37 protein-coding genes (1 of these 37 running past the window's edge) are annotated in these 57,671 nt (G+C 29.8%); 8 read left to right on the top strand and 29 right to left on the bottom strand.

Going from position 1 to position 57,671, the window contains the following annotated elements; translation table 11 throughout:
* The 12 genes from Q0733_RS02275 to Q0733_RS02220 all read right to left on the bottom strand — a co-directional run.
* A protein-coding gene (locus Q0733_RS02275) for an Nramp family divalent metal transporter (RefSeq protein ID WP_298778451.1) crosses the window boundary here: on the bottom strand, positions 1–81 show its beginning. 1,194 nt of this gene lie to the left of the window's left edge; only the first 81 of its 1,275 coding nucleotides appear in the window; it begins with the start codon at positions 79–81; the stop codon falls past the left edge of the window.
* 7 nt (positions 82–88) lie between these two features.
* A complete protein-coding gene (gene gndA / locus Q0733_RS02270; protein ID WP_298778448.1) occupies positions 89–1,954 on the bottom strand; it encodes an NADP-dependent phosphogluconate dehydrogenase in 1,866 nt (621 codons plus the stop codon).
* A gap of 207 nt (positions 1,955–2,161) precedes the next feature.
* Positions 2,162–3,199, bottom strand: a complete 1,038-nt coding sequence (locus tag Q0733_RS02265; protein ID WP_298778446.1) for an AMP-binding protein — start codon at positions 3,197–3,199, stop codon at positions 2,162–2,164.
* The gene (locus Q0733_RS02260) at positions 3,189–4,355 is read right to left on the bottom strand and encodes a CPBP family glutamic-type intramembrane protease (RefSeq protein WP_298778443.1); all 1,167 of its coding nucleotides are present in this window, start codon (positions 4,353–4,355) and stop codon (positions 3,189–3,191) included. The genes Q0733_RS02265 and Q0733_RS02260 overlap by 11 nt, the downstream gene beginning before the upstream one ends.
* Positions 4,356–4,357: 2 nt before the next feature.
* Positions 4,358–5,398: an o-succinylbenzoate synthase gene (locus Q0733_RS02255; protein WP_298778435.1), complete on the bottom strand. Its 1,041-nt coding sequence runs from the start codon at positions 5,396–5,398 to the stop codon at positions 4,358–4,360.
* A gap of 9 nt (positions 5,399–5,407) precedes the next feature.
* On the bottom strand, positions 5,408–5,923 hold the full coding sequence (locus Q0733_RS02250; protein WP_298778433.1) for an SRPBCC family protein: 516 nt from the start codon (positions 5,921–5,923) through the stop codon (positions 5,408–5,410).
* Between the two features lie 7 nt (positions 5,924–5,930).
* The gene (gene menA / locus Q0733_RS02245; protein WP_298778431.1) at positions 5,931–6,905 is read right to left on the bottom strand and encodes a 1,4-dihydroxy-2-naphthoate octaprenyltransferase; all 975 of its coding nucleotides are present in this window, start codon (positions 6,903–6,905) and stop codon (positions 5,931–5,933) included.
* A gap of 42 nt (positions 6,906–6,947) precedes the next feature.
* Positions 6,948–7,727 carry a (Fe-S)-binding protein gene (locus Q0733_RS02240; RefSeq protein ID WP_298778428.1) on the bottom strand — a complete coding sequence of 260 codons (780 nt, stop codon included), beginning with the start codon at positions 7,725–7,727 and terminating at the stop codon, positions 6,948–6,950.
* 36 nt (positions 7,728–7,763) lie between these two features.
* A complete protein-coding gene (locus Q0733_RS02235; RefSeq protein ID WP_298778426.1) occupies positions 7,764–8,381 on the bottom strand; it encodes a hypothetical protein in 618 nt (205 codons plus the stop codon).
* A gap of 15 nt (positions 8,382–8,396) precedes the next feature.
* Complete coding sequence (locus Q0733_RS02230; protein WP_298778424.1) at positions 8,397–9,713, bottom strand: (Fe-S)-binding protein; 1,317 nt, start codon at positions 9,711–9,713, stop codon at positions 8,397–8,399.
* A gap of 34 nt (positions 9,714–9,747) precedes the next feature.
* Positions 9,748–10,713 (bottom strand): MlaD family protein, encoded by a 966-nt coding sequence (locus Q0733_RS02225; protein ID WP_298778422.1) that lies wholly within the window; start codon positions 10,711–10,713, stop codon positions 9,748–9,750.
* A 49-nt stretch (positions 10,714–10,762) separates the two neighbouring features.
* On the bottom strand, positions 10,763–11,878 hold the full coding sequence (locus Q0733_RS02220; RefSeq protein WP_298778419.1) for an N-acetylmuramoyl-L-alanine amidase: 1,116 nt from the start codon (positions 11,876–11,878) through the stop codon (positions 10,763–10,765).
* Positions 11,879–11,970: 92 nt separating this feature from the next.
* On the opposite strand from Q0733_RS02220, the gene Q0733_RS02215 reads away from it, so the two are divergent.
* Together Q0733_RS02215 and Q0733_RS02210 are read left to right on the top strand one after the other, a co-directional pair.
* Complete coding sequence (locus Q0733_RS02215) at positions 11,971–14,625, top strand: putative LPS assembly protein LptD (protein WP_298778417.1); 2,655 nt, start codon at positions 11,971–11,973, stop codon at positions 14,623–14,625.
* 15 nt (positions 14,626–14,640) lie between these two features.
* Positions 14,641–15,021, top strand: coding sequence for a RidA family protein (locus Q0733_RS02210; protein WP_298778414.1), 381 nt, complete (start codon positions 14,641–14,643; stop codon positions 15,019–15,021).
* Between the two features lie 81 nt (positions 15,022–15,102).
* Here Q0733_RS02210 and gap read toward each other — a convergent pair whose 3' ends face one another.
* From gap to Q0733_RS02195, 3 genes are all read right to left on the bottom strand, one after another.
* The gene (gene gap / locus Q0733_RS02205; protein ID WP_298778412.1) at positions 15,103–16,098 is read right to left on the bottom strand and encodes a type I glyceraldehyde-3-phosphate dehydrogenase; all 996 of its coding nucleotides are present in this window, start codon (positions 16,096–16,098) and stop codon (positions 15,103–15,105) included.
* A gap of 11 nt (positions 16,099–16,109) precedes the next feature.
* Positions 16,110–17,093 carry a 6-phosphofructokinase gene (pfkA, locus tag Q0733_RS02200; RefSeq protein WP_298778410.1) on the bottom strand — a complete coding sequence of 328 codons (984 nt, stop codon included), beginning with the start codon at positions 17,091–17,093 and terminating at the stop codon, positions 16,110–16,112.
* A 162-nt stretch (positions 17,094–17,255) separates the two neighbouring features.
* Complete coding sequence (locus Q0733_RS02195; protein WP_298778408.1) at positions 17,256–21,653, bottom strand: translocation/assembly module TamB domain-containing protein; 4,398 nt, start codon at positions 21,651–21,653, stop codon at positions 17,256–17,258.
* Positions 21,654–21,876: 223 nt separating this feature from the next.
* Here Q0733_RS02195 and tsaD point away from each other — a divergent pair, with 223 nt between their 5' ends.
* From tsaD to Q0733_RS02180, 3 genes are all read left to right on the top strand, one after another.
* Positions 21,877–22,905 (top strand): tRNA (adenosine(37)-N6)-threonylcarbamoyltransferase complex transferase subunit TsaD, encoded by a 1,029-nt coding sequence (gene tsaD, locus Q0733_RS02190; RefSeq protein ID WP_298778405.1) that lies wholly within the window; start codon positions 21,877–21,879, stop codon positions 22,903–22,905.
* Between the two features lie 45 nt (positions 22,906–22,950).
* Positions 22,951–24,807 (top strand): LTA synthase family protein, encoded by a 1,857-nt coding sequence (locus Q0733_RS02185; RefSeq protein WP_298778403.1) that lies wholly within the window; start codon positions 22,951–22,953, stop codon positions 24,805–24,807.
* A gap of 106 nt (positions 24,808–24,913) precedes the next feature.
* Positions 24,914–25,738 (top strand): sterol desaturase family protein, encoded by an 825-nt coding sequence (locus Q0733_RS02180; protein WP_298778400.1) that lies wholly within the window; start codon positions 24,914–24,916, stop codon positions 25,736–25,738.
* A 72-nt stretch (positions 25,739–25,810) separates the two neighbouring features.
* On the opposite strand, the gene Q0733_RS02175 is transcribed toward Q0733_RS02180, so the two are convergent.
* On the bottom strand, positions 25,811–26,221 hold the full coding sequence (locus Q0733_RS02175) for a hypothetical protein (RefSeq protein WP_298778397.1): 411 nt from the start codon (positions 26,219–26,221) through the stop codon (positions 25,811–25,813).
* Positions 26,208–26,792 carry a sigma-70 family RNA polymerase sigma factor gene (locus tag Q0733_RS02170; protein ID WP_298778396.1) on the bottom strand — a complete coding sequence of 195 codons (585 nt, stop codon included), beginning with the start codon at positions 26,790–26,792 and terminating at the stop codon, positions 26,208–26,210. The genes Q0733_RS02175 and Q0733_RS02170 overlap by 14 nt, the downstream gene beginning before the upstream one ends.
* 148 nt (positions 26,793–26,940) lie before the next feature.
* On the opposite strand from Q0733_RS02170, the gene Q0733_RS02165 reads away from it, so the two are divergent.
* Both Q0733_RS02165 and Q0733_RS02160 read left to right on the top strand, forming a co-directional pair.
* A complete protein-coding gene (locus Q0733_RS02165) occupies positions 26,941–27,285 on the top strand; it encodes a DUF6249 domain-containing protein (protein WP_298778394.1) in 345 nt (114 codons plus the stop codon).
* A gap of 145 nt (positions 27,286–27,430) precedes the next feature.
* Entirely contained in the window at positions 27,431–28,006 is a 576-nt protein-coding gene (locus Q0733_RS02160) for a YdeI family protein (RefSeq protein ID WP_298778392.1), read from the top strand.
* Positions 28,007–28,083: 77 nt separating this feature from the next.
* On the opposite strand, the gene Q0733_RS02155 is transcribed toward Q0733_RS02160, so the two are convergent.
* The 11 genes from Q0733_RS02155 to Q0733_RS02105 all read right to left on the bottom strand — a co-directional run bounded on the left by Q0733_RS02155 (position 28,084) and on the right by Q0733_RS02105 (position 55,884).
* A complete protein-coding gene (locus Q0733_RS02155; protein WP_298778389.1) occupies positions 28,084–30,483 on the bottom strand; it encodes a hypothetical protein in 2,400 nt (799 codons plus the stop codon).
* 96 nt (positions 30,484–30,579) lie between these two features.
* Entirely contained in the window at positions 30,580–31,620 is a 1,041-nt protein-coding gene (locus Q0733_RS02150) for a PDDEXK nuclease domain-containing protein (RefSeq protein WP_298778386.1), read from the bottom strand.
* A gap of 223 nt (positions 31,621–31,843) precedes the next feature.
* A complete protein-coding gene (locus tag Q0733_RS02145) occupies positions 31,844–32,377 on the bottom strand; it encodes a hypothetical protein (RefSeq protein WP_298778383.1) in 534 nt (177 codons plus the stop codon).
* Complete coding sequence (locus Q0733_RS02140; protein ID WP_298778380.1) at positions 32,361–37,856, bottom strand: hypothetical protein; 5,496 nt, start codon at positions 37,854–37,856, stop codon at positions 32,361–32,363. Before Q0733_RS02140 ends, Q0733_RS02145 begins: the two co-directional genes overlap by 17 nt.
* Positions 37,853–38,218, bottom strand: a complete 366-nt coding sequence (locus tag Q0733_RS02135) for a four helix bundle protein (protein WP_298778377.1) — start codon at positions 38,216–38,218, stop codon at positions 37,853–37,855. Before Q0733_RS02135 ends, Q0733_RS02140 begins: the two co-directional genes overlap by 4 nt.
* Positions 38,219–38,360: 142 nt before the next feature.
* Entirely contained in the window at positions 38,361–39,797 is a 1,437-nt protein-coding gene (locus Q0733_RS02130; RefSeq protein ID WP_298778374.1) for a PKD domain-containing protein, read from the bottom strand.
* Complete coding sequence (locus Q0733_RS02125; protein ID WP_298778371.1) at positions 39,794–46,198, bottom strand: T9SS type A sorting domain-containing protein; 6,405 nt, start codon at positions 46,196–46,198, stop codon at positions 39,794–39,796. The genes Q0733_RS02130 and Q0733_RS02125 overlap by 4 nt, the downstream gene beginning before the upstream one ends.
* Before the next feature lie 4 nt (positions 46,199–46,202).
* Positions 46,203–47,471 (bottom strand): SprB repeat-containing protein, encoded by a 1,269-nt coding sequence (locus Q0733_RS02120; protein ID WP_298778368.1) that lies wholly within the window; start codon positions 47,469–47,471, stop codon positions 46,203–46,205.
* A gap of 52 nt (positions 47,472–47,523) precedes the next feature.
* Complete coding sequence (locus Q0733_RS02115) at positions 47,524–48,876, bottom strand: SprB repeat-containing protein (RefSeq protein ID WP_298778365.1); 1,353 nt, start codon at positions 48,874–48,876, stop codon at positions 47,524–47,526.
* 4 nt (positions 48,877–48,880) lie between these two features.
* Positions 48,881–51,115 (bottom strand): hypothetical protein, encoded by a 2,235-nt coding sequence (locus Q0733_RS02110; protein ID WP_298778363.1) that lies wholly within the window; start codon positions 51,113–51,115, stop codon positions 48,881–48,883.
* Positions 51,115–55,884: a hypothetical protein gene (locus Q0733_RS02105; RefSeq protein ID WP_298778361.1), complete on the bottom strand. Its 4,770-nt coding sequence runs from the start codon at positions 55,882–55,884 to the stop codon at positions 51,115–51,117. The genes Q0733_RS02110 and Q0733_RS02105 overlap by 1 nt, the downstream gene beginning before the upstream one ends.
* Before the next feature lie 273 nt (positions 55,885–56,157).
* Here Q0733_RS02105 and Q0733_RS02100 point away from each other — a divergent pair, with 273 nt between their 5' ends.
* Complete coding sequence (locus Q0733_RS02100; RefSeq protein ID WP_367276287.1) at positions 56,158–56,607, top strand: YdeI family protein; 450 nt, start codon at positions 56,158–56,160, stop codon at positions 56,605–56,607.
* Between the two features lie 254 nt (positions 56,608–56,861).
* Here the strand turns inward: Q0733_RS02100 and Q0733_RS02095 are convergent, their stop codons facing one another.
* Positions 56,862–57,461 (bottom strand): transposase, encoded by a 600-nt coding sequence (locus Q0733_RS02095; RefSeq protein ID WP_298778358.1) that lies wholly within the window; start codon positions 57,459–57,461, stop codon positions 56,862–56,864.
* Between the last annotated feature and the right edge of the window lie 210 nt (positions 57,462–57,671).

The raw sequence follows: 57,671 nt of genomic DNA, 5'->3' as shown, positions 1-57,671 counted from the left end.
AGCAAAAATTCCTGGACCAAAGCCTAAAATAATTGCAATAATTTTTTTTATAAATGAATTTTCACTTTTAGTTGTTGCCATAATTTAATTATTTTTTCCAATTAGTATGATAAAATTTATTTGAAGTATCATCAATTCTTTGATACGTATGAGCACCAAAATAATCTCGCTGAGCTTGTATTAAATTTGCTGATGAATTTGCTACTTTAAAGCCATTAAAAAAATTAATAGATTCACTAAAATTAGGAATTGGTAATTCATTTAAAATACATTCTGAAACTACTTTTTTAACACTTGGTTTTAGTGTTTTTAACTTTTCAATGATTCCTTTATCAGTTAAAATATTATTAGTTGTTTTAAAAACGGTAACCAGTTCTAACATTAAATCTGATTTAATAATACAGCCATTTGTCCAAATTCGAGATAATTCACTTAAATTCAAATCCCATTTATAATTTACAGATGCTTCATAAATTAATTTAAAACCTTGATAATGATTTATAATTCTTGCAAATTGATATGCTTTTAAGATATCAGTATTTTCAATATTTAGATTAAGAGTTTCATCTTTTTCAAAACTTTTACTCAAGTGAATTCGTTCTTCTTTATAAAAAGAAATATAACGTGTAAATAATGCGGAAGCAATCATTGTACTTGGCACTCCTAATTGGGCAGTTGTAATTGTTGTCCAATTTCCGGTTCCTTTATTACCTGCTTTGTCCATTATTTTATTTACTAACCAATCATCACCCTCCTTTTTTCTTAGAATATCAATTGTTATTTCTAATAAATAACTATTTGTAGATTCTTTCCAAGATTCTAAAATGTTAGCAATTTCGTCTGGATTATTCCCTAAGGATTTTAACATCACAAAAACTTCTACCAATAATTGCATTTCTACATACTCAATTCCATTATGAACCATTTTTACAAAATGACCACTTCCATCACTTCCTATATGTGTGCAACAAGGTAAATTATTTACGTCTTTTGCAGCTATTGCTTCTAAAAAAGGCTTCACTTCTTTATAAGCATCTTTTTCTCCACCAGGCATAATCGAAGGCCCCTTTAAAGCTCCTTCTTCACCACCAGAAACTCCAGCACCCAAAAAATGGATATTTTTAGATTTTAAATAGTCAAATCGTTCTTTTGTTTTGTTATAATTAGAATTACCTCCATCAATTAAAATATCTCCTGCGTCAAGAAAAGGTAAAAGATCTTCAATAACTAAATCTACTATTTTACCTGCATTAACCATCAACATAATCTTTCTTGGTTTTTCTAAAGATTTTACAAAAGGCTCTATACTATCAAAAGGTAAAGCTTTAGATAACTCTTCAAATTGATTTTTAAAGTTTTTTGCCACATCTTCTTCTACCCCATCAACATGTCTGTTAAAAATTGATAACCGAACCTTATTATTTGCAAGGTTTCTAGTTAAACTTTTCCCCATTACTCCAAGTCCAAATAATCCAAATTCTGATTTATTTAATAGTTCTTTTTCTATCACTTTTATAATTTCATTAGGGGTTAAATTAATATCTATTTTAATTGCATTTTTTGGTTCTTCTAAAATATCAAATTGGGACTTTAATAATGCTGAACTCATAAAATGACCTTCACGATTATTAATTCTTTCTTCAATTATTTCAAAAGAACCACTGAGGTAAACCCATTTTACACTTTGATTAATATTTGTGCTTAAAATATTTCGATAACTTTGTTTTAAGGCAGAACAAACTATAACACAACCCGTTTCTTTTAGTTTTTCTATGGCTAAGTTATTTAACACTTTTAACCAACCTAATCTATCACTATCGTTTAAGGCCTTCCCTTTTGACATTTTTAAAACATTTTCTTCTGGATGAAAATCATCTCCATCAAAAAATGGAATATTTAATTTTTTTGACAGCAAATTTCCTATGGTGCTTTTTCCAACACCAGAAACTCCCATAATAAATATAATTTTAGCTTCGATTTTTGTTTGTTTTTTTTGGGCACCCAAATTGGGTACCCAAATATATACTTTTTTAAATTAAAAAAACAAACGTTACACAAAAAAGAAAAAAACTATAAATCAGATATATAAATTTATTTTACATCAGATAAATTTAAAAAAGTAAACATTTAAAGAGGCTTTAAAGTTTAAATTTAGGGAGAATTAAAACTGAATTAAGCTCAAGGTTTTAAAACGTTGAACTTTTTTTGTGGCAGTTTCTACAAATTGATTTAGAAAATAAACTTCTTTTGGAATTTGATATTTAGAAAGGTTTACATTTTTAAAATTGATATTTTGTTTATCCCCTTCAACAATTAAAATTAATTTTTCACCCAGTTTTTCATCAGAAATTCCAGCAACAAAAAAACGATTTGATATTATTTTTGACAACTCCTCTTCTATTCTTTCTGGATGTAATTTTATTCCACCAGAATTAATTACATTATCAAAACGACCTAACCATTCAAATTCTTCATCAGAAACCAACTGTACAACATCATTTGTAAAAACAATTTCTTTAGATACCTTTTTAGCATCAATCACTAAACAATTTCTATCATCTTTATAAATTGTTACATTTGGTAAAACTTCATAAAAAGCTAGTTTTTTATTACTCTTATTTAATTTTTTAACAGCAATATGAGTAATGGTTTCAGTCATACCATAAGTTAAAAAAACTGAAGTTGAAATGCCTTGAATTTTGTCTTCTATTTTTTTTGAAACAACTCCTCCTCCAACAATTAACTTTTTTACTAAACTTATTTTAGACAAAGAGTTTTCTAGCTGTAGAGGAACCATTGCAGAAAAATCATACTGCTTTGTAATACTTTTTAAAGGAAAAGAACTAGATTCAATAATATCTATATGCCAACCTAGAATGATTGCTCTTATCAACATCATTTTACCAGCAATATAAGCTATTGGCAAACATAATAACGCTGTTGTATTTTCTAGTAAATTAAAATAATTACCTGTTGTTTTTGCAGAATTTACAACAAATTCTTTTTGAAGTGAAATTGACTTTGGTGTTCCTGTAGAACCTGAAGTTTGTACAGTTATGCAATCATCAGTAGAAAACCAATCTTCTAAAAAATGGTGAATATCACTAGAAAAATTATGAGTATAAACAAGTAATTCATCAACAGAAGAAAAAGATTTTCCATTTAATTGAAAACGATTATGAAATGTTTTATTCTCCAATATCCTCTAAAATTCTATAATTTTCTTTTAAAATTACTGGTTTTTCAATTTTACCTGTTAATTTTTCTAACCAATTACTCCATTTATATTTTTTTGAAAAAAGAATTAACATTAATGGATATAAAACAAAAACAGGTAAAAACATTTCCCAAGAAACAGAAGGCTCTGAAGTATCAATAAATAAAGCATCAGTTTGAAAAACCATCCAATCTGTTGTGATTAAAAATGCAGCTAGAATATTATTTGCTGCATGTAAACCCAAAGCAATTTCAGTTCCTTCATCCATTAAAGTTGTAATTCCATAAAAAAGACCTGTTCCAATATAGAAAACCATTGTTATGCTTCCTAGCTTTTGAACCTCAGGATTTGCTCCATGCAACAGGCCAAAACAAACTGAAGTTACTATTAATGGTGTTAATTTGGAACTAAAAAAATTCGTTAATAATAAATTGAATTTAGAGTCAAAAAAACTATCCTTAAGTAGAAAAAACTGTAAAACAGATATAAAACTAATAATAATAAATAAAATAAAAGAGTCAAGTTCAAAAAAATCACGAAAAACGAAAATTGAAACTGAAACTATAGTAAAGACAAAATAAAAAGGAAATTTTTTATTAATTGTTGCAATACCTAAACCTTGCATAAAATACCCTCTAAACAATAGTTCTTCTAAACTTGTTTGTAATGGTAAAAACAAAAAGGAAATAGCTAACAAAATAAAAAATGGAACTGGATTAAAATTGTAGGTATAGTCTTCAGGAGCAATTAAAATTCCAATAATAGAAAGCACTAAAAGTAATAAACCCCAACTTAAAAAACCAAACCAAAAACGTTTCCAGTCTATCGATTTTCTACTAGTTACTATAGATAAAAAAGTTCTTTTATGTATGTATTTTATTCCTAAAAATAAAAAAAACAAACCAATAGCAAATGATAAAATCATTAAAAATAAAAATAGATTTTTATCTATACCTAACGACATAAAATTAGTCAACGCCGCCTCTGTAAACTCAGAAATACTTGCTGAATGCATAATGGCAGCTATCAACAAAGGTAAAACACCTAAAATTTGCCAGCCTGTAAAGACTAACAAAATTGTTAAAACCCAATGATACCAATCAGTTTTACCAGAAAAAGCTTGTTGTATAAAATTCATTTTTATATTAAATTAAAATCCCAACTTTGGTTAGGATTATATTGTAATGCCCCGTTTATGACCTCTAAAGGGCTTTTAAAATTATTAGTAAATAAACCTCCAGTTCCTAAACCTTGTGGTAAAACACTTTGTAATCTAAAGGTAAATTGCGCAATTGCATTCAGTCCAATATTACTTTCCAAGGCAGAAGTTATCCACCAATCGGTATTGTTTTCTTTTGCTAAATTAATCCATTCTTCACTACCAGCAAAACCGCCAATTAAACTAGGTTTTAAAATAATGTATTGAGGATTTATTGTTGTTATTAATTTTCTTTTTTCTTCGGATGTAAATACACCTATTAACTCTTCATCTAAAGCAATTGATAAAGGTGTTTTTTTACATAAATTGGCCATTTCTTCAATTTGACCTTGTTTTATTGGTTGCTCAATAGAATGTATATCAAACTCTGATAATCGTTTTAATTTTTCTAAAGCCTCATAAGGTTTAAAAGCACCATTTGCATCCACTCTTAATTCTATTTCTTTGGAAGAAAATTCTTTTCTAATCGATTTTAGCAACTCAATTTCTGATTCAAAATCAATGGCGCCAATTTTCATTTTAATACAAGAAAAACCTGTTTTTAATTTCTCTTTAATTTGAGATTTCATAAACTGCTTATCTCCCATCCAAATTAAACCATTAATAGCAATTGCTTCATTTCCATTTGTAAATTCTGATGGAAATAATTCAAATTTATCTTTACTTTTAAGTGACAAAAAAGCTTGTTCTAATCCAAATTGAATTGAAGGAAACTCTAAAAGTTGATTCAATAAAAACCCTAAACCTTTGTTTATATTTTGACAAACCCATTTTAGTTTTTCTTCATAATGTGAAACATCATCAATACTTAAACCTCTAAAAAGACCTGTTTCTCCAATTCCTTTTTTATTGTTTTTTTCTAAAATAATAAACCAAGTCTCTTTTGTTTTTAAAATTCCGCGTGAAGTTCCACTTGGGTTTTTAAAATTTAGAGTGTATTTTTTATAACTGGCTTTTATCACTTTATAAAGTTATTTTTTTTCTACAAAATCTTTAAAATTATTTAAGTATAATTGATCTTGCTCTATAAAAGTGCCTTTAAAATACGGAAACATACATGCCATAATATAAGAGTCACTTTTGCAACTTGAATTTAATGTAATTGTTGTTTTACCATCTTTTTCTGTAAAAACATAATCATCCGTTTTTAACATATTTTCTGCATCAAAAAAAAGTGTAACTTTTTCATTTGGTACATAAGCCATCACTTTTTCTGTCATAGTTATTTCTTCTTCTTGGCTCATCACTACAATTTGATACAAACTCCCAGTTTTACCTAAATTCTCATTTAATGTTTTAATTGACTTAATTTCTGGAATCCAATTTTTTACATTGTTTGGAGTATTAAAAATTTCAAAAACCTCATTAACAGGCTTATTTATAGTTATTTCTGTAGTATAATTAGTTTCTTTCACAAACAAACCTGTTGCAAAAAACACAAGAGTTATTGCTGTAATTATTCCTAAAATTATTTTTATTTTTTTCATAATTATATTAAAATATAGTATTTCCTATTCCAAAAAGAATTGCAAACAAAAAAGTACTTAAAGCTACTTTTTTCAGTTCGCTATCTAAATCTGCATAGATAATGTTTTTAGCTACAGTAATTACATTTAATCCAAGAGGAACAAAAGCAATTAAAAATAGAAATTGTAAAGGTGAATTATAATTTAAAAGCACATAAATAATAGCAGCTACAAAAGCTCCTAAAATTAAAAAGTAATGATACATTTTTGCTTTTTGACTTCCTAAAAAAACGACTAATGTGTTTTTGTTATTCTTTTTATCTTCAATTTGATCTCTCATATTATTCAAATTTAAGACTGAAACACTTAACAAACCTATTGAAATTGCGGGTAAAAAGACTTCAAAATTAATATGCTTTGTATACAAGAAATAACTCCCCACAACACTTAACAAGCCAAAGAAAATAAAGACAAATACATCTCCAAAGCCAGAGTAACCATATGCCGTTTTACCCACTGTGTATTTGATTGCTGCTGCAATTGAGGCAACTCCTAATCCGAAAAACAAGATAGAATAGCCAAAATTGTCTTTTCCAAAAGCTGTATAAATTAGTAATAAAGCAATTATTAAAGTGATGATTGTAGTTACAATCATTGCTGATTTCATTTGTTTTGGAGTTATTGCTCCAGAAGCAACCATCCTTGCTTCTCCTGTTCTGTTTTTATCAGAACCTTTGATGCCATCACCATAATCATTTGCAAAATTAGATAAAACTTGAAAGCCTATTGTGGTTAGGATTGCTAAAAAAAATATTAAAAATGAAAGCTCAACTTCAATATGTTTAACAATAAACATTGTTTCATTTTCATTAAGGTTTTCTAATATTTTTTTTGAAAGTGAATTATCTATTTTCCAAACCCCTAAAAAACTACCTACAATAATTCCAGAAATCGATAAAGGAAGTGTTCTTAAACGTGCAGCTTTTATATAGTTTTTTATCATTTTAAAATAGATTCCTGCTTTCACAAGAATGACAAATATTTATTACAGGTTATTAGCCTCAGCAATTAATTCTGCAATATCCTTTACTAAAACTTGAGTTTCTTTTTCTTTGAATTTAATTCCATCAGTCATCATTGTATTGCAATAAGGACAACCAGTAGCAATAATATTAGGTTTGGTGGCTAAAGCATCTTCTGTTCTTAATACATTAATATCTTTATCGCCTTTTTCAGGCTCTTTAAACATTTGTGCTCCTCCTGCGCCGCAACATAAAGCGGACTGTTTATTACGCTTCATTTCAGTAAGGTTAACCCCTAATCTTTTTATTAAATCTCTTGGAGATTCAAATACTTCATTGGCACGACCTAAATAACAAGGATCATGAAACGTAACTTTTTTTCCTTTTAAAGTAGTATCATTTAATGATATTCTGCCTTCTGAAATTAATTTTTGAATAAACTGTGTATGATGAAAAACTTCGTATTTACCTCCTAAACTTGGATATTCGTTTTTTAAAGTATTAAATGAATGTGGATCGCAAGTAACAATTTTTTTAACCTCATAACCATTTAAAACTTCAATATTCATCATGGCTTGCATTTGAAACAAAAATTCGTTTCCTGCTCTTTTTGCTGCATCACCTGTTGATGATTCTTCTGTACCTAAAACTGCAAAATCTACTTTAGCTTCATGTAAAATTTTTACAAATGCCCTAGATATTTTTTTTGCTCTATCATCATAACTTCCTGCTGCTCCAACCCAAAACAAAACTTCTGGTTGTTTACCTTGAGCCATCATTTCTGCCATCGTTGGTACGTTCATAATATTGATTTTGGTTATTAATATTTACTTTTCTTACTACTTATTAAAGAGTAATTTTTCTTTATATGCTTTCACTTCTTCTAAAACTTTAGGTGAAAGTATTTTTCCAAATAATGGTGAATACGGATCGTAATTTACCATTACCCATTCATTGTTGGTTGCCTCTTCTTTTAAAATTGCTGTAATTTTATTCTTCATAGATATATTCATAGAATTATCAGAAGTAAAAGTTACATCCATTTCTTTAGCTTTCATAGTAGTTATCATCATATTCTTTGTTGCTTCATCAAATTTCTGATTATGAAAAGTCATTTTCATACCCAAATCATAAACAACAAATCCACATTCTAAATTATTATCTCCTGTAAAAATCTCAGACACCTCAAAATCAGGTATTGAATTAGATATTTCAACAGAATATTCACTATTCCCTTCAAATACAATCTTTAAAGCTGTTTTTATTTGTTCTTTTGAAGCGAACTCGAAAACTTTAGGATGTGTCATTGCTAAAACAGCTTCATAGTCTCTATTATTCATATCAACAAACATCTGTTTTGCTAACGTATTTACTTTTTCTTTAGAACTTTGTGCTAAACCTTTAACACTTATCAATACTAAAAAACTAAACATTAAAAAGCTTACAATCTTTTTCATTTTTATTTTATTTTTTTACTCTTCGTCTTTCCAGTTTAATCTATCTTGTTGATTGTATTGCCATGGAGCTCCATTATTCTCAACATTTGTCATCATCATATTTAGTTCTTGTGGAGCTGCACTTTCTTCCATTACTAAATACCTTCTCATATCTGTTATGATAGATAATGGATCTATATTTACTGGACATTCTTCTACACAAGCATTACAACTTGTACAAGCCCACAATTCTTCTGGAGAAATATAATCGTTTAATAACTGCTTTCCATCATCTTTAAAAACGCCATTATTAGCATCAATATTTTCACCAACTTCTTCTAGTCTATCTCTTGTATCCATCATAATTTTACGAGGAGATAGTTTTTTACCGGTTAAATTTGCAGGGCAAGAAGATGTACATCTACCACACTCTGTACATGTGTAAGAGTTTAGCAACTGCACCCAATTTAAATCTGTAACATCAGATGCTCCAAATTTTTCTGGAACGGTTTCTTCAGCTCCTTCTTCTGGCATTGCATACGGATCAGCATCTGGATCCATCATTAACTTAACCTCAGCAGTAACAGAATCTAAATTTGTAAACTGTCCTTTTGGATTTAAATTGGCAAAATAAGTGTTTGGAAATGCTAAAAGAATGTGTAAATGCTTTGAATAGTATAAATAATTTAAGAATGTTAAGATCCCTAAAATATGAATCCACCAAGCTGTTCTTTCTATTATATGTAACGCTTCTGATGAAAACCCATCAAAAAATGGTGCTATAAATTGACTTATTGGATTTCCTATTCCAGCAGTTTGAAATGCTGTATCTGTGGCATTCATTATCAAAAATAACGACATTAAAACCATTTCAAAATATAAAATAATATTTCCGTCGTTTTTAGGCCAACCTTTCATTTCTGAGCTTAAAAAACGTTTGATATTTGCTATATTTCTTCTTAACCAAAAAAGTACAACAGCAACAAAAACCAAAACTGCTAAAACTTCAAAAGTTCCAATTAAAAAGGCATAAAAACCATTACCTAAAAGCCCCTGAAAAACTCTATGTGTACCAAACAATCCATCAATAATAATTTCTACAACTTCAATATTTATGATGATAAAACCAAGGTAAACTATAATATGTAAAAATCCTGAAAAAGGTCTTTTCACCATTTTTGATTGTCCTAAAGCAATCATTACCATATTTTTTAAACGCTCAGGTTTTCTATCGGTTCTGTTTACATCTTTTCCTAGCTTAATGTTTCTTATTAATTTGCGAATATTCATCACAAAAAAGCCAATTCCAGCAACAAGTGCTATTGCAAAAAATATGTTTGGTAAGTATTGCATTATGTGTATTTAAGTTAAAAAATGAAAACTAGTTTTATTCATTAGTTTCATTATTAATGTTCTTTTCTGGATCGTAAGCTTTTGCTTTTTTTCCGAATAAAGAAAAATGTACAAATCTCTTCGGATTTAACTTCATTTCTCTTAATAACTCTTCTAGTTCTTTAGACATATTTGTTAAGTTATTATACATTGTATCATCATTAACTAACTTTCCTAAAGAGCCTTTTCCTTTATCTATACCATCTAATAGTGAATTTACAGATGTTAAAATGCCTTCTGTATTTCTAACAATTTGGCTAATATTTACATTTGAAAGTGTATCCGAAACTTTTGCTAAATTATCTGTTATCTTCTTTGTGTTTTTTAAAGAAAGTTCTAAATCTTCAGAACTTGAGTCTAAGATTGAGTTTACAGAAATTAAAGTTTGTTTAAACTCTGCAATTGTATGTTCTATACCTTTAACCGATTTTTGTATGCTATTTGTTGTTTTTTGATCTAAAACATGATTAACTCTTTGAAAAAGAGTATCTGCACTAACTAAAACTCTTTCTAATTTTGCTTGAATTGGATCTAGTTTTTCACCTATGGAAGTAAATAAAGTAGATTCAATTTCACCTTTTAGCAAATCTCCCGTAACTGCTAAATCTCCATCGTAATTAGGTATAATTGCTAAATTAGAACCAGAAATTGGGCTGGGAGAATAAATTTTAACAATACTGTTTCTTGAGAATTCAAAGTCATTATCAACACTAAATTTAACAATTAATTCTCCTCTTTTTTTAGGATCATCATTAAAATCGATATCTTCTACCTTACCTACTTTAAAACCATTTATGGTTACTAAAGAGGCTTCGGTTAAGCCTCCTACATTTTTATACTCAACTTTATAATACCTATTATTGGGTTGAAATAAATCTTGTCCTTTCATAAAATTGAAAGCCCAAACAAAACCAACTATAATAATAGTTATAATAATTCCTGTTTTTAATTCTTTTGACATGAATAGTAATTTGGAAACAAAATTACTAAATATTTTTTGTAGATGCCCCTTAATTTAACAGCATTTTCTTTGCAGCTGTTACAGAGATTTTTTCACCGTTTTTAAAAGCTACCATAAATGCAGATGAAAAACCTTTTGCTTTTGCTTCTTTTAAAGACTTTGAAGCATGAGTATATTTAGTAGAAACACCATAATAATATTTATAAAATGATCCTACTTTTACTCTTTCAACATCTCTTAAACCCTTAAAGTTATATGATTTTGTAGCTAGTTTATTTTTTCCTGAAGATATTTGTACTTTAAAAACAATTTCACTCTTTTTAATATCTTCATTAAAAATCAAACTATCATTATCATCTACTACTCTATTTAATTTTAGATGATCTATATAACTTACAATTGCATCTGCAATTGATTTTCCCATTTGAGCTTGACCTTTTTTAGAATTTAAATATTTACCTTCTTTCTTATTTGTTAAAAAACCTAGCTCCACCAAAACACTTGGCATAATAGTTTCTCTTAATACTTGGAAATTATCTTGCTTAACTTTTCTGTCATTTCTTTTTAGCTTAACAGCAAAATTATTTTGAATTAAACTTGCAATTTCTAAACTTTTATCTAAGTTTTCTTCTTGTAAAAGCGATAAACCAATCATAGATTCTGCAGAGTTTGGGTCAAAACCTTTATACTTATCTAGATAATTATCTTCATATAATAAAATAGAAGCATTTTCTCTTTTAGCAATTTCTAAGTTTTTTTTGTTTCCTCTTAATCCTAATACAAAAGTTCCTGCTCCGTAAGCATTTGATGTATGAGAGTCGCAATGAATAGACACAAATAAATCTGCTTTTGCATTATTTGCGATCTCTCCTCTTTTCCATAAAGTTGGGTAAACATCTTTTTTTCTAGTATATATAACGTTAATATCTTTATTAGCAGCAAGTCTTTTACCAACAATTAATGCTACTTTTAAAGCAATTATTTTTTCTTTGTATCCATTTCCTAAATTACCTGGATCTTTACCACCATGACCAGCATCTATAACAACAGTATAGTTTTTTTGAGCAAACCCTGTAAACGAAGTAATCATAAATACTCCAAAAAATATTAAAAATAATTGGCTTTTAAACTTGGTATAAAATTTGTGGTTTTCTAAAAAATGCATCAATAAAATTTAACTATTTTTGGCAACTTAAATTTGGTGCTTCAAATATTGAGCCATACTTTTACTCACAGACAAAAATAGTACTTATAGCCTTGAAATCAAACATATCATATATACTTTTATTTTTCTGTTTTTTTTACACTCAGATAGGTTTTTCTCAAGATACTAAAACAAATAAGCAAACAATTATTCCAATTGTTAAAAAGGATAGTTTATTGTCTAAGAAAAAAGATTCGTTATTATTACAAAATAAAGACACTATTGTTAATGACTCTATTAAACCAAAAGAATCATTAGAAGATATTATAATACATACCGCAAAAGATTATACAATACAAAATGCTAAAAATAAAACTGTAACTTTATATAATGAAGCCAATATTAAATATACTGATATTGATTTAAAAGCTGGTATAATTATTATTGATTACAAAAAAAACACACTCTTTGCAAAAGGTATTAAAGACAGTACTGGTTATGTACAAAGGCCAGTTTTTATTCAAGGAAGTCAAGAATCTGAACAAGATTCTATAATTTATAACTTTAAAAGTAAACGTGCATTAATTTATGGTTTAAAAACCAAACAAGGAGAAATGTTTACTTATGGCGAAAAAACAAAACGTGTAAATGATTCAACCATTTATGTTAGAAAAATTAGGTTTACAACTTCAGAAAAAGAAAATCCAGATTATTATATTGCAACAGATAAAGCAAAATTAGTTCCGGGTAAAAAAATAATAGTAGGTACTAGTCAACTTTTTATAGCCGATGTTCCTACACCTTTATTTTTACCTTTTGCTTATTTTCCAATGACTGAAACTAGTGTTTCTGGTTTTATAATACCTTCATTTGATACAGGAAGTAGTGATAGAGGAATTGGTTTTCAAAACGGTGGATATTATTTTGCTTTAAGTGACTATGCCGATTTAACAGTACAAGGAGATGTGTATACTAATGGAAGCTGGAGTACAAGAATGTCTACTAATTATGTAAAAAGATATAGGTTTAATGGAACATTTGCCTTTAATTATGAAAGTAATATTAGTGGCATAAGAGGTTTTGATGATTTTAGTAAATCAAATAATTTTAATATTAGATGGTCTCATAGTCAAGATTCAAAAGCAAGCCCTAACTCAAGATTTTCTGCTTCTGTAAATATGGGTAGTAGTAGTTTTTTTAGAGAATCTTTAAACCAGTATAATATTTCGCAAACACAAAATAACACTTTAAATTCTTCTATAAATTATAGTAAAACTTTTGTTGGCACTCCTTTTAACATGGCAGTTACTGCTTCTCATCAACAAAATACAAATACCGAAGAAATAACAATGACTTTGCCTTCATTAACTTTAAATATGAACAGAGTTTACCCATTTGCTGGTAAAGGTGGTATTAAGAAAAATCCAATTCAAAAAATGGGATTTAACTATAACATGAAAGGACAATACTTAATAAATACTACAGATGACGAGTTTCTTTCTAGTAAGATGTTTGAAACTGCAAGGTCTGGTGTACAACATTCAACAAGTACAAGCACCAATATAAAAGCATTTAAGTATTTTACATTGTCGCCAAGTGCAAATTATGAAGAAACTTGGCAATTTGATTATATAAATAAAGAATACGATAGTACTGAAAATGAAGTTGTAACTGACACTTTACGTGGTTTTAAAACCTACAGAGAATATAATGTAGGAATGAGTTTATCTACCAACATTTACGGAACCTTTAATTTTAAAAAAGGAAGATTAAAAGCAATTAGACATACAGTTAGGCCATCTATATCTTATTCTTATAGACCTGATTTTAAAGACAAATACATAAAACAAGTACAGCAAAGTGAAGATGAAACTGATTTTGAAGAATATACAGTTTTTGATCAAGGAATTTATGGTTCTCCTTCTAGTGGTTTAAGTAATTCTATTGGAATTTCTGTAAACAATGTTTTAGAGGCAAAAGTAGCCCCAAAAGACCCAGATAGCGATGAAGAAGATAAAAAAGTTATGATCTTTAACAACTTAAATTTTAACACTAGCTACAATATTGCAGCAGATAGTTTGCGCTGGTCTAACATTAGCCTTTCTGCAGGTACTAGATTACTAAAAGATAAATTAGCAGTTAATTTTAGTGGTACTTTTAACCCTTACCAAGTAGATGAAAATGGTATCAGTATAAATCAATTTAATTCTTTTCCTCGACTATCAAGAGCATCATTAACAGCAAATTATTCTATTTCTAGTTCAGATTTTGATAAAAGCAAAAAAGGTACTAATGAAAACAAAAATGGTAATGGAGCAAATAACCCTACCGATACTTTAGGGGCAGAAATTGATCCAACTGCTAGAAATAATAGGCAAAGAAATGATACCAATAACGGTAAAACTCAAAAAACTGAACTATATAACTCTAAAATACCTTGGTCAATTAATTTAGTTTATTCTGCAAGTTATACTAACAATGGTGTAGATCCTGGTGAAATTGGAGTACATACTCTTGGCTTTAGTGGAAATATTGACTTATCTCCAAAATGGAAAATTGGTTACAGTTCTGGTTATGATGTAGTAAACGGAGCGTTTTCTTTCTCTAGATTTAATTTTACAAGAGATTTAGATAGTTGGCAGTTTAACTTTAATTGGGTTCCTTTTGGAACAAATTCTTCCTACACATTTTTTATTGGTGTAAAATCATCAACTCTTTCTGATTTAAAATGGGATAAAACTAAGCCAGCAGACAGAACTCTTTTTTAACAATAATATACTCAAATGAAAAAAATAATATCAACATCAAAAGCTCCAGCACCTATAGGACCATATAATCAAGCTATTTTAACAGGAAATACTTTATATACTTCTGGTCAAATTGCCTTGCATCCAGAAACTGGAGAATTAGTTATAGATTCTTTAGAAAAAGAAACAGTTCAAGTTATGGAAAACATGAAAGCTGTTTTAGAAGCTGCTGAAATGAATTTTGAAAACGTTATAAAAACATCAATATTTATTTCTGACATGAATAATTTTGCAGAAATTAATAAAATCTACGGTCAGTATTTTAATGATGAAACTGCACCCGCTAGAGAAACTGTAGAAGTTGCAAACCTACCTAAGTTTGTGAATGTAGAAATTAGCATGATTGCTATAAAATAAGCATTTACTTTTAGACCAAAACTAAAAAACCTGATAGAAAATTAATGCTATCAGGTTTTTTAAATTTAAAATCTATTCTATTTATAGTGATGCAGAATATTCTACTAAATCTACTAATTTAGTTGAGTACCCAATTTCATTATCATACCAAGAAACAACTTTTACAAAGTTATCATTTAAGGCGATACCTGCATTGGCATCAAAAACAGATGTACGAGTATCCCCAACAAAATCTTGAGAAACAACTAACTCTTCAGTATATCCTAAAACACCTTCCATTTCATTTTCTGAAGCAGATTTCATTGCTGCTTTAATTTCTTCATAAGAAGCTCCTTTTTCTAACTTTACAGTTAAATCTACTACAGAAACATCCATAGTTGGTACTCTAAAAGCCATACCTGTTAATTTTCCATTTAATTCTGGAATTACTTTTCCAACAGCTTTAGCCGCCCCAGTAGAAGAAGGAATAATATTATGTATTGCAGCTCTACCGCCTCTCCAATCTTTATTAGATGGGCTATCAACTGTTTTTTGTGTTGCTGTTGCAGCATGAACTGTTGTCATTAAACCTTCAGAAATTCCGAATTTATCATTTAAAACTTTAGCAATTGGCGCTAAACAGTTTGTTGTACATGAAGCGTTAGAAAAAATAGTGTCTGATGCTTGTAACTTTGTATGGTTTACACCCATAACAAACATCGGTGCATCTCCAGAAGGTGCAGAAATTGCAACTTTTTTAGCTCCACCTTGTATATGTAAATTTGCTTGCTCTAAACTTTTAAAAATACCTGTACATTCTAAAACATACTCAACTCCAACTTCATCCCATTTTAAATCAGCAGGGTTACGTTCTGCAGAAATTCTAATTTCATTACCATCAACAACCAACTTACCATCAGCCACTTCTACAGTACCATCAAAAGCTCCATGTACAGAATCGTACTTTAACATATATGCTAAATAATCTACATCTAATAAATCGTTAATTGCAACTACTTGTACATTATCTCTTTTTACTGCAGATCTAAAAGCTAATCTTCCTATTCTTCCAAATCCGTTAATTCCTATTTTTATCATTTTTTTTATTTTTAAGTAGACATTATGTCTGAAACTCTAATTAATTCTTTATTTATTTTTGATTGACCTTTAATTGCTTTATCTAAAGGTGTTGTAGAAATTTTATCATTTATTAAACCAACCATTAAGTTAGATTGCCCTTCTAATAAACATTCAACTGATTTTACTCCCATTCTACTTGCTAAAACTCTATCAAAACAAGAAGGAGAACCTCCTCTTTGCATATGACCTAAAACTGATACTCTTACATCATATTCTGGCATATGCTCATTAATATAATCTTTTAGTTCAAAAACATTGCTTCCTGTTTTATCACCTTCTGCAACTACAACAATACTTGAAGATTTACCAGATTCTTTACTTCTTTGTAAGGATTCTACTAAACGATCTAATCCTAAATTTTCTTCAGGAATCAAAATTTCTTCTGCTCCTGCTCCAACTCCAGCATTTAAAGCTATATGTCCAACATCTCTACCCATCACTTCAATAAAAAATAATCTATTGTGTGATGAAGCTGTATCTCTAATTTTATCAATTACATCTACAACAGTATTTAAAGCTGTATCATATCCTAAGGTATGAGAAGTACCAGCAATATCATTATCTATTGTACCAGGAATTCCAATTACTGGAAAATTAAATTCTTTATTAAAAATTAAAGCTCCTGTAAAAGTTCCATCTCCTCCAATAGTTACAAGTGCATCAATATTTTCTTTTTTAAGCTGATTATAAGCCTCTTGCCTTCCTTCTTTAGTTCTAAATTCTTTTGACCTTGCAGATTTTAAAAAAGTTCCACCTTTGTTTATAATCCCTTTAACACTTCTGGCATTTAATTCAATAAAATCTCCTTCAATCATCCCTTCATAACCTCTATAAATACCTACACTTTCAAGATTATAAAATGCACAAGTTCTTACTACAGATCTAATCGCTGCATTCATTCCTGGAGAATCTCCTCCAGAGGTCATCACTCCTATTTTTTTGATTTTTCCCATATAATATGATGTAAAATTAGTGCTTTTAAACTATTTAAAATAAAAAACTTACGAAATCGTTTTAGCCTTAAACCCAACATAATCGAGCTTAAATTATGCTTAATTACACTTTGTTTTTAACTTTAAAAAAAATATAAAATCTATTGCTTAATCTTTTGAAAATTAATTTCCTTCGAAATTATCTATTTCATTTTCTTTAACCTTATTAGCATCTTTTTTAAGGTTCTTTTTACTATTTCTTTTCACTTTATTTTTTATTCCAATTTTAGAAAGTAAATCATAAATAGTATTAAAGTTTACTTGATAAGTTAAACCTAATCCTTGTGTATAACCTTCTTCTTCTGTTGAATATTGAATTTCGTTTTGACGATTGAAAACGATTACCCTTAGGTTTCCTTCTTTATTCATTAAAATTTCAATCTTAACTTCTCCAACTACACTAGATTGCGTTTCTGATCCTACGGGTACTCCAACTTTTCCATTAATAATAATTCTGTCACTTAATTGTGTACTAACTGATAAATCAACTTGATTATCTATATTTAATCTTTCTAAATCATTATCCGCTGACCCTTGTTGATAATCTACACCTAATTGAAATTTACTTTCAGGGTTGTTTAATAAACTAGAAAATGCTGCTGCAATTGCACTAGTAGCTGTACTTGTTAATGTATTATTTACATCGAAATCTACTTTATCAGGATTTCTAAAAGAACCAAATGCTAACAATGATATAAATTGTGTTGTTTTTTCATTTACATTATTATCATTTAAAATAAACTCTAATTCACTTGCAATAGTTGGATCTACATTTGTTAATTGAATATCTAATTCTTGTTTAGAACTAAATAGCCCACCAGTAATTTTGGTTACTAAATCTATCTCTTCTTTTCTGTTTGAATTAAAATTATCTAATAAAACAGCCGGATTGGCTTTGGCTTTATAAATTGCGGTTACATCTAAATTTGCTTCATAAGGGTTTCCGTTCCAAGAAATAGTACCTCCTTTTTGAATTAAAAAAGGCTTACTAATAAAACCTCCATATCTAAAATCATATACACCATTATCTATCAAATAATCTCCATACATGTTAAATCTACCTCTTGTATTAATTTCAATTCTTAAATTACCAGAACCTCTACCTGTTAACTGGCTCCCATTTACCTCATCAATAACCACTTGTGCTTTTGCATCTTTTGTAACCTCTAAATCAATATTTAAATCCAACCCTTTTATTGCTTCTTGAGCAATTTCTCTTTGTTTATCTTTAAACTTAGTTTCATCAGATTTAAAATGAATTAACTTAAAATTATCAACAGTTTCAATTTCTTTTAATGGAACTACAAAAACGGTTCCTGGTTTTGTTTTAGCATTTACATCTATAGTTAATTTATCTGTTAAGCCAGTTATTCTTGCAGAACCTTCCATAAAAGCAGATCCAAAATACAGGGCTTCATCGGTGTCTTTTGTATCTAAAACCAATAAATTATCAGTAACAATTTCTAAATCTAAAAACCATTGATTAAAATTAAAATGAGAAATACTACCCAATAACCTTCCGTTAGTATTATGTTTAGTATCTAACAAAGTAACATCTTCTATAATAAATGATTGCTCTTGTAAAGAGACTATAGATTCACCTTCAAAATCATAATCAACATTTAAATAGGGAAATTTTAAACCTGCATTATTAATTCTTAAAGTTCCTTCCATATCTGGATTGCCAATAAAACCTTTTAAATTAAAATCTCCTGAAACATCTCCTCTAAGAGAGGATAAAACGTCTTTACCCAAAGGACTAAATGCCTCTAATTTAAAATCTTCTAAAAAAACATTTAAGTCCATTAATGGGCGTTTTCTAGAAAAGTCTAAACTACCAATTGCAGCAATACTTTTTACTTTTTTGTTTTCTATTGATAAATTAACCTCATATTCTTTGTAAGAATTTTGTCCTTTAATATTTATAGTCAAATCTCCTTGATTAAAATTATTAACTTCAAAATTTTTGACCTTTAAAACAGCTTCTGATGTATAAATGTTATCTTTTTGAACAAAATCTAAATTTCCTGTTAAGTTACCTTTTAACTTTAAACTATCTATTTTAGGTAAAAAACTTTCTAATTTTACATTGGTAAAATCTGCCAATAATACCTTTTCAGAATCTCCTTTTAAACTCCCTGAAAAAGCAATTTTTTGCTCACCAGAAATTAATTTAAACTGACTAAAATTAAATTCTTCCTCTTTTAAATCAAAGGTAATTTTATCAGTATTTGTAGCGTCAGGATTAATATTCCAAACATTATCTTTAAATAAAAATGATGATTTTTCAAATCCTAAAACCGATTTTCCTTCTGGATTAAACGTGTAGAAAAAATCGAAATTAAAATTCTCATTATTTTTTTTACCTCCTTTAAAAACTGATTTAAAATACAAGGTATCATTTTGTGTTCTATTTAATAAATTTAATTTAGAAACTTTATAGTATTTAGTATTAACTTCAGATGCAGTTAAATGAGAATTATAGAGCGGGTTTTGATTATCCGTTCTTAACAAAACATCTTTTACTTCGTTACCATAAGCTTCAATTCTGGGTGATGAAAACTTAAGCTTCAATAAATTTTTATTAGATGCTATTTTTCCTTTTATTTCTGTTTTATTATCAATAGAAATTTCTGGATAAAATACGCTTACAATTTGATTATAAACTGTAAAATTAAAATCTAAAAATTGATTTGGAGCTACATCATAAGGTTGATAATTTGTATAAATACTACCTAATGCATTTTGTGCTACAGGTAATAATTCTGACAAAGTAAACTTACCTGATAGTGATCCATTTGCAATATCTTTTGAGTCTACATTTACCGTTTTTATACTGTCTTTTAAAGAAGATGTTACTATAAATTCTTTAAAAGTAAATTCCTTTTTTTGATTGGTATATAAAATATTTTTAAAAGTTGCTTTTCCTACAATATCATCAAAAGTATTTCCCTCTACATCCAGTTGAATATTTCCTTTTAAGACAGAAATACTATCTCTTACAAATAAGTTTGTAGCTTTTAAATTTAAAAGTTCAATATCTGATTTAAAATCGAATTTATTTACCGTAGAAGACAAATCTGCCAAGCCATTAAAAACCATTTTAAAATTTTCATCATCAATAGCTATATCTCCATCAAATTTGTTATTCTGATATTGACCATTAACATCAATATTTTGATAGTTATATTTCTTAAAATCTATCTGAGAAACGTTTCCTACAAATGAAGTTTTTATGTTATCTAATTTAAAACCACTTCCAATTACCTTTCCTTTTAAAGAAACTTCACCAAATAATGGGTTATTAAAAAAACGTCCAATATTAAAATTTATTAATTCTACATTTCCATCATAAGAGGCAAAATCAATATCATTTATATTGGTAATTTGCAAATCTGAAACAGTAGTACCAATTTCTGATTTTACATTTACATTTGCTTCCACATTTTCAGGAGTTAAAGCTACGTATCCTCTTAAAGTAAACTTACCCAGTTTATCAAATTCACTTGGCAAAGTGTGTCCTAAAACATTTGGTAAAATATTTTTTAATTCTTTATAAGTTGCGGTTACATTATTTAATTTGCCATTAAAAATAAAACCTCTATCTCTACTTAAAGCATTTCTAAATGCTAAATCGCCATTAATTACAAGGCCTCTTTCTGATGATAATTTTAAATTATTTAAATTAAAATTATTTATTTTACCATTAAAATCTCCATTAAAATTTAAGTTATCATTACCTTTTAATTCGTTATAAAACTTATTAAGATCTTTTACTGCTATTTTACTTTTATCAAAATGGGCATCTATTTGAACTTTATCATTAAAAAATATAAAATCTTCTCTTTTGTAACTAAAATCAACATCGCCTTTTATCAATGAATTTTTTGTTTGCAAAGTTGTGTTTTTAAAATGCATTGCAGTTTTAGAATACGTAAAGTCTGTGGTTAAATTATTAATTTCCAAACCATAATAATCTTTAAAATACAAACCTCTAATTTTTGAAGAAAAATCAGGCCCAACAATTGATAGATCTTGTAAATTACCACCAGTATTCGTAGCCGAATAAATTATGGAGTCTTTCTTATTTTGATTTATCAGCTTAAAATTTAAATTATTTATATAAACATTTGAAGTTTGTAGAACAAAAGGTTTTTTTAATGAATCTTTAGACTTACCGTTATCAAAAGCTTTGATAAAAATATTCATATTGTCATCTATTTCTCCTTTATAGGTTTTCATATTAAAATCAATACCATCTAAAGAAATACTTTTTAAAGTAACTTCATTATCTAAAACTCTTTTGGCATTTAAAAGCGATGTGTTTATTTTTTTTACAAAAATTAAAGTGTCTTTATGATGATCTCTAATTTGTACATTGCCCAATTGTACACTTCCTAAAAAAGAAAAATCTACTTTTTCAATAGACAAGTTAGTACCATATTCTTCATTAACTTTATTCGTTAAGTAGCTTCCTATTTTTGTTTGTACTGTTGGAATTGAAAACAATACACTAATCAACAACAAAAAGAGTACAATGTACCCTAGCCATTTTAGTATTTTTTTTCCAATTTGTTTGATATCTATTTTAATTTAGAGTAGTTATAGTTCAATCTTTATAAGCAAAAATGCTGCCATTTATTACAAAGAACGTGCAAATTTAACAAACTATTAAATTTCTATTATTAAAAAACGAAGCATAGATAAAATTATACTTAATTTTGCAACTAATTTACTTTTTCTAATGGAAAAATCAGTTTATATTTTAGGGATAGAATCTTCTTGTGATGATACAAGTGCTTCCGTAATTTGTGATAATAAAATTCTCAGTAACGTTGTTGCGAATCAAGAAGTACACTCAAAATATGGTGGAGTTGTTCCAGAATTGGCATCTAGAGCGCATCAACAAAATATTGTACCTGTTGTACAGCAAGCAATAGAACAGGCAAATATTCATAAAAAAGATTTAACTGCAATTGCTTTTACTAAAGGACCCGGATTAATGGGCTCATTACTAGTTGGCACTTCTTTTGCAAAATCTTTGGCCTTAGGTTTACAAATTCCTTTAATTGATGTTAACCATATGCAAGCGCATATTTTAGCACATTTTATTAAAGATGATGAAGAAAGTAAAATTCCTTCTTTTCCATTTATTTGCTTAACAATAAGTGGTGGACATACTCAAATTGTAAAAGTAACAAATCATTTTGAAATGGAAATTTTAGGTGAAACAATTGATGATGCAGTTGGCGAGGCTTTTGACAAATCGGCAAAAATATTAGGACTCCCTTATCCTGGAGGACCTTTGATTGATAAATACGCACAACTTGGAAACCCAAAAGCATTTCCGTTTACAAAACCAAAAGTTGGAGATTTAGATTTTAGTTTTAGCGGATTAAAAACTGGAATTTTATATTTTATTCAAAAGCAACAACGTATAAACCCTAATTTTGTTAAAGAAAATCTACATGACATTTGTGCATCAATACAATATACGATTGTTGAAATTTTGATGGAAAAATTAAAAAATGCTGTAAAAAAAACAGGAATAAAACATATTGCTATTGCGGGTGGTGTATCTGCAAATTCTGATATTAGAAAACGTTTGTTAACGGCAGAAAAACATTTGGGCTGGAAAACTTATATACCTAAATTTGAATATACCACAGACAATGCAGCAATGATTGCTATTGCTGGCTATTTAAAATATTTAAATGATGATTATGCTGATGTTTCTGTAACTGCAAAAGCAAGATTAAAAGTTACTGAATAACCATTTTGGGTTATAAAAAAACTAATACTTTATGATTAATAATAAATGAAAAACTTAACAAGTAAACTACTTTACAACCTATATTACTATCTTTTTTGGATTGTTTATTTTGTTTTTGCTCGCTTATTCTTTCTTTTAAATCATTTTGAAAAAACACAAGAATTAGGTTTTTTAACAACTTTAAAAACTTTTTTATATGGGTTACAATTAGATACTTCTTTTGCAGCATATATTTCTTTAATTCCTTTTTTATTAATCGCCTTTTCAGCTTTTATCAATTCAAAAATCATTGAAAAATTAATAAAATGGTTTACCATAATAGTCATCACTTTTATAAGTTTATTACTTTTAATTGATGCTGGCTTGTACCAAGCTTGGGGTGTTAGATTAGATACTTCTCTTCTACCTTATTTAAACACTCCAGAACTAATGATTTCTTCTGCATCTAACTTTCAGTTAATTTCTGGAATCTTTTTCTGGGTTTTAATTTCTTACATTTTTATCAAAATATTCAAGAAATTTCATCTCAAAAAAATAACCAAAATAGATTTTGGAACTTGGTTAGAAATTCCAATTCTGCTATTTGTAACAGTACTTTTAATTCTACCTCTAAGAGGTGGTTTGCAAACAATACCTGTAAATCAGAGTAATGTATATTTTTCTGATAATATGTTTGCTAATCATGCGTCTATAAATTTTATTTGGAACTTTTTTAACACAATTACACATAAAACAGATGGCACAAATCCTTATAAACATTTTGATAATAAAACAGCTTTAAATATTATTAATAAAACAAGAAACAAACTTTTAGAAGCTAATACAGATTCTATTTTAAACACCCAAAAACCCAATATTATATTAATAATTTGGGAAAGTTTACCTGCAAAGATTGTAGGATCTTTAAATGGTGAAGAAAATGTAACACCAAACCTTAATAAATTATCTAAAGAAGGAGTCTTGTTTACTAATTTTTATTCAAATGGAGATAGAACTGACAAAGGAATTCCGGCCATTTTAAGTGGTTACTATCCTCAACCTGTTAAGAAAATTATGCGCATGCCAAACAAAACCAGAAGTTTGCCTATGTTACCTAAAAAAATGCAAGATTTAGGATATGAAACTTCCTTTTATTATGGCGGAGATTTAAATTTTGGAAATATGAATACATATTTACGAAATGCTGGAATCAATAATTTTGTGGATGGCAGTTATTTTGATAAAAAAGATTGGAATTCAAAATGGGGTGCACATGATGATGTTTTTATGAAGCGATTTGCTAAAGATTTAGCAACTAAACAAAAAACTCCTTTCTTTAAAATAGCCTTAACACTAAGTAGTCATGAACCTTATGAAATAAAAGGTGAATATAAATTTGGTAAAGACACTGAAGACAATAAATTTAGAAGTTCGCATTTTTATACAGATAAAGTTATTGGTAATTTTATAGAGTTTGCCAAACAACAAGATTGGTATAAAAATACTTTAATTGTTATTATGGCTGATCATGGACATAGTTCTCCAAAACATGAAGGCCCTTATTTTTCTTCTAAAAAATTTCATATTCCTATGCTTTGGTTAGGTGGTGCTTTATCTAAAACAGGCATTCAAAACAACAATATTTCTAGTCAAGTAGATTTTTCTTATACTTTATTAGATATGTTAAAAGGCGATAATACAGAATTTAAATTCAGTAAAAATATTTTTAATACTTCTGATAAACAATTTGCTCATTATGTTTTTAACAAAGGTTTTGGAGTTGTAACAAAAAACGATGAATACCTGTATGATTATGTTAGTAATAAGGCAATTTTTAAATTAGGTAAAAACTCATCACAATTAGATTCTTTAGGCAAAGCAATTACACAAAATTCTTATGAAGATTTTTTAAGCAGAAAATAAAACAAGAATTAATAATTTCTATATTTTTTCTATTTTAATTTTAAAATTCTTTAAAATCAAAGACTAAAAATTGTTATATTACAATCCGTTAATTTAAAATCTACTAATGGAAAATTTTTTAAACTTTTTTGAAACCATGCCTTCTTGGCAAAAATTACTTTGGATTTTTATCTGTATTTCTGCTAATTGGATTGTTGAATTAATAATTCCATTAGTAAAATTTGATTATAAAAAATGGAAACACGCAGGTGTAAATATGGTTTTTCTTGCCATGGATGTAAGTTTAAATTTAATTTTTGGTGTTTTATCTGTTGGTATTTTTGTTTGGCTTTCTACAAACAATTTTGGTGTTTTAAATATGATTGACTTGCCTATTTGGGTAGAATTACTAATTGCAATTGCCGCTTTAGATTTTTCTGCACAATATCTTGTGCATTATTTATTACATAAAGTACCATTTATGTGGCGTTTTCATATGATACATCATAGTGACACTACTGTGGACGCAACAAGCGCAACGAGACATCACCCTGGAGATTATGCTTTTAGAGAAATTTTTGCGTTAATTGTAATCATTATTTTTGGTGTTCCACTTGCCTACTATTTATTTTACAGAATGGCTACAGTGTTTTTTAGTTACTTTACACATGCCAATTTTTACATGCCTAAAAAGCTAGACAAAATCATCAGTTATATTTTTGTAACTCCAAATATGCACAAGTTTCATCATCATCATGTGATGCCTTGGACAGATACTAATTTTGGAAATATCTTTTCTATTTGGGACAGAATGTTTGGCACATTAACTTATGATGATCCTAAGAAAGTAAAGTTTGGCTTAGATTTATTAGACGATTCTAGAGATCAAGATATTTTGTATCAACTTAAGGTTCCTTTTAACAAAAACATTAAATTAAAAACCGATAAATAAAACAAGTAGCTTTATTTTTTTTGGCGATATAAAAATCATTTTTACATCCAACAAATAAAGATGTAAAAAACCTTATTCTAACCTTTTGTTAAAATGATTTTTTAAGAATACAACTTGCGCAATAATCATCAATCCGAAGAAAAAAACCGAGTACAAAACTGTATTTGAAATTGCTATTGACTCTAAAAAATTAGGAATCTGAATTTTATCAAAAAAAGAAAAATCTACTTTTGGTAAGTTTATAAAACTTTTTTCTGATGAATTAAAAGGAATAAAAATTACGGCAACTATCAACCCAAAAATTAAAAACCATACTTTTTTAGATATTAAAACAGTAGGTTTAAAAACTGTACTTTTACTTTCAGCCAAAATAGCTTGCATCAAAGAATTTGTAAAATCTTTTGATGGGCTTTCTGATTGAATTTCTCTTACATATTTTTTTGCAAAAGCATCTAGTTCTTTAATATGTTTATTTTCTCCCATAATGACTTATTAATTCTGGTTCTACATTTTCTTGTACAATAGCTAATAGTTTTTTTCTTGCTCTATGTAATTTTACTTTTAAATTTGCTTCAGAAATTGAAGTTACTTCTATAATTTCTCTCAAACTTAATTCATCAAAATAAAACATCCAAATTAAAGAGCGTTCTTCTTCTGGTAATTTTAACAAACAATCGTTCATTACTTTAGCTCTTTCTTTTCTTTCTATTCCTTGTAAAATAGTATCTACAGATTGTATTTGATTGTATGTTATTTCATTTATTTCAAATGAATTATTATGATTTTTATTTTTTTTAATAGCATCTAAACTTGCATGATAGGCAATTCTGTACAACCAAGTACTAAATTTAGAATCGCCTTTAAACTTACCTAAATTTTTATATGCTTTTATAAATGTATCCTGACTTACTTCTTCTGCTTCTTCTCTTTTCTTTGTCATTTTAAACGCCAAACTAAACACCATATCCTTATATGTATCAACAAGATATGCAAACGCATTTGCATCCCCTTTTAATACTTTATTAATAATTAGTTGGTCTTTGTTGGTTGTCATTTTATCTTTGACGATCTAACCTATAAATAGGTTACAGTTTTTTTTGAAAAAATATTTTTTTTATTTTTTTGTAACCTTTATTCAAATGTTATCGTCAAAGCTACAAACACAATAAAATTAATCATTTTTAAACTTAAAATTATAAATTATGGAAATCGGAGTTTTAATTATAGTATTTGGTAGCATCTTTGGAATATTCTATTTGTTCTTTTCAACAAGAAATAAAGAGCGTTTGGCTTTAATTGAAAAAGGAGTAGATGCAAGTATATTTATGTCTGCAAAATCTAAAGGTAGCAGTTCTTTAGGAAAAGTTTTTATTTTAAATTTATCACTACTATTAATAGGGATAGGTTTAGGCGTATTTTTAGCGTTAATATTAGAAACTTATACTGGCTTAGATAGTGATGCCATTTACCCAGCAATGATTTTTTTAATGGCTGGAGTTGGTTTATTTACTGGTTTTAACCTAACAAAAAAATTAGACAAAGAATAATAAATCTATACACATTTTACCATAAACCGCTTCAAAATAATGAAGTGGTTTTTTTATATTTTTTTAAAACAAAGCACAAATAAAAATCAATAGTATCTCCTATTTTTAAAATGACATTTTTATTTATAATCATTACATTTATAAAATGTTAAATAAACAAGAGCTTTATTTTAAAAATGATACAGAATGGCGTAACTGGCTATCAGAAAACCATAACTTATCAAAAGGTATATATCTTATTTTCTACAAGGTTGAAAATAAAGAGGCTTCTATGCGCTGGGAAGAAGCTGTAAAAGTTGCTCTTTGTTTTGGGTGGATAGATGCTACAGTTAAAAGTCTTGGAAACGGAAAACGAAGACAATATTTTTGCCCTAGAAACACAAAAAGTGTATGGAGCGCATTAAATAAAAAATACATAAAAGAATTAACCGCAAATAATTTAATGCATAAAAGTGGTTTAGAAATTATTAAAATTGGCAAGCAAAATGGTTCTTGGACAGCATTAGATAACGTTGAAAAAGGAATTATTCCTGAAGAATTACAAATTGAATTTGATAAAAATAAAACTGCTTTTGAAAACTTTAAAAACTTTGCGCCAAGCTATAGAAAAAATTATTTGTTTTGGTTGAATCAAGCAAAAAGAGAAACCACCAGAAAAAAACGAGTTACAGAAATAATTAGACTTTGTAATGAAAATATAAAATCTAGAAATACTTGGTAGTAAAATACAATCTACTCATAAAATTACCATAAAGGTCTTTAAGACACTATCCACTATTTTGTGTCCATTATTTAAACCTATATTTTTCTCGTTTTTTTATGATAAAAATCGGCTAATTTTATTTCTAAGTAAGAAATAAGCTCATTGTTTGTTTTCCCTTTTTGTAACATTTCAAATACTTTAGATAAGTACATTTTTTTAAATTCCTTAAAAAACCCTTTATCTTCTATAACATCATTAATAGAAAGTACATTTATTTGTTCTTGCATCCATTTATGAGCTTTATATTTCCTTTCTTTTATCTCTAGATTCTTTTTTTCTTTTTCACTAATCTTTTTTCCTTTACTTTTTTCTTCATTTATAGCAGCTGCATAATCAAAAAAATCTTGTTTTATAGAATAGTCTAAAACTTTAGCTTCTTTATACAACTTTTTTAAACCTGAAAAAACTAATTGATGGTATGTATCTAAATAATCTTTGTGTTTATATAAATAATCTAAATAATTTAGTGCTCTTTTTTTATAAAATTTATCAGATTTTTTTTGAGCACCAATCATTTCAGCTTCTAATTCTGATAACTTATCTACAATACTCTTAATGTTTTTAATAGTTTCAAACTCTTTACCTTTAACAATACTTGTAATATCTTTACTAATTTTACTATGACTACCCGAAAATATATGTGACTTATAAGAAAAAGAAAACTCCTTCTCTTTTTTCTTTTTCTTAAGTTTTGGGGCGTTCAAATCAAAAGTATAATTATATCCAAAAGTAATAGTTAAATCTTGGTTGTTTGCCGTTGGCAAAGTTTTAAACAACTGTATGGCATTTAAATTAAAATTATGTTTCTCTTTATACACATAAGAAGCACTAGCTCTAAAATTAGTAACACTTGTAGTACCAGATTGAGTATCACTTGTATTATAAGACGCTGCAAAACTGCTGTTTAATTTATTTTCAAAGAATTTTTTATTTAGGCTTAGTGTTGGCCCCCATGTTGTAGCATTTTCTCTACCAATTGTATTTAACGTTCCGTTTAATGCAGTTGTAATATTTAAACTTTGCTTTGGAAAACCTAAAGTATAAGACGTATTCATGTTATGAAAAGTAGAAGCATCTCCAATACGTACAATACCATCTTGCTCATTAGCTACATCTGCAAGAGCGTAATTTAAATTCAAATTTTGTTGTAAATCTTCTTTTTTAGAAAGTACATAATTTACATTTATATTGGCGTTTTGAGAAAGCTGTTTATAATCAAATTGCTCATCTATATTGTCTAATAAATTATCATCATTAATATTATCAAACTGGTTAACCCTAGCATTCGTAAACGTACTAAAATTAGAATACGAACCTGTAATTGTTAATTTATCAGAAGCAGTATAGGTTGCGTTTACAGAACCTACGGTTCTACTAGTAGTTTGCTCTTTTTGGTTTTCTAAATCGTCTCTTTGATAGCCTATATTAAAAGAATAATTTATTTTATCTTTAAACAACGTTGAGCTATAATTTAAAGTAATATTTTCAAAATCATTATTAAAAAAATAAGCTCCTAAGGTTTCATAACCTGGATCTATACGCTCATAGGCAACACCTACGGTAGACTTACCAAAACTATAATCAAAACCCGCTTTTAAGGCTTTGTAATATTCTGTAGATGCTCTATTATTAAATAATAAACCTGCTAAACCTTGCCCATCTTCATTAGAAGTTTCTGCACGTAAATCTTGAGTAATGGCTGTAGAAGCATATTCTGCTTTTACCTCTAGGCCTTCCATAACTTTATAAGAACCATCTATACTTATTACCAAATTTTCTTTTGGTGTAACTCCTTTTTCATCGGGTACTAAAGCAATAGAGTTTATATTGTCTTTGGCGTAAAAACCTGTAATAGCAATAGCGTATTTTTCTTTTTCATACCCAAATTTTGCACCATAACCAAAACGATAAAAAGCAGGTATGGTACGTGCATCGTCATTATCTTCTGTAGCTTTTAATAAACGCCCCGCCATAGCAGCAATTTTAAAATTTCCTTTTGGTGTTAATTCTACACCACCACCTGTAAATTGATGACCACTTAAGGTATATGGCGAAAATGTCATAGCAACATCTCCAATATGGGCTTGTACCCATTTGTATTTGGGATGTAAACTTAAACGGTTAAACTTAAATGGTAATTGATACTCTAATTGACTCCCTTGGTTGCTATAACTATAGCTTAAAGGCACGCTTAAAGCCATATAACTAATATTAAGGTTTCCTTGTATAAAATAGGTAAAGGCTTCTCTGCCTGTATCTTGGTTAGAGTTATAAAATATACTATTTGCAGCAATACCGCCACTTATTTTTAAAGGTTTTCCTTTACCAATAAAACCTCCTAGATTTTCTAAATCTACGTTTTGACAAAAGCTTGTAGTTGTTATTAAATATAACAAAACCCCTAATATTGTATTTATATGATTTTTTTTCTTCAAAATTTGTATTCAATTTTCTTATTTTTATTTCCCTGTTAGCGTAAGCGGAACGATTGTTCTGCTAAGTTGGAAGACTTTGCGGAGCAGACATTCATTTTAGTTTTTTAATTTTTTTTCTAATTCTATTTGTTTTCGCTTACTGTCTATTTGGTTTTGTAATTCTTCTTCGGTTGGCAAATAGGTTACATATTTTGAGGCAAAAATCTGCTCACTATCATTTAACAAACTATATTTTGCTAATGATTGATTTTTTTCTGAACATAGTATCAATCCAATAGTTGGGTTGTCTATAGGTTGTTTTATTTTATCTTCAAAAACTCGAATATAACTATCCATTTGACCAATATCTTGATGGGTTAATTTTCCTGTTTTTAAATCAATTAGTAGAAAGCATTTAAGAATGTAGTTGTAAAAAACTAAATCGATATAAAAATGTTCATTATCAAAACTTATGCGTTTTTGTCGTGCTACAAATGCAAAACCCTTTCCTAGTTCCAACAAAAAATCATGAAGCTCATCAATAATAGCTTGTTCTAATTCTTTCTCGTAAAAATGAGCCTTTGACTGTATTCCTGTGAATTCTAAAACATAAGGGTCTTTAATAAAATCTGAGGCTTGTAATTTTTCTACCTGTTTTTTTGCCTCATCCTTTACTAAATCTTGATTCTCTTTTTTCGTAGCCAACAATCGTTGGTGATACAAACTATTTATTTGTCGTTCCAGCGTTCTAGTACTCCAATTTTGTTGTATGGCTTCCTCTAAATAAAATATTCTGGCAGCTTCATTGGGTACTTTTAACAGTAATTTATAATGAGTCCAGCTTAATTCATCACGCAGTGCGTGGAAAATTGGAAAAGCATTATAGAATTGTCTCATATATGATAAGTTAGATTTTGTAAAACCTTTTCCGTGAGTATTGGTTAATCGTTTTGATAATTCATCAATTACAGCCTTACCATATTCGGCTCTATCGTTGCCATTTTGCTCTTCTTCTACAATCATTTTACCAATATTACAATAGGCTTTTACCATTTGGGTATTTGCCGTTTTATAAACTGTATTACGCGCTTCAATGATAAGCGAACTAATAGCGGTATACAGTTTATCTACAGATGGTTGTGGTAAATGATTGTTCATGTTATTTGTTACTCGTTTTTTGTGCTTTTTTAATGTTTAAAATATTCTGCCAGCGCGAGCATCATGCTCGTGCCCATAGCTACATCTTTGTAAGACTTTCTTGTAAATACATCTACCCAATTTACTACTGTAGCTGTAATAAAATGTATTTTTTCTTGATCTCGTATAATGTAACCTTCTTTCAATTTTTTTATTTTAATTATTTGTCTTTTCGTTTTTTATACTACGCCTCAAAGTCGGGAGACTTTGCGGAGCGGGGATTATTGTATTTTCTTCTTAAATTCAAAGCCCCAACATATTTAGGTATTCTATTCATTGAAATTTCGATTTCACTAAATTCATTTATAGGAAAATTTACAGATTCCCAAGCCTTAAATCTTTCCCAATACCCTCTAGGTGGTTTTTCTATTCTGATGTCGGGAAAATAATCCTCAATATCATCTGATAAAAACGGTTTAGGCAATACTTGACCGAAAACGACAACCTCTCCTTCAAATTTATTTCTTGAATCATTTGGTAAATAAGGATAAATTGAAATTCTATCAATGCTTTCGCCTTTTATATAAATCGCAAATCCATCAACTCCTTGAAATTTGATTTCTTTCCGATTTGGCGATTGCTCAATGTAATTCTCTATAGTATACTCACATTCACATTTTTTTTCAATCCATTTAATAATATCATCATTTATCCCAAGTGTTATTTTATTTATTAAAATATTGTCTTTTGTAAATTCAATGCTAGTTAATTTTTTCATAAGTCTTAGTTAATTCATTAAATTTATAATTGTATTTTGTTTTTAATGGAGAAACTAATGTTCCATCTGCTTTTGTCCAACCTTGAGTAATCACTTCTATTTCTCTTTGATAAAAACCTGTAGAACCAAATAAAGTAGTCGGATCTGATAATAATCGAACATCATCACCTCTTTTAAAAGCTTCCTCCAAAAATGGTAAATTATATCGATTCCAAAATATTTCATTAGCTGATGCAATTACATCATCGTTCGTAAAAGACTTTCCAGACGATTCCAATATATCTCTTGCTTCATCCTTCAACTTCCCATATATTACTTCATCTACATCAAGAATATTTACCCCTCCATTATTAACGGTACCTCTTCCGAAAGCACCCTCAGGTAATTCATTTTTTATAAATTGAGAACCTGGGGCGTCTAATTGGTCATCAAACTTTGCAATACAAGTAGTAGTTCTATCAGATTTTGTAACAACATCACTTCCCCAACCTTTATATTTAAGTCGTATACTATTCTCTGATATCTCTGCTAAAACTTCTGTTCCACTATTGGCATAAACTTTTATAATATTTCCAGACTTTTCAACTTTATGCCCAGCTTTTTTAACAGAATTATAAAAATTTGGTATATCACCTTTAAAGGTTCTTGCTAAATCAGCCAATTCATCCCCCGCGTTAGCCAATTTTTGTAAATCGTTTTTTATTGCATTTTTGTTTACATCAGATACGCTACTGGGTAAATCATCTATTACTGCAAGTGCATCATCGGCAGATTTTTTTAAGACTTGTGTTAATAAACCATCAGCACTTAAAGACGCTAATTCTAGTATTGTTAAAAAGGTTCTTACTTTATCGCATGTTGTTTTGTTATTGTTAGAGCTTTCATCTGGGCATATTTCGTCCTTTAATAAATCTACCATTATACCTAATGAGCCTGTAGTAACTTCTGCTGTTGCTAAAGTTACTTTTAACTGTTTTTGTAATTTACTTAAGTTTTTTAGATGCCTAAGTTTTCCCAAATTACCAATACCACTAACAGTACTTATAACATCAACTCCTAAAATTATACTAGACTCTAAATTTACCGTAGCATTTTTAGTGCTCATAGCCTGTACCATAAACATAGGTAGTAATGCGGTTTTTTTAATATTAAGGTCGGAGTCTATATTTTTATAATTTATTAAAATTACAGGATCGTAGATATTATAATCTTTTATATGTGTGGCTAAACTGTAATTAAAAGTGTCTGGGTTGTAATCGGCATCTGAGGAACTAGCATTATTATTGTAAAAGACATCAATAATTTCTCCATCCCATCTTAAAACATACCTACTGGAATAAAAACCTAAAACTTTGGTACTATTGTATGGAATTATTTCATATTGTGTTTGACTATAGCTAGAGTCGTTCCAATGGTTCTGTAGTAGTTTTATTAGTGCTGTAAAATTATCTTCGCCACCATAATCGTCTAACCTCTGCCAAAGTACTTCCAAAATAGTACTATTATTACTTAACTTATCTAACAAGCCTTTCATTAAATTTTCAGAAGAAGTTTTACCTAAAGCTTTTAAAATAGATAAAATAGCAACTTCTTCGTTTGTACCCCATTCGTCTATAGTACAATTTAGTAAAGACTTAAGCGCATTCCATAAGAGATCTTCCCCTTTTGCTTTAATATGAAAAGTAGGAGCTTCTGCAAAGTAAACATCTATATCATTACAATCGGTATTTTCTGTAATTGTAGCAGGAAGAAGTTTTTCGTCTAAATAACTTCTTATTTTCTTAGAAACGTTTGTTCTTTTAGTGGCGATAATTACAACTTCATCTAATATTATCTCGTTAATAGATGAATCATTTGATATAACATTTTTTAATTCGTTTTGGTTTTTAACATCATAATCTTTATTAGCTTCATCCTTTTCGTTTTGATTATAAGTTTTAGTTTCTTCTGAAATCTGAATAGTTTCTCCATTTATACCTAGAGTTTTACAAAATAGTTCAATTTCATCATGATGATCGAATTCAAATTGAAAAGCTAGTTTACCATTACTTTCTAGGTTTAAGCGGTAAACTATATCTGTAACACCTACCAGCCATGAAAACCTGTTTTTTCTGATTTTAAGTGTTTCTTTGTCTTTTTCAATTTTTATTGTTTCATAAGGAAGAGAAGGAGCAATTTTAATTCTAAAATTGAGTGTTTCTCCATCAATTACTATTTCTTTCGATCCTGTAATTAAACAGTCATTATAATTATAACATTTACCTCTAACTAATTCTTCCCATTCTAAACTACTTTCTCCTCCATTATAAGAATCTTTAATATGATTCATTAAATTTAAAACAATGTTCTCTATTGTTTTATAGTCATTTTCAGTAGTACTCTCTCCATCCTCATCACCTTGAAAAATATACAATTGCAACCCAGGCGCATGAATTTTTTGCCAATCCATGTGGGTAAAGGCTATTTTGTCTTCGCATCTTAAACCTTGTTGTTGTTCAAGAGGATCGCAATAATCCATTAATAAATTGGTAGTACCTTGGGTAATAGCATACTCAGTAAATGGGTGTTCTAAACCAAAAATACCATGCCCCAGCTCATGCGCTATGGTACGGCTTTTATTAGTTGGGTTAAACACAAAACCATATTGGCGTTTTAGCGGCATAAAGCCTTCAGTAGCGCTATCTGTAGTAGAAATGTCATCACCTAATACAAAGATGTAATACATTTGGTCTTGTAAGGTGCGTTGCGTTTTATAGTGGTTATAAATTGCACGTTCTTCTATGGTATAATTTGCTAAAGTATTACTATCGCCAATATTTAATTGTCCGTTAGGTTTTTCTACATCCCAAATACTTTGGTTTATGGTAAACGGGGTATCTATTGTTACATTAAATTGTACGCCAGCAGTATTGTAAATAGCATTTAACTCATCGGCTATAGCACTACCAACTGACCCACTGCCTACTGGAACTAAAGTTACATTTACTTGCTGTTGTGCCAAATGCCATATATTTACTTTACCAGCAATATTATACTTTGCTGTAGAGTCTACAGGTTTTACAGTGGCTAAAATTTCTTCTTTAGCAAATTTGAGACGTTTTTTTAAAGGGATCGTAGCAGTATTACCATTCCATGTAGCTGGTATATTAACCCCTTGTTTGGTTTTAAAAACAATATCATCAGAAGTTTTACCATTACTAAATGTGGCTTTAGCTGTTAAAAAATCTTCTGTATGATCTTTTATATCAGAAATTGCTTTATAAAGCACATTATAGTTACCCTCGTTTGCAATAGCTATAGTTTCGTATTTTTTTCTAAATTTTGTATCGGTAATACTTTGTCGTAACTGATCACTACTATAAAACCCTTCATTAGAAAATAATATAGATACATCTTTAGCTGTTATACTATTTACGTTACCATTGTTACTCGCTCCATTGGTATTATTAGATGTTGGTGCACCCCCTTCGGCTTCTTCTCCTAATGGTGTAACATTACCATCTTTATCTACTTCCCATTTTTTTTGCGGTTCACTTCCGTCTGTAACAATTGCAGGAGGCGTTATATTTAAAATTAAGGAATTTCCTTCTGCATTGGTAACAATAACATCTCCATTATCATCTACTCGAATTTCGTCAATTATAATATCAGTTTGTACTTCATCAAACTTTCCATCATCTCCAAAAAGAGTATCTGTTACATTGTCATATGCTTGATCTAAATCAATAATACTTTTCCAATCTGGGTCATATTCTGTTTCAACAAAACCAGATATTAGTTGATAATCTGTATTGATACCAATATTATTAAAGGTAACTTTAATTCTAGTGTATTTACCTATATTAACACTGCCTTCTGAAGCTTCATTTACTAAATCAACATATGTTTTTAATTTTTCTAAAAAAGGTATGGTAATGTATCCCCATCCTGAAAAACTACCACTACTCCCTGTAACTTCTCCTATGACTACAGGGAAATCATTTGCTTTAAATGTTTCTCCGGCTCCAATATTTTGCAAAGGACTTTGGTTGGTTATGTCTATCTCTGGTGGTATTCCACAATTATAATACGCTTCTTCGTCTTCCGTTGGTGTAGTAAATTCATGTATTTGAGAAAATGCAAAGCCTCCTTGAAATGTACATTCTCCACCCACTCTAAACTCATAGGTAACGCCAGCCTCTAAATTTTGAATGTTACTTTGTTGGTTGTAAGCATATAAACTAAACCAATCTTCAGCCCCATACCCTTTTTTACGGTATTGTATTTGGTAACGTAAATGGTCAGAAAATTGCCATGTTATTTCTACAGTTTGAGAGTCTTGCGCTTCAGATAATATAAAATTAGGTGTATCGCAGTTGCCTTCGTATTTAAAATGATTAATTTCACTATAACCATTATTTCTAAATACAGAGGTTTCGCTTATACCATCGCTCACTAAAGCTCGTACTTGCCAACCATAGGTTTTACCTTCTAAAAGTTGGGTATCCGCAGGGCCGTAGAGCAAGGTTGTTGCAAAGGTAGTGGTTTGGGCTAATGCTGGACTTGCTAAAAAAGCGGCTTGTGGGTCTATACTTGTGTCCCATAATTCTTTAATGGTAAACTCATATTGTACACCTGTAGCATTTAAATGACGCGGTGTCCAATTAAAAATAATGTTCTGCGGATTTTGTGCGGTTACCAAATCGCCACTATTTGGAGTGTTTAAGATTGGTGGATCGTTCAATATTAAATAGACAGAAAAACAGCTTTTACGAGATATTAGCTGTCCAGACAGGAAATCGTACACTTCAAAACAAAAATTGTAACGTCCATCTGGTAAGGCTTGGTTATATTGTTGTGGTGTAAGCCCTAAAAGATTATTAAGGTTAAAATATGATCGTAAATCAAGGTTTGATAATCGTTGGTTAATACCTCCGTCTAAAAAAATAGGAGTTGCTCCTGCAACAAAATCTAAGGTTTCTATGTTTAACCCTTGTCCTTCTATATACATTTTCAAACGTACCTGACGCCCTAGTTCCTGTGTATCAGTCAATAATAAATTAACAAACAGTTTTTCGGCAGAAGTGGTTTGATAATCAGATAATTTTAAACTATATGGTGGTACTAGCTGTGGGTTTACTTGTACTGGATAGGTTTGAGCGGTTGCTATTTGGGAGTATGCAGTTAGCAGTATGGCAATTAGTAGTTTTGCAGTTTGCAGCTTGCTGGTTTGTAATAGGCGGTTGGCAGTGGGCAGTTTTACAGTAGGCAGTAGGCAGTTTACTGTAGGTAGTAGGCAGTGTTCAGTAGGTAGTTGGTAGTAGGCATTAGGCTGTAAAATGTTGACTTTACGCAGGACTTTTTTTGATTTTTTACTAATCTTAGACTGCATGCTAAATACCGCACACTGCACAACCCATACTGCAAACTGCACACTGCATACTAAATACTGTAAACTGCCTACTGCAAACTGAATACTATTTTTAAATAACTTTTTCATTTATTGCTAAATTTTTCAGGATTTTGAATCATGTATCCAAGTAATTTTCCAATTTCTGTGGATTCTTTTATTAAATCGCTATGTATTGTTTGATTTATATATTTACAAGCTAATGCAAAATCTATCCAAACACTTGTTTCACTATTTTCCATATCAGCATCAGACAACTTAGCTATAAAATGTTTAGGATACAAACGTTTTCTATATCCTTCAGCAATATTTGCACAAACAGAACGAGAACTTCTTCTCATTTGATCTATAAGAGCATAGCGTTCTTCTTTTGGAAACGATTTTGATATTTCAAATATCTTCATCGCCAATTTAAATGCTTTCTGATATGCTTTTAAACTTTTAAAATCCATTTACTCTTTTTTTACTGCCTACTTTTTCACTGTTTCACTGCCTACTCTTTTACTGCCTACTCTTTTACTGCTTACTTTTTTACTGAGTACTGCCTACTGCTTTTACTGCTCTACTGGCATACTGCTTTACTACCTACTTCCCCTACTGCTTCATCACCTTAATATCAATTACTATATACGAATTATCACCGTCAACTACAAAATTTTTAATTTTAATTGCTCCTTTACGTCCATCTTGAGTTTCAAATAATACAATTCTTGGAACTATTGTATTATCAAAATCTTGTAAGCCTTCTGTGGTTTCAGTAATGGTTAATGCCTCTAAAAGTGTATCGTCTGTCATAGCATCAAATTCTGCTAGGCTCATAGAAGCGGGACAACCACAAGATTCTTGCAAATTAATAAACTTGGTATATGTTGCGTTTGGAATGGCATCAAAAGTGAGTGTTTGTACTTCGTCTGGAGATACAAATTTGTTAAAAGTGAAACTTTGATTCAATCCAAAAAAAGCAATATCAATAGCAGCACCATTATCTGCTGTTACATCTTCTTTTTTATAAACCTTACGCGTTGTTGTTGAAAAAAAAGTACCAATGGTATTATTGTTATGTGCTGTATTGATTCCTAGCTGTATGTCTTGAAATGTTCTAATATTAGTATTGACTACTACAGTTATATTTTGAGAAGTAGATAGTGTTTCTTTTCCGTTTGTAGCTTCTAATTCTAATGTATATGTTCCTGCTGAATTAAAAGTAACCGTTGGATTTTCTTCTGTACTCGTGCTAGGTGTTCCTCCAGTAAATGTCCATGTATAATCGGTTGCACTAATGCTGTTGTTTATCATAGTTAACGTAACTGGTGCTTGAAAGTCATCATCTTCAAAAGCAACTTCATAATCAAAAGCCGCAACCAAATGTGGTGCAACAGTAACGGTTTGCTCTGTTTGATACGTTTCCAATCCATTACTGACTTCTAAAGTAATAGTATGTTCACCGGGGTCGTTAAAGATAACATTGTTTGGATGTTGATTGGTTGATGAAGTAGGTGATCCATTTTGAAACGTCCAACTATAGTTATCTGCTCCAATAGTAGTATTGGTTAAAGCAACTTCCATAGGAGGAAAATTATCTACTAAAATTTCTTTAGTAAAACCAATAACAACTTCTGCATCAATAGAAATCGTAATTTCTTTTGAATCTGTGCTTTCATCTTGGTTTGAAGCATCTAAACGAATGGTATAATCTCCTGCTTCTGTATAGGTTATTGTTCCTGGATTTCTATCTGTAGAACTTGTTGGACTGGCTCCAGTAAATGCCCAATTATAAGTATCGGCACCTTCTGTAGTATTGGTAATTCTTACCTGAACTGGTACTGAATAATCGTTATCAACTACTTGAATCTCAAAATCAGTAATAACAGGTATCGCTTGTTCTCTACTTTCCGAACAGCTTATTATTAGTAGGCAGTATACAGTAAGCAGTAGGCAGTGGAAAGTGGGCAGTTTTCTCCAATAGGATTTCCATACTGTAAACTGCGTACTGTAAACTGTAAACTGTAGACTATAGACTAATTTTCTCATTCGATAATAATTTTACGAATTTCATTTCCTTTTGCGGTTTCTAATAATAAGAAATAAATACCAGTTGATAAACTGACATTATATTTTAAATTATACTCACTAGCACTATGCGCATATCTATCATCTAAAGGTACATTGGAAACTAAACTAAACAAGCGTAAGGAAATTGAAGCTTCTTCTAGTAATGTAATATTTACTTCAAACTCGCCTGTAGTTGGATTTGGATAGGTAACAAAATCGATAATAAAAGGTGTATCTGCATCACCAATGTCTGGTAAATCTCTAGCTTCTTCTACAATAACTGGTTTTGTATAATCTTGAAAACAATTACCTTGAAAAGAGCGTAAAGTAATTTCATAAGCGCCTGGAATATCAAAACGTAGTGTTATGGTTTCATTATTCTCTTCAATTATTTGTGCCTCATTTGGTAAAATCCATTGTACATTGGTACTTATTGGATTACTGGTATTGATTAGAAGAATATCTTCTTCAGCAAAAGCCTGTGTTGTAATTAAAAACTGGGAGTTTATACCTACATTAGATTGTACTATTTCTATACTATCTGTACCTGTACAACCCAAAACAGTTGTTACTGTTGCAGTATAAATACCTGCTTCAGTTAAAGAAATAGAAGGAGAACTACTTGTAAAACCGTTATTTGATGTCCATAGATAGGTTGCGTTAGGATCATCGATACTAATATCTAAATCATGAGATTGTCCATTACATAAAGTTCTGTCTTCTCCTAAATCTAATGTAATAACTTCAGGGTTCTCAATAGTTAAGTTTAATATAACTTCACACTCTTGTTGATCCACAACACTTACCCTATAATCACCTGGACAAATGTTGCTAATAGAGTTTGTTGTATCTCCTGTTTCCCAATTGATAGTATATGGTGCAACACCTCCTGTAATATTTAAATCTATAACTCCTTCGCAAGCATCTGCACAATTAACTTGAGTTATATTGGCATCAACATTTAAAACTTCGGGAACATCTACATTATAAGTTTCAATAATTTCACATCCAAACGCATCTGTTATAATTACCAAATAATTACCAGGTTTTACGTTTACAATTTCTGAAGTGTTATCACCAGTATTCCAACTATAAGAATAAGGTGGTGTCCCGCCTGAAACTTGTGTACTTATCGTCCAGTCATTATCTGTACCACAATTTATATAGTTTCCATCTAAAGTAGCTATTAACACCTCTGGCTGGGTTAATTCAAAGGCATTACTTTGAGCGGTATTTCCATTTTGATCTTCTACAATCACAAAATAGGTTCCTGCCACTAAGTCTTCTAAAATAACATTTGTACCTAAAGGTGTTGTATTTCCTTGTTCAAACCAATTATATAAGTATGAACTTCCACTTGTAAACGGAACACCACCGGTTACTGAAGCTATTATACTACCATCTTGATCTCCGTTACAAAGAATAATATTTTGAGTATCTACCGTAACTTCTAATAAATCAGGTTCTGTTATAGTATATGTATCTGCAATTGTACATCCTTGAGCATCTGTAATATCAACTGTATATGTACCTGCCGGTATATTAGAAAGTATATCTGTTGTAGAAGATTGTTGAACCCCATTAGCATCTCTCCAAGAAATGGCATAAGGTAATGTTCCTCCTATTATTGATACTTCAACAGATCCGTTTGATAAGCCAAAACCTGTTGCATCATTTACAGTGTTAGTTTCTATTTCTAGAAGGTTGGGTTGGGTAATAGTAATGGCTATAGTTTGTATATTTCCATTTATTTCAAAATTACATTGATTGGAATCTCGGACTTGTAATTCATAATTTCCACTGATTAAATTTTCAATAAGAATTGAGTTTTCTGTAAAAGATAACCAATTACTATATGAGTTTGAATTTAAACGCATGCGATATTCAAACACATTTGTTCCCCCAGTAGCCTGTAATAAAATAGTACCATTATCTTCTTGATAACATGATACGTTTTGAGAGGTAGAGGTAACTTGAACAATGTCTGGTTGTGTAATAGTTAATATTGAACTTTGTTCTTGTATACCATCAGCATTACTTACAATTACATAATAAGACCCCACAGGAATATTTGATAGAAAATCACTGTCTGTACCAACTATCATATTAGTATCTGCATTATACCAAGTATATTGATTTCCTCCTGAACCTCCAATACTATTTGCCATTAATTGACCATCGCTTCCTCCAAAACAACTAATTTCTTGAGTTTGTTCAATATCTGTAATTAACTCACCAGGGTTTGCTAGATTATAGGTTTCTTCATGTACACACCCAATATTATCAGTTATAATTATGGTATAGGTTTCTGGTTCTAGATTATTAAGAACATTAGTATTTGAAGTACTGTTTGTTGTTTCATTTACTAATACTCCTGAACTATTATACCATTGATATGTAAATGGAGCTTCTCCTCCTGTAACTTCTATAGAGATACTTCCATCTAAGTTATTTCCTGTTGGTCTCATTAATGATACACTTGAAATATCATATAATACGGGTTGCGTAATTGTATATGTTTCTGAAATAGTACAATTATTTTCATCAATAATTGTAACAGTATATTCTCCTGAGCTTAGTTCATTAATATCTTGGGTAGTAGCTGCATTACTCCAACTATAAGTATAAGTTCCTGTACCTCCATTTACAGTAATATCTATTGCTCCAGTTTGTTCTCCATAACATAAAACGTTTGTTTCTATAGTATTGGTAATTTCTAATTCATCTGGTTCTGTTAAATCAAATTCATCTTGTACTGTTATACCATTACTATCGGTAACAATTACATAATAATTTCCTGCAAAAGCATCTGATAATGTGGCTGAATCACTTAAAGGAGTAAAGTTGCTATCATACCATTGATAGTTGTAAGATTCATTATTTAATAATAAACCTCCATAAGCTTCAGCTATTAACGTTCCTGTTTCCCCTTTACAGTTAATAGGGTCATTTGTTATAGAAACTTCTAATAATGGTGGTTGTTCAACAGTAAATTGTTGTTCTAAAATACAATTATTTGCATCTGTAACTCTAACTGAATAGTTTCCTACCTCTATATTGTTTAATGTATTAGTAGTTTCTGTTAGTTCTGTATTTGAGCTATTAAACCAAGTATAACTATACCCGGGTGTACCTTCTTGCATAGTAATTGAAATACTTCCGTTTGATAAGCCAAAACCTAAAGGTGCTGTTATTATTGTATTTGAAATTTGTAATTGAGCGTTTGGTTGTGTAATTATATAAGTTTCTGTAACACTACAATTATTATCATCTGTAATAGTTACACTATAAGTTCCTGAAGATAAGCCAGAAATATCTTCAGTAGTTGCTCCATTACTCCAAATATATTTGTAAGCATTTGCAATAGTGCCACCATTTACAGTAATATCAATTGCTCCTGTTTGTTCGCCAAAGCATAAAACATGAGTTATTGTATTATTAACCGTTAATTGGTCTGGTTGATTTATAGTAATAGTATCTGAAGCTTCATTACCATTTGCATCGGTTATAGTTACCCCATAAGTACCAGCCATAATATTTGCTAGTTCCTTATTGGTCCCTATAGATACAGAGGTATCATTCATATTGTACCATAGGTAAGAGTAGTCTAATACGCCTCCTGTTGTATTAGCTTTAATAGTTGCTAAAGAATCATTAAAACATAAATTTAATAAGGTTTGTTCAATTTCTACCACTAATTTATCTGGCTGTGTAACTTCAAAGACTTGAGTAAGTTTACACAAATTGTTATCTGTAATTGTTACTTGATAATTACCAATAGCTAATCCTGTTACTTCAGAACTTGTTGAAAGCTCTGTAGTTGTTCCTACTTTTACCCAAGAGTAAGTATATGGTGCGGTTCCACCTAGAACAGAAACTTCAATTTTACCATCGTTTGTTTCAAATCCACTTAAAGGTGTTACTGTTGAATTGTCTATACTTAACGGAGCTAATGGTTGATTTACTATAATATCATTTTGAACAATTTCACAACCATTATCATCTGTAATAGTAACGCTATACGTTCCAGAAGGTAAGCCTGATATGTCTTGAGTCATTACCCCTCCATAGTTCCAAAAATAAGTATAAGGAGCAGTTCCTCCATTTACAGTAATATCAATTGCTCCAGTGCTATCTCCATTACATAAAACATGTGTAATGTTAATTGGCGCAACACTTAATACTTCTGGTGCAATTAAATCTTTATTGCCTGTTATAGAAATAAGATTGGCGTCGGTTACTTTTACTTGATACTTGCCTTCTGGTAGGTTAGAAATTTGTTGGTCAGTTAAATTTAAAGAAGTACTTGTACCGTCTTCTTCAATTATAAACCATTCATAAGTGTAAGGTGCAATTCCACCAGAAACATTAGCCTTTAAAGCTCCGTTGCTATCTCCAAAACAAGAAATAGAATTTGTTTCATCTATTTTATCAATCTTTAATAATGCTGGTTCTACTAATGTAATAGTTTCATTTACAGTACATCCTGAATTACCTGTTGTTGAATTAAAGTTTGCATCTTTAACGGTAACAGTATACGTACCTCCACCAATTCCAGAAATATCTTCTGTAGTTCCAACAATATTATTTAAACTATCTTTCCATTCATAAGTATAAGGACTACTACCACCTATTATTGTAATGTTTATGCTACCATCTGTAGATTGAAATACTGTAGGGTTTGTTTTTGAATCTAACGTTAATTGGAGTGTATTACTAGGCTCTGTTATTGTAACCCCTTGTGTTATAACACAGTTTCTACTATCTCTTACTTCTAAATGATAAGTGCCAGCAATTAGATTACTAATATTTTGATTTGTAGAAATTTCAGAGCCGCTACTATCAGTCCAACTAAATGTATAATTTGGTGTTCCGCCAGATACAGAGACAATAATACTACCGCTTGCTTCACCTTTACATAGTACATCTTGTCTTGTTAAAGAAGAAAAACTTAATTGACTAGGTTCTAAAAGGGTGATTGTATCTTCTGCTTGATTTCCATTATCATCTGTAATTACAACTTTATAATTACCTTTTTCAAGACTTGTGATTGAATTTGAATTACCAACTGTACTTGTAAAAACACCTCCAGTTTCTTTAAACCATTGGTATGTGTAACCAACATTTAAAATTTGTGCACCACCAGATCCCGTGGCAGTTACTTTACCGTTTGAAGCATTAAAACAAGAGATTTCATTTGTAATTTCAAGCTCTACAGTTAAAGGTAAAGGCTCCGTAATTGTATATATTTTAACAATTTCACATCCATTATTATCTCTTATGGTTACTGTATAAACCCCTTTAGAAAGATTAGATAAATCTTGATTAGTAGAAAAAGTACCATTAACACCATCTTTTACCCATTGGTATGAATATGGCTGTGTACCTCCCGAAACCGTAATAGCAATAGCGCCATCATTACCACTATTACTAGATACATTTTGAGAGTTATCCGTAGTTATTGAAAGTGCATTCTGAGGCTCTGTTATTGTTATCCCTGATGTGTTTAATATACATCCATTTCCATCTTTTATATTTAAAGAATAAACCCCTGAATTTAGACCAGAAATATCTTGTGCGGTTGCTCCATTACTCCACAAATAATCATACGGAGGAGTACCTCCACTAACTGTAATATCAATTGCTCCCGAAGCTTCCCCTTTGCACAATGCATTTGTTTTAGAACTAGAAAATGCTAATTGGGTAGGTTCAGTTATAAGTTTAGAAGATTCTTTAGTAATACCGTTACCATCATTATCTATTACTTCTACTTTATAAAGCCCAGCACTTAAATTAGAAATAGTTTGTGTGGTTGGGGTAAGTAAAGTACTATTTCCATTCAATATTTTATACCATTTATACTTATAAGGACTTATACCACCATCCGGATTTGCAGTTAAAATACTTGTACCTCCATTACATCTTATTTGATTTATAGCTTCTTGACTTATAGATACAGTTAACTCATCTGGCTGAGTTAATGTATAACTATTTTGAATACTACAACCCGCATTATTAGAAGAATTTGAAGATCCGTATGCATTATCAAATACGGTAACTGTATAAGCGCCATCACCAATAGTATCTAAAGTAGTTCTATAACCCGAACCATAAACTTCTGCTTCAGTTGTTGTTAATAGTGTATTAGAACTATTTCTCCATTCTACCGTATAACTATCATCACTAGCTGCAGTACCACCATCTATTTGAATTGTAATAGAACCATCTACACCTGCAAAAGCTGATGGGTTATTTTTATTAATTAGTGTTAAAGTTAAAGCTTCAGGCTCTGTAATTTCAATTGTAATTACTTTATCTGTTTGCGCTTTAACTAAAAAAGATATAGCAAAAAAGCATATAAAAAGTATTCTTTTTCTCATAATTTTATTCTTTTTCCGTACAACCATTTGCATCTTGTACTTTTATTTTTTTGGTTCCTTTTGGTAGCCCTGTTATACTGTGTGTATTTGCTGCAGAAAAAGGCAACCAAATATTAGTATTATTCAACTCATATTTAAAACCACCTACACCTCCTGAAGCATTTAGTTGTATAACTCCATCACTTCCTCCATTACAATACACATCATTTAATTTTGTGGCAGAAAATGTTATTGGTAATGGATTATCAATGGTAAACTGCCTAGAGGTTTCTAAACTAGAAAATGTACTCCCTGTTTTTGTTTGGTATTTTACTAAATAGTTTCCAGAAGCTTGTGAAATAGGCCAATTATAGGTATTTCCAGCACCTAAAGAGGTTACTTCTCCTGGATCAGTTTGATCAATTAATATTTGACTTACCCCTTCTATTTTCCACAATGTCATTATCAATTCCTCTCCTGCATTAAGTGCTCTATCAAAAGTTGTTGTAAAACCACCATCACTGCTATAGGAACATTGGGTGTCAGTTGGAGTGAACGATAGAATTTTCGGAGAGCAGGTTTCAATATTTATAATTACAATATCAGATTCTAGTATTTCAGATGAAGAATTGTATTGATATTTATATTTTAATTTTATTGCATTTGAACCTGTTCTTGATAAATAATCGTTTCCAATTATATCTTCTACAGAATATTTTAGAGGATAATAATTACTATAATTTTCTAACTGCTCCCAATTATTATTATCATTAAAAAAATACCATGTTAATCCATTTATAAATTCTGAATCTTCTATGTCAGAATAAATTATTTCGTTTGGGCAAATATTGCTATCATTAGGAGTCTCAATAATAGGGCTTATTGTGGCATCAATAAACGTACGAACACCATTAGGGTGATTAATTGTTTTAGAATCATAGTCATGAAAATTTCCATGATTAAAAAGTAAATCATTATAAAAAACATCACTATATCCACTATTACAAAAATCAAAACCAGATACTCCTCCAACATCATTAATATAATTTATTTCTATTCTATAAGGTCTTTCGCTTAAAGTAATTATTTCAGAAGAAAAAGAATCTACATTATTATTTTCTTTTACATCATAATATTCTACTTCTAAAGTATTAATTTCAATATCTGCTTCATTATAAATAATTACATATACAAATTCACCGTCATCTGTTTCGTTTGGGTAATGCCCACAAGTATCATTACTATAATCTATACTAAAGCTAAATTTAAGATTATATTGAACTTGTCCTTGCATTTTACAAAGAGTAAAAAAAGTTAATAAAAAAAACATTCCTTTCCTCATAATTTTATTCCTTTTCCGTACAACCATTTGCATCTTGTACTTTTATTTTTTTAGTCCCTTTTGGTAGCCCAGAAATAGTATGAAATATTGATAAACTACTTGTACCTATACCAGTATTGGTAAATGGAATTCCTGTTATTGCCTCATTTAAAAAATATTTATAATTACCTATACCACCTTTTACTTCTAATTCAATTTTAGCATCACTTCCTCCATTACAAAACACATCATTTAATTTTGTGGCAGAAAATGTTACTGGTAATGGGTTGTCAATTGTAAAACCATCTTCTGTACCTTCTAGACTACTCCAAACTGGGTTAGCTTCAGAAACATTTAATGTTTGATATCTAACTTTATAATTACCTGCTAAAATTGGTGTATCACTTGGCCAATTATAAGTATAGGTGTCATTTCCGTTATCTATTAAAGTTTCTGTTACTTTTTGAGTTAGCAAATTGTATTCACCAGATATAAATTCATTTTCAAAAAATAAACTTGCTACTAACTTTTCATTTGTATTTAAATTTCTGTCTAAAATCATACTAAAACTACCATCATCTGTGTAAGAGCAACTTGTGCTTGTTGGTGTAAATGATAGGAGTTCTGGGGAGCAGGTTTCAATATTTACAATTATAGTTTCAGATTCTAGTATTTCAGATGAAGAATTGTATTGATATTTATATTTTAATTTTATTGCATTTGAACCTGTTCTTGATAAATAATCGTTTCCAATTATATCTTCTACAGAATATTTTAGAGGATAATAATTACTATAATTTTCTAACTGCTCCCAATTATTATTATCATTAAAAAAATACCATGTTAATCCATTTACAATCTCAGGAGTTCCACTTGTATAAATTAATTCATCAGGACAAATATTGCCTCCATCGGGTTGAGGGTTACTCAACACGGGGCTTATTGTAGCATCTAAAGTAGTTCGTATAGGTTCACTAGTACTGGTATTTTGATAATCATAGTCATGAAAACCTCCATGATTAAACACCAAGTTTTCACAAAAAATATTAGAACCATTGCAATCGTAAGAACAAGAAGTACCAGGATTATAATAAGCAGTTATTTTATAAGGTCTTTCATCTAATGTAATTATTTCAGAAGAATAAGAATATATTTCTATAGAATTACTATTTTCTAAATCATCATGAGCTATGTTCGTAATACTTTTAATCAATTGATTATTTTGATTATAAATATTAACATCTATATATTCTCCGTCTTGAGTCTCAAGTACACAAGCATTATCATATTCAATACTAAAGTTAAATTGTAAATAATATTGTTGCGATTGTACTTTAAAAAAAATAAACAAAAAAACTAAAAATAATACTTTTTTCATTTTCTTAATATTTAACTTTAAACTTTGCAATTTCACTAGCACTACCATCTTTAAAAATAGCTCGTATCATATATACATATTCATTATTAGGTTTTACTTTATCATCTACAATACGTTTTGTTATTGGTAAAACATTTCTCAATAATGATACTGGTTTGTTATTTATCCCCTTATAAATAGATAAATGAGCAACATTATCTTCTTTATAGGTTTTCCAATAAAGTTCTATATAACCATTTTTTTTATCAATATAAGCATCTAAACCCTCTACTGATGGCAACATACTAGTTTTTGGTATTACTACTGTTAGAGGTGGTGCAGGGTCAGATTCTAATTCGCTATCATCTATCGCTATAATGGTATAACTATATTGTTTGGTTTCTTCTACACTTTCATCTGTCCAGTTGGTAGTAGGCAGTAACTCTGTTGGCAGTTCTTCAGTAGGTAGTGAGGTAGTGGGCTGCGTACTGCTTACTGAATTCTGCTTACTGCCGACTGCCAACTGCTTACTATCCACTGTATAGACTAACTTCCAATCTAAACTATCTTTTTCTTTTCTATAGATTTCGTGTTTTACAACATCTTCACTAGAACTATTTGCCCAAGTAAAGTTTACATTACCTTTATTAATAGTATACGATTTAAAAACAGGTTGTGTTGGTTTTATAAAATCCGGTTTTTTTACTTCTAGGATTTCTGAAGGCTCAGACATATTAAAACGCATATCTACTGCAATTAATTTATAATATACTTTAGAGTTTAAGTTTTTTACCGATATACTATCATAATACACTTCTCCACGATGTGGTGAAACGGTAATCTGAGAATATTCTTCCGTTTTATTATTTCCTCTAAATACACGATAACCTAGCATGTCTTCTTCTTTATTAGCATCCCATTTTAAGGTTACAATACCCAAACTATCAATTTCTCCTTTAAAACCTATTGGTTTTACTGGGGGTACAGAATCCACAGGTTGAATAAGTGCTGGAAACGATGTACGGCTACTTCCATTTTTTCCAATAGCTGTAATAGTCATATAATTGGTAGGTTGTAAACTATCGTATTGTATTTTACGGGCTTCAGGAGGGATATTTTTTAAGATTACCTTATACTTACCATTTGCTTTATCACTTCGGTTTAATTGAAATTCTTTAATATGTTGGTTACCTTCTTCTAAAAACTCCCATTCTAAAATGATGCTTTTATCATCTAAATAATTTTTAGTGGTAATTCTAGGTACATAGGCTAAAATTTTTTCTCCTTTACCTGATACCGTTTCTGAGACAGGACTTAATTCTCCAAAAGGAGTTTTTCCTAGAATACGATAATGATATTTTTTCCCGTTACTTATAGAATCAATATAAAACATTCGCTTAGGGTCTGTTTTATTACTATTATTTAAACTAGTTAATGGTAAATCATTTAAGCGATTAAAATTTGTTCCATCTTCCGAACGCTCAATAAAATAACTATTATAGGTTTTATTATGGATAGCATAATTCCAACTCAACATAGTTTTACTGTCTAAAAAAACACCTGCCAAATCTAAAGGCTTAGGTAATGCTTCATAATCTTGTAAACCTATAAAAACACCACCGTCTTCAATTTTTAGTTCACTTTCGGGTACTAAGGATGCTATTTTATATACATATTTTTCACTAGCAAGTACAGTATCGTCAATAAAACCCAAACCTGCCATTTGAGCTGTTGTATAATCTTGATCAGCAGCATATAATCCCCAAGTAAAACGCTGTTCTTGTTCTTCTGCTAGGTTAATTATTGCTGAAAGTTCATCTACACCTTCCACATCAAAACTATCTCCATATAAAGACTGTGCCATTATTGCTGCATTGTTATTTTCTTCAATTAAAAGCATCCACTCTTCTAAAGGTTTGGGTTTAAAAACACCAATACTTTTTTCTACTGGTTGGGGTAAAGTTTTTTTATTTCTACTTATAGTATAGCGCTTAACATTGTAACCATAAGTATTTAATTTTCGCCATGCTTTTGCATTCGTTACCGCCCAACGAAGCATAATTTTACCATCTTGTTGTGGACGAGCCATTACTACAATTTGAGAATTTTTAACTGCTAATGTATCTTGCTCTTGTGCTTTTGCCAGTTGGCAGTATATCAGTAAGCAGTAGACTGTAAGCAGAAACTTTAAATACTTACTGCTGTCTGCTTTATACTGCAAACTATTTACTAAAAACTGTATACTATTAAACTTTCTCATTAAAACGGATTATTATAATTAAATATAGCAGAACTCCCTTTAATATCTCCAGGCAAAATATATTGCATTTTTACTTTGTAATTACCTGTTTTTATTGATGGAAATACACCATTAATAATATAGTTGTACTGTTGAATTTGGCTCTGATATTGTGATGTATTGTTTAAATACGCATTAACAACTTTATATTGAATATCAATAAAATCTTGTTTGTAATGATATGGCAGATAGTAACGATATGGGATACGTGTATCTAATAGAGAAAAAGATGAATTATTTTCTAAATAACTAGGATACCATGTCAAAATATTTATCCCTTTTTTAGGAGGTATTCCTAATTCTGTTACATCTCTATCCACTGTAAATTGAGGTTGCAATGGATATCCTTGATAAATTAATTGATAAATACTATTAGTATAATATGCGTCATCTAAAACAGCTTCAGTTTCTACTAATGCTTTATAATTGGTACTGTCATCTCCGTTTAGTTCTAAAAGACTAAAACGTTCTGATGATTGTACATCTGTTTGTATAGTATGTACATCAGAATAAATAGGCTCTAAGTAGTGTTGTGTAGCTTGTTTTGCTTGAATTTTTTCTGCAAAGGTATTATGAGCACTTGTTTTAAAATTATAAACTAATATTTCTACATCTTCAGCCTCACGAACTACTGTTTCTGCTTCTCTGTTTCTGACTTCAATTGTTGTTCCATCTTGACCTGTATTTTGAGAGGTATAAGTATCTTCTTCATTTGAATTAGTATCATCTTGATTAGGAGAAGTACTTACTATACGTAATGTATATTCTTTTTGATTTTCAAAAGTTGGAAAATCAAAATTAACAAGTCTCTGACTTTGACTATAAGATACATTTGCACCGTTTTCTATACCTAAATCACTTTCAAATTGAATAGTTTGAGTCCAATCAGTTTCTGGAGTAAATAAATAAGGTTGCCCTCTAACTAATTTCACATAACCAGATGATCGTTCATTTTGATAAAAATAATCTTGGTCAATTACTGGATAAGAATATACTATATTAGTAAGCGGAATATAATCTGGTGCTTCCCCTGTAGTAAAATTACGTTCTTCTATCTCTACAGCTGGCTTCCCATTTTGGGTCAGCGTCACCCAATAACCACCTTGTAACTCTTGGAAATTTACTTTCACTTTAATATTTAAAGAAGTATTAGGTGGTAAAATATCTGAAGAAACAAAATTTACTACATCATTATTTTCATTCCATTGTAAATCACCTTCAATAGGCACACCTTCTTTGGTTATAGTGTATTCTTCTAATAATATACGGTAGGTTTTTACACCTTTATCATCTTCTAAATCAAAAGGATGATTAATTCGCATATTAAATACCGCTTGTGGTACAGTAAATACATCAACATCATTTGTTCCATCATCTGGTTTAACGTCTGAAATTACTTTAAGTCCACCTAATGGAGCTCCTCCTACAATTTCACATTCTTCTCCCAATTCTATTTTAAAACGAAAACGCCCTTTAACTAAGCCTCCTAAAAGATTAAAATGCCCACCTACATAACCTCTAAACCAAGCTGGATTAGGAAGTTTAGCTTGTAACAACACTGCTGCTCCTGCTTTAATTATTGGTATTTTTTTTCGTATAAAAAGTAACTTCACTTTAATTCCTAATTCTCCTTGTAAATACGCATAAGCTTGCCCATTGGCATACCAACCATCAATTCCAATAGCGCCACTTCCTTCACAGGCTGTTTCTCCATAATCTTTTACCATAATATCAAAACCTAAACCAGCTTGAAAACGAGCATAGAAGACTAAAAAAGTCATATCACCTGTATCTACACTTAAATCTGCACCAAAAGCAAAACCACGTCCATCACCTAACGCGTTTAAATCTCGCATATAATCTAACGTTTCTAATTGCACTCCTAATATATCAGCAACAATATCAGGTGGCGGAGGACTTCCAGGTATATTATCTCCTATCATTAAATAAGTAGTAGCTTGTACATTAAAACTTCCTATTCCTAATTTAAGACCTATTCTATCTTGAGGAGTTCCTAAATGAAGATACCATTCGCTTGGTGCAATATGAAAAACTGCCCATCCTGCTCTTCCCTGAGGACCAACACCTTTAAAGAAACCTCCAGGTGTATTTACAAAAGTTTCCATTTCTGCATGGAATGTATCATTTTGAAAGTCCATTTCCATCGAGAAATGAGCGTCGATACCCACATCAAAAGTAAGTCCATCTTGAGGAAAAGCAACTTTACTGTAATCCACTAAATTGGACTCTTTAAGACTATTTATAGCTTCATTATTTTCTCCTAAACTATTAATCTTATCTTCCAGTTTAGTCAGTTTTTCTTTAAATTTATCTCCAAATTTAAAATCTACAACTTTCATCATATGTCCCTCTCCAAAAAATAGCACTCTATTTAATCCTCCACTTGTATTAAAAGCCATCTCGAACCCTACTTTACCATTAAAAGCTTTTTCATTAGCTAATGCGAAACCTAATAATGCTCTAAAACCTAAACCTGCTTGAACATCTGGGTAATAATTTACACCTGAAGGTGGCCCAGGAGTAGTCACCGGTTTTCCATCATATATTTGCATAGGAGGGTTGGGTGCTTTTGACATATGATAATATGCACCACCACCAAAACCATTAACTTTTAATGTTGGGCCAATTTTTACATTTTTTTCAGATAAATTTGCATATGCATCTACATACCAATATCTAAAATCTGTTTTACCAAACCAAGCAGAAGCTTCTACACTAATTCCATTAAAAGTAGCGCCCAATTCGCCATAAAAACCATCTCCATAAACAGGGTCATCATCTTTGATATCTACAAAGCCATTAATTTGAATAGAACCTAAATCAGCACCAATAGCAATGCGACTCATATCAATACGATCGTATTGCCATCGCTGTAGTTCATCATTCTCATTAAATTTTCCTACAATGGATAGTGATGTTTCACCTGAAAAACCACTTTCCATTAAATTAATATCAATGTCAAAATGTAATGCTGCTATATTATCGTTTGCAGTAACTCCAATTTCTGAAATTGTTACTGGGAAATTAGCAAATTTAACTTCGCCGTTATAGCCCATATAATCGACTTGAAAATAAGGAGATTCTGTTTGCAATTGTAAGTTTTGAAAGGTTATGCCTTTAAAGTCTATTGTTGCCTTATCTGGATTGGTAGTGCTATTACTTCCCTTAATAGCTAAATTTCCATGCAAAACTGCTTTTGGTCTAAATTTATTTTCTGAAACCCGAAGTTCTATATAAGAATTTGGTGTTAAAGTAGCTTTTGCTTTAAACACACTAAAAGACAAGGAATCCTGTGTCGCTACAGTAAGTAGATAATCATCATTTACGGGATCAATAATAGCTTTATAAGCTAATGTTTTTCTTTTTACAGCTGTAGAATCTGTACTTTCAGATTGTGTAATTTCATTTGATATAGGTAATACTATTTTCCCATCAAAACCAGCTCCTATTAAATTATTAGTTACAAATTTAGCTTCAATATGATCTACAGAAAATTGCCATTTAGATGCATCTCCTTCTGTAATAGGTAAAATATGATCTACAGAGAACTCCCCAGAAACCCCCATACCATCTATAAGCAAATGAGAAGCTTTAAATACAACTCGCTCTTCACTTTTTCTTTTTTTAAATTGTTTTGGCAATACAACGGTTAACGTTTTTACATATACCCCTCTCCATAATTCTTTATTACCTGGAACTAAATATTGATCGTATCCATCAGGAAAATCTACATTTGGAGAATTTCGTACATCACTAAAATCAAAGACTGCTGTATTAAGTTCAAAAATAAGTCCTGCTTTTCCACTACCGTCAGTACTATTTTCTTTTGTTAATTGAAATGGAGGTAAACTAACCTCTACCAAAATATCATTCCAATCACTTACAATGGTTTGAAAATATCCTGTGACTTTATCATCTAATTTTCCATTTTTTTTATGCCCTTCAGGTACTACAGTGTAATTACTATCTACTGGCTCCAACATGCTTCTAGGAAATAACACATCTGCAGTAATACCTAACTCTTTAAAACCACCACAATCAACAGTTACATAAGTTAAATCTGCTACATTACCTGTTTGCATATCAAACCCACCCTTGAGTACCACCATAGAATTACCGCCATTTATTGGGATTGGTACATCTCCTAAAAGAACCAAGTTTGCATCACCATAAATACCCCCTTTATGAGATAGTTTGATATTGTTAGCGCCAAAAAACAATTGCTTTTGATTGCCTTGCGCATCTAATTGTGGAATAATAATCCTTACAAAGGCAGTTACTTCTGTATATTCTGGAGTAATACGGGCTTGACTAATACCCAATGTATAAGTGATATTACCAATATCTTTTTTAACACCAATAGGTAGTGTTACCAAATCGTCTGGAGAGACTAAATCAACATAGTTTTGTGAAGTATCTAAATCATCCATTACAGCTTTTGCCATAAGGATTTTATTATTAGCAATACTATCTAATGGAAAATTTTCGGAAATATAAGTTTGATTAAACTCACTCGTACTAGTTTGATACTGTATTATATTAGTATTTACAATCTTATCAAACTCTTCAAAGGATTTAGTTTTAACTTTATTCTTTAAAATTATTGAATCTTTTTTTTCAATAAAATCATTATTATTTAAACCAACATTAGCAAATAACTTGAATACACTTAAAAAGAAAACAATAAAAAAAGCAGTTTTTTTCCTCATAACATTTTATTATAACATAGTTATGGGGAAACTCTAAAACTAAAATAACATTTTTAACAAAATAAAGTAAATGTTACTTATTTTGATCTAAGATAGTAAAAAAATAAGATAATAAACAAAACATTGTTTTTAAAAATATCAACATACATCTAAAAGATAAATTAACTTTAAACATGAAGTGATACAGAATGGCGTAACTGGTTATCAGAAAACCATAACTTATCAAAAGGCATATATCTTATTTTCTACAAGGTTGAAAATAAAGAGGCTTCTATGCGCTGGGAAGAAGCTGTAAAAGTTGCTCTTTGTTTTGGGTGGATAGATGCTACAGTTAAAAGTCTTGAAAACGGAAAACGAAGACAATATTTTTGCCCTAGAAACACAAAAAGTGTATGGAGCGCATTAAATAAAAAATACATAAAAGAATTAACCGCAAATAATTTAATGCATAAAAGTGGTTTAGAAATTATTAAAATTGGCAAGCAAAATGGTTCTTGGACAGCTTTAGATAACGTTGAAAAAGGAATTATTCCTGAAGAACTACAAATTGAATTCGATAAAAATAAAACTGCTTTTGAAAACTTCAAAAACTTTGCGCCAAGTTATAGAAAAAGTTATTTGTATTGGTTGAATCAAGCAAAAAGAGAAACCACAAGAAAAAACCGAGTTACAGAAATAATTCGGCTTTGTAATGAAAATATAAAGTCTAGAAATACTTGGTAATTAATTACAATCCACTCATAAGGTACTAAACCAAAAAGTGTGTAAGTAAAGTTATTCTGTAATTTTTCTAGGGCAATCTTAAAATTGCTCCATGAGGAAAAATTACGGAAATAACTTTACGATTAAATAACCCGCTGCGCAAAGTCTCCTGACTTTGAGTTATCTAATTTTCCACTTCTATTCTCCCGCTGCGCAAAGTCTCCTGACTTTGAGCCATATAATTTCCAACCTCTATTCTCTTTTAAATTCATATTTTAATACTGATTGTATTTTGTTATTGATGACTTTTTTAAAACATCAATAACAGGATTATCAACAATTTCAATAGTAACTAAACCTTTATTATTTACATAGTTACTTGCACTAGAATATCTATAATGCGAAGCCTTTTCTACAATTGCAGCACGTACTGGGTTTAAATGAATATAATCTAACTTAGACCATATAAATTTATTTGAGTATATCTCTTCGGCATGGTTGCCATATTGCCAAAACTGATAGTTTTTATTTCTACTATGTGTTTTTGTAGCTTTTTTAAAACATTCTAACATCCATTCTCTTCTGCTTTCAGACTCATTTAGTATTTTATCTAAAATTGTTTTAGCCGTAAATTTTTTAAAATCTCGTACTAAATCTGATAATTTACCTTCTTTACTTTGTATAATTAAATGTATATGATTGCTCATTATAACATAAGCGTAAACTAACATTCCTTTATTTTTAACACAATAATCTAAACACTCTATTACTACATCTTTATAAGTTTTGCGCGTAAACACATCTACCCAGTCTACTACTGTGCACGTAATAAAATGTATTTTTTCTTGGTCTCTTATAATGTAGCCTTCTTTCAATTTTTGTATTCTTTTATTTTAATTCATTCGTTTATTACTAGTATTCAAAAATGCTCAAATTTGTTTATGTGCCGTTACTATCTTTAGCCGCTTCAACATAGTGCCGCAAAGTCGGGAGACTTTGCGGAGCGGGGAAACCACAAGAAAAAACCGAGTTACAGAAATAATTCGGCTTTGTAATGAAAATATAAAGTCTAGAAATACTTGGTA

It is taken from the genome of uncultured Polaribacter sp., from assembly GCF_947500975.1.
Classification (GTDB): domain Bacteria; phylum Bacteroidota; class Bacteroidia; order Flavobacteriales; family Flavobacteriaceae; genus Polaribacter.
The sequence above is the reverse complement of the archived record's forward strand: the minus strand, read 5'-3'. Positions and strand labels throughout refer to the sequence as shown.

Excerpts from the sequence above, each read along its gene's own strand:
- gndA (WP_298778448.1), bottom strand. The coding sequence starts at position 1,954 with ATGGGAGTTTCTGGTGTTGGAAAAAGCACCATAGGAAATTTGCTGTCA.
- Q0733_RS02250 (WP_298778433.1), bottom strand. The coding sequence starts at position 5,923 with ATGAAAAAAATAAAAATAATTTTAGGAATAATTACAGCAATAACTCTT.
- Q0733_RS02175 (WP_298778397.1), bottom strand. The coding sequence starts at position 26,221 with ATGGGAGAAAATAAACATATTAAAGAACTAGATGCTTTTGCAAAAAAA.
- Q0733_RS02120 (WP_298778368.1), bottom strand. The coding sequence starts at position 47,471 with ATGCAAGGACAAGTTCAATATAATCTTAAATTTAGCTTTAGTATAGAT.
- Q0733_RS02220 (WP_298778419.1), bottom strand. The coding sequence starts at position 11,878 with ATGCATTTTTTAGAAAACCACAAATTTTATACCAAGTTTAAAAGCCAA.
- gap (WP_298778412.1), bottom strand. The coding sequence starts at position 16,098 with ATGATAAAAATAGGAATTAACGGATTTGGAAGAATAGGAAGATTAGCT.
- Q0733_RS02210 (WP_298778414.1), top strand. The coding sequence starts at position 14,641 with ATGAAAAAAATAATATCAACATCAAAAGCTCCAGCACCTATAGGACCA.
- Q0733_RS02115 (WP_298778365.1), bottom strand. The coding sequence starts at position 48,876 with ATGAAAAAAGTATTATTTTTAGTTTTTTTGTTTATTTTTTTTAAAGTA.
- Q0733_RS02185 (WP_298778403.1), top strand. The coding sequence starts at position 22,951 with ATGAAAAACTTAACAAGTAAACTACTTTACAACCTATATTACTATCTT.
- Q0733_RS02130 (WP_298778374.1), bottom strand. The coding sequence starts at position 39,797 with ATGAGAAAATTAGTCTATAGTCTACAGTTTACAGTTTACAGTACGCAG.
- Q0733_RS02150 (WP_298778386.1), bottom strand. The coding sequence starts at position 31,620 with ATGAACAATCATTTACCACAACCATCTGTAGATAAACTGTATACCGCT.
- Q0733_RS02145 (WP_298778383.1), bottom strand. The coding sequence starts at position 32,377 with ATGAAAAAATTAACTAGCATTGAATTTACAAAAGACAATATTTTAATA.
- Q0733_RS02225 (WP_298778422.1), bottom strand. The coding sequence starts at position 10,713 with ATGTCAAAAGAATTAAAAACAGGAATTATTATAACTATTATTATAGTT.
- Q0733_RS02160 (WP_298778392.1), top strand. The coding sequence starts at position 27,431 with ATGTTAAATAAACAAGAGCTTTATTTTAAAAATGATACAGAATGGCGT.
- Q0733_RS02170 (WP_298778396.1), bottom strand. The coding sequence starts at position 26,792 with ATGACAACCAACAAAGACCAACTAATTATTAATAAAGTATTAAAAGGG.
- Q0733_RS02125 (WP_298778371.1), bottom strand. The coding sequence starts at position 46,198 with ATGAGAAAAAGAATACTTTTTATATGCTTTTTTGCTATATCTTTTTTA.
- Q0733_RS02105 (WP_298778361.1), bottom strand. The coding sequence starts at position 55,884 with ATGAGGAAAAAAACTGCTTTTTTTATTGTTTTCTTTTTAAGTGTATTC.
- pfkA (WP_298778410.1), bottom strand. The coding sequence starts at position 17,093 with ATGGGAAAAATCAAAAAAATAGGAGTGATGACCTCTGGAGGAGATTCT.
- Q0733_RS02110 (WP_298778363.1), bottom strand. The coding sequence starts at position 51,115 with ATGAGAAAGTTTAATAGTATACAGTTTTTAGTAAATAGTTTGCAGTAT.
- Q0733_RS02240 (WP_298778428.1), bottom strand. The coding sequence starts at position 7,727 with ATGAACGTACCAACGATGGCAGAAATGATGGCTCAAGGTAAACAACCA.
- Q0733_RS02165 (WP_298778394.1), top strand. The coding sequence starts at position 26,941 with ATGGAAATCGGAGTTTTAATTATAGTATTTGGTAGCATCTTTGGAATA.
- Q0733_RS02135 (WP_298778377.1), bottom strand. The coding sequence starts at position 38,218 with ATGGATTTTAAAAGTTTAAAAGCATATCAGAAAGCATTTAAATTGGCG.
- Q0733_RS02230 (WP_298778424.1), bottom strand. The coding sequence starts at position 9,713 with ATGCAATACTTACCAAACATATTTTTTGCAATAGCACTTGTTGCTGGA.
- Q0733_RS02235 (WP_298778426.1), bottom strand. The coding sequence starts at position 8,381 with ATGAAAAAGATTGTAAGCTTTTTAATGTTTAGTTTTTTAGTATTGATA.
- Q0733_RS02260 (WP_298778443.1), bottom strand. The coding sequence starts at position 4,355 with ATGAATTTTATACAACAAGCTTTTTCTGGTAAAACTGATTGGTATCAT.
- Q0733_RS02100 (WP_367276287.1), top strand. The coding sequence starts at position 56,158 with ATGCGCTGGGAAGAAGCTGTAAAAGTTGCTCTTTGTTTTGGGTGGATA.
- menA (WP_298778431.1), bottom strand. The coding sequence starts at position 6,905 with ATGATAAAAAACTATATAAAAGCTGCACGTTTAAGAACACTTCCTTTA.
- Q0733_RS02140 (WP_298778380.1), bottom strand. The coding sequence starts at position 37,856 with ATGAAAAAGTTATTTAAAAATAGTATTCAGTTTGCAGTAGGCAGTTTA.
- tsaD (WP_298778405.1), top strand. The coding sequence starts at position 21,877 with ATGGAAAAATCAGTTTATATTTTAGGGATAGAATCTTCTTGTGATGAT.
- Q0733_RS02180 (WP_298778400.1), top strand. The coding sequence starts at position 24,914 with ATGGAAAATTTTTTAAACTTTTTTGAAACCATGCCTTCTTGGCAAAAA.